The organism is Sutterella seckii (assembly GCF_009183815.1).
In the GTDB taxonomy this organism is placed as follows: domain Bacteria; phylum Pseudomonadota; class Gammaproteobacteria; order Burkholderiales; family Burkholderiaceae_F; genus Sutterella; species Sutterella seckii.
The window spans coordinates 56,861-114,384 of sequence record NZ_WEHX01000001.1 but is presented as its reverse complement, the minus strand read 5'-3'; the positions used below and the strand labels follow the sequence as shown (position 1 = coordinate 114,384).

At 58.5% G+C, this 57,524-nt stretch carries 51 protein-coding genes and 1 riboswitch (2 of these 52 running past the window's edge); of the genes, 28 read left to right on the top strand and 23 right to left on the bottom strand.

The window, feature by feature from the left end:
- The 6 genes from ftsY to trmL form a co-directional block, all read left to right on the top strand.
- Positions 1-397: the 3' end of a signal recognition particle-docking protein FtsY gene (gene ftsY, locus GBM95_RS00520; RefSeq protein WP_152157290.1), read on the top strand. Its footprint begins 554 nt before the window's first position; only the last 397 of its 951 coding nucleotides appear in the window; its start codon lies off the left edge, out of view; its stop codon occupies positions 395-397.
- Between the two features lie 39 nt (positions 398-436).
- Positions 437-1,900 carry a Ppx/GppA phosphatase family protein gene (locus GBM95_RS00515; RefSeq protein ID WP_152157289.1) on the top strand — a complete coding sequence of 488 codons (1,464 nt, stop codon included), beginning with the start codon at positions 437-439 and terminating at the stop codon, positions 1,898-1,900.
- 10 nt (positions 1,901-1,910) lie between these two features.
- The gene (locus GBM95_RS00510) at positions 1,911-2,585 is read left to right on the top strand and encodes a cell division ATP-binding protein FtsE (protein WP_152157288.1); all 675 of its coding nucleotides are present in this window, start codon (positions 1,911-1,913) and stop codon (positions 2,583-2,585) included.
- A gap of 5 nt (positions 2,586-2,590) precedes the next feature.
- The gene (locus GBM95_RS00505) at positions 2,591-3,481 is read left to right on the top strand and encodes a cell division protein FtsX (RefSeq protein ID WP_226963091.1); all 891 of its coding nucleotides are present in this window, start codon (positions 2,591-2,593) and stop codon (positions 3,479-3,481) included.
- A 93-nt stretch (positions 3,482-3,574) separates the two neighbouring features.
- Positions 3,575-4,609 (top strand): RNA polymerase sigma factor RpoH, encoded by a 1,035-nt coding sequence (rpoH, locus tag GBM95_RS00500; protein WP_152157286.1) that lies wholly within the window; start codon positions 3,575-3,577, stop codon positions 4,607-4,609.
- A 26-nt stretch (positions 4,610-4,635) separates the two neighbouring features.
- Positions 4,636-5,106, top strand: coding sequence for a tRNA (uridine(34)/cytosine(34)/5-carboxymethylaminomethyluridine(34)-2'-O)-methyltransferase TrmL (gene trmL, locus GBM95_RS00495; RefSeq protein ID WP_152157285.1), 471 nt, complete (start codon positions 4,636-4,638; stop codon positions 5,104-5,106).
- 21 nt (positions 5,107-5,127) lie between these two features.
- Here trmL and GBM95_RS00490 read toward each other — a convergent pair whose 3' ends face one another.
- The 3 genes from GBM95_RS00490 to GBM95_RS00480 all read right to left on the bottom strand — a co-directional run bounded on the left by GBM95_RS00490 (position 5,128) and on the right by GBM95_RS00480 (position 7,079).
- Positions 5,128-5,787, bottom strand: a complete 660-nt coding sequence (locus tag GBM95_RS00490; protein ID WP_139688245.1) for a response regulator — start codon at positions 5,785-5,787, stop codon at positions 5,128-5,130.
- A gap of 234 nt (positions 5,788-6,021) precedes the next feature.
- Positions 6,022-6,561, bottom strand: a complete 540-nt coding sequence (gene secB / locus GBM95_RS00485; RefSeq protein ID WP_152157284.1) for a protein-export chaperone SecB — start codon at positions 6,559-6,561, stop codon at positions 6,022-6,024.
- A gap of 113 nt (positions 6,562-6,674) precedes the next feature.
- Positions 6,675-7,079 carry a rhodanese-like domain-containing protein gene (locus tag GBM95_RS00480; RefSeq protein WP_139688247.1) on the bottom strand — a complete coding sequence of 135 codons (405 nt, stop codon included), beginning with the start codon at positions 7,077-7,079 and terminating at the stop codon, positions 6,675-6,677.
- A gap of 119 nt (positions 7,080-7,198) precedes the next feature.
- Between GBM95_RS00480 and GBM95_RS00475 the strand changes: the two genes are divergently transcribed.
- From GBM95_RS00475 to GBM95_RS00465, 3 genes are all read left to right on the top strand, one after another.
- Positions 7,199-8,440, top strand: coding sequence for a murein hydrolase activator EnvC family protein (locus GBM95_RS00475; RefSeq protein WP_152157283.1), 1,242 nt, complete (start codon positions 7,199-7,201; stop codon positions 8,438-8,440).
- An 87-nt stretch (positions 8,441-8,527) separates the two neighbouring features.
- Positions 8,528-10,033 carry a S41 family peptidase gene (locus GBM95_RS00470; RefSeq protein ID WP_152157282.1) on the top strand — a complete coding sequence of 502 codons (1,506 nt, stop codon included), beginning with the start codon at positions 8,528-8,530 and terminating at the stop codon, positions 10,031-10,033.
- 84 nt (positions 10,034-10,117) lie between these two features.
- A complete protein-coding gene (locus GBM95_RS00465) occupies positions 10,118-10,894 on the top strand; it encodes a HesA/MoeB/ThiF family protein (protein ID WP_152157281.1) in 777 nt (258 codons plus the stop codon).
- Positions 10,895-10,955: 61 nt separating this feature from the next.
- Here GBM95_RS00465 and sppA read toward each other — a convergent pair whose 3' ends face one another.
- From sppA to GBM95_RS00425, 8 genes are all read right to left on the bottom strand, one after another.
- The gene (sppA, locus tag GBM95_RS00460) at positions 10,956-12,764 is read right to left on the bottom strand and encodes a signal peptide peptidase SppA (protein WP_152157280.1); all 1,809 of its coding nucleotides are present in this window, start codon (positions 12,762-12,764) and stop codon (positions 10,956-10,958) included.
- A gap of 8 nt (positions 12,765-12,772) precedes the next feature.
- Entirely contained in the window at positions 12,773-13,432 is a 660-nt protein-coding gene (locus GBM95_RS00455; RefSeq protein ID WP_226963090.1) for an HAD-IA family hydrolase, read from the bottom strand.
- Between the two features lie 131 nt (positions 13,433-13,563).
- Positions 13,564-13,983 carry an RNA polymerase-binding protein DksA gene (gene dksA, locus GBM95_RS00450; protein ID WP_139688251.1) on the bottom strand — a complete coding sequence of 140 codons (420 nt, stop codon included), beginning with the start codon at positions 13,981-13,983 and terminating at the stop codon, positions 13,564-13,566.
- 224 nt (positions 13,984-14,207) lie between these two features.
- The gene (locus GBM95_RS00445; protein WP_152157278.1) at positions 14,208-15,203 is read right to left on the bottom strand and encodes a CobW family GTP-binding protein; all 996 of its coding nucleotides are present in this window, start codon (positions 15,201-15,203) and stop codon (positions 14,208-14,210) included.
- Positions 15,204-15,285: 82 nt separating this feature from the next.
- Positions 15,286-16,491 (bottom strand): class I SAM-dependent rRNA methyltransferase, encoded by a 1,206-nt coding sequence (locus tag GBM95_RS00440; RefSeq protein WP_152157277.1) that lies wholly within the window; start codon positions 16,489-16,491, stop codon positions 15,286-15,288.
- A 28-nt stretch (positions 16,492-16,519) separates the two neighbouring features.
- A complete protein-coding gene (gene dapF / locus GBM95_RS00435) occupies positions 16,520-17,380 on the bottom strand; it encodes a diaminopimelate epimerase (RefSeq protein WP_152157276.1) in 861 nt (286 codons plus the stop codon).
- Positions 17,381-17,401: 21 nt separating this feature from the next.
- The gene (locus GBM95_RS00430; RefSeq protein WP_152157275.1) at positions 17,402-18,289 is read right to left on the bottom strand and encodes a lysophospholipid acyltransferase family protein; all 888 of its coding nucleotides are present in this window, start codon (positions 18,287-18,289) and stop codon (positions 17,402-17,404) included.
- Complete coding sequence (locus tag GBM95_RS00425) at positions 18,289-19,161, bottom strand: lysophospholipid acyltransferase family protein (RefSeq protein ID WP_152157274.1); 873 nt, start codon at positions 19,159-19,161, stop codon at positions 18,289-18,291. The genes GBM95_RS00430 and GBM95_RS00425 overlap by 1 nt, the downstream gene beginning before the upstream one ends.
- 419 nt (positions 19,162-19,580) lie before the next feature.
- Here GBM95_RS00425 and metK point away from each other — a divergent pair, with 419 nt between their 5' ends.
- The 3 genes from metK (at position 19,581) to ahcY (ending at position 23,861) form a co-directional block, all read left to right on the top strand.
- A complete protein-coding gene (metK, locus tag GBM95_RS00420; RefSeq protein ID WP_152157273.1) occupies positions 19,581-20,759 on the top strand; it encodes a methionine adenosyltransferase in 1,179 nt (392 codons plus the stop codon).
- Positions 20,760-20,947: 188 nt separating this feature from the next.
- Entirely contained in the window at positions 20,948-22,258 is a 1,311-nt protein-coding gene (locus GBM95_RS00415) for a tryptophan--tRNA ligase (RefSeq protein ID WP_152157272.1), read from the top strand.
- An 83-nt stretch (positions 22,259-22,341) separates the two neighbouring features.
- Positions 22,342-22,440, top strand: a riboswitch (S-adenosyl-L-homocysteine riboswitch).
- Between the two features lie 20 nt (positions 22,441-22,460).
- The gene (ahcY, locus tag GBM95_RS00410; protein WP_152157271.1) at positions 22,461-23,861 is read left to right on the top strand and encodes an adenosylhomocysteinase; all 1,401 of its coding nucleotides are present in this window, start codon (positions 22,461-22,463) and stop codon (positions 23,859-23,861) included.
- A gap of 89 nt (positions 23,862-23,950) precedes the next feature.
- Here the strand turns inward: ahcY and GBM95_RS00405 are convergent, their stop codons facing one another.
- Positions 23,951-24,508 carry a 5-formyltetrahydrofolate cyclo-ligase gene (locus tag GBM95_RS00405; protein ID WP_226963089.1) on the bottom strand — a complete coding sequence of 186 codons (558 nt, stop codon included), beginning with the start codon at positions 24,506-24,508 and terminating at the stop codon, positions 23,951-23,953.
- Positions 24,509-25,695: 1,187 nt separating this feature from the next.
- Between GBM95_RS00405 and GBM95_RS12485 the strand changes: the two genes are divergently transcribed.
- Together GBM95_RS12485 and GBM95_RS00395 are read left to right on the top strand one after the other, a co-directional pair.
- Complete coding sequence (locus tag GBM95_RS12485) at positions 25,696-27,009, top strand: lytic transglycosylase domain-containing protein (RefSeq protein WP_226963088.1); 1,314 nt, start codon at positions 25,696-25,698, stop codon at positions 27,007-27,009.
- A gap of 18 nt (positions 27,010-27,027) precedes the next feature.
- Complete coding sequence (locus tag GBM95_RS00395) at positions 27,028-28,137, top strand: CCA-adding protein (protein ID WP_152157269.1); 1,110 nt, start codon at positions 27,028-27,030, stop codon at positions 28,135-28,137.
- Here GBM95_RS00395 and GBM95_RS00390 read toward each other — a convergent pair.
- Positions 28,134-28,328, bottom strand: a complete 195-nt coding sequence (locus GBM95_RS00390) for a DUF2905 family protein (RefSeq protein ID WP_152157268.1) — start codon at positions 28,326-28,328, stop codon at positions 28,134-28,136. The genes GBM95_RS00395 and GBM95_RS00390 overlap by 4 nt on opposite strands.
- 75 nt (positions 28,329-28,403) lie before the next feature.
- On the opposite strand from GBM95_RS00390, the gene GBM95_RS00385 reads away from it, so the two are divergent.
- The 3 genes from GBM95_RS00385 (at position 28,404) to GBM95_RS00375 (ending at position 30,275) form a co-directional block, all read left to right on the top strand.
- On the top strand, positions 28,404-28,799 hold the full coding sequence (locus GBM95_RS00385; RefSeq protein ID WP_152157267.1) for a dihydroneopterin aldolase: 396 nt from the start codon (positions 28,404-28,406) through the stop codon (positions 28,797-28,799).
- Between the two features lie 15 nt (positions 28,800-28,814).
- Complete coding sequence (gene ttcA, locus GBM95_RS00380) at positions 28,815-29,693, top strand: tRNA 2-thiocytidine(32) synthetase TtcA (RefSeq protein WP_152157266.1); 879 nt, start codon at positions 28,815-28,817, stop codon at positions 29,691-29,693.
- Between the two features lie 123 nt (positions 29,694-29,816).
- Positions 29,817-30,275, top strand: a complete 459-nt coding sequence (locus GBM95_RS00375) for a CBS domain-containing protein (protein WP_139688265.1) — start codon at positions 29,817-29,819, stop codon at positions 30,273-30,275.
- Between the two features lie 145 nt (positions 30,276-30,420).
- On the opposite strand, the gene ppk2 is transcribed toward GBM95_RS00375, so the two are convergent.
- Positions 30,421-31,638 carry a polyphosphate kinase 2 gene (gene ppk2 / locus GBM95_RS00370; RefSeq protein ID WP_152157265.1) on the bottom strand — a complete coding sequence of 406 codons (1,218 nt, stop codon included), beginning with the start codon at positions 31,636-31,638 and terminating at the stop codon, positions 30,421-30,423.
- A 54-nt stretch (positions 31,639-31,692) separates the two neighbouring features.
- Complete coding sequence (gene rsmI / locus GBM95_RS00365; RefSeq protein ID WP_319643756.1) at positions 31,693-32,703, bottom strand: 16S rRNA (cytidine(1402)-2'-O)-methyltransferase; 1,011 nt, start codon at positions 32,701-32,703, stop codon at positions 31,693-31,695.
- On the opposite strand from rsmI, the gene GBM95_RS00360 reads away from it, so the two are divergent.
- A complete protein-coding gene (locus tag GBM95_RS00360) occupies positions 32,675-34,153 on the top strand; it encodes a penicillin-binding protein activator (protein ID WP_152157264.1) in 1,479 nt (492 codons plus the stop codon). The genes rsmI and GBM95_RS00360 overlap by 29 nt on opposite strands.
- A gap of 111 nt (positions 34,154-34,264) precedes the next feature.
- Positions 34,265-36,082, top strand: a complete 1,818-nt coding sequence (locus tag GBM95_RS00355; RefSeq protein WP_152157263.1) for an ATP-binding cassette domain-containing protein — start codon at positions 34,265-34,267, stop codon at positions 36,080-36,082.
- Positions 36,083-36,180: 98 nt separating this feature from the next.
- Here the strand turns inward: GBM95_RS00355 and cysK are convergent, their stop codons facing one another.
- Complete coding sequence (gene cysK, locus GBM95_RS00350) at positions 36,181-37,104, bottom strand: cysteine synthase A (RefSeq protein ID WP_152157262.1); 924 nt, start codon at positions 37,102-37,104, stop codon at positions 36,181-36,183.
- A gap of 243 nt (positions 37,105-37,347) precedes the next feature.
- Here cysK and GBM95_RS00345 point away from each other — a divergent pair, with 243 nt between their 5' ends.
- From GBM95_RS00345 to hydF, 6 genes are all read left to right on the top strand, one after another.
- Positions 37,348-39,180, top strand: coding sequence for an AMP-dependent synthetase/ligase (locus GBM95_RS00345; RefSeq protein WP_152157261.1), 1,833 nt, complete (start codon positions 37,348-37,350; stop codon positions 39,178-39,180).
- Between the two features lie 134 nt (positions 39,181-39,314).
- The gene (locus GBM95_RS00340; RefSeq protein WP_152157260.1) at positions 39,315-40,631 is read left to right on the top strand and encodes a coproporphyrinogen III oxidase family protein; all 1,317 of its coding nucleotides are present in this window, start codon (positions 39,315-39,317) and stop codon (positions 40,629-40,631) included.
- 512 nt (positions 40,632-41,143) lie between these two features.
- Positions 41,144-42,493, top strand: a complete 1,350-nt coding sequence (locus GBM95_RS00335) for a [Fe-Fe] hydrogenase large subunit C-terminal domain-containing protein (protein WP_152157259.1) — start codon at positions 41,144-41,146, stop codon at positions 42,491-42,493.
- Between the two features lie 25 nt (positions 42,494-42,518).
- A complete protein-coding gene (locus GBM95_RS00330) occupies positions 42,519-42,872 on the top strand; it encodes an iron hydrogenase small subunit (protein ID WP_139688274.1) in 354 nt (117 codons plus the stop codon).
- Entirely contained in the window at positions 42,865-43,551 is a 687-nt protein-coding gene (locus GBM95_RS00325) for a cytochrome b/b6 domain-containing protein (RefSeq protein ID WP_139688275.1), read from the top strand. Before GBM95_RS00330 ends, GBM95_RS00325 begins: the two co-directional genes overlap by 8 nt.
- 132 nt (positions 43,552-43,683) lie before the next feature.
- The gene (hydF, locus tag GBM95_RS00320) at positions 43,684-44,925 is read left to right on the top strand and encodes a [FeFe] hydrogenase H-cluster maturation GTPase HydF (RefSeq protein WP_152157258.1); all 1,242 of its coding nucleotides are present in this window, start codon (positions 43,684-43,686) and stop codon (positions 44,923-44,925) included.
- A 68-nt stretch (positions 44,926-44,993) separates the two neighbouring features.
- Here the strand turns inward: hydF and GBM95_RS00315 are convergent, their stop codons facing one another.
- Positions 44,994-46,595 (bottom strand): peptide chain release factor 3, encoded by a 1,602-nt coding sequence (locus GBM95_RS00315; RefSeq protein WP_152157303.1) that lies wholly within the window; start codon positions 46,593-46,595, stop codon positions 44,994-44,996.
- Between the two features lie 210 nt (positions 46,596-46,805).
- On the opposite strand from GBM95_RS00315, the gene GBM95_RS00310 reads away from it, so the two are divergent.
- Positions 46,806-48,152, top strand: a complete 1,347-nt coding sequence (locus GBM95_RS00310; protein ID WP_404817480.1) for a solute carrier family 23 protein — start codon at positions 46,806-46,808, stop codon at positions 48,150-48,152.
- Positions 48,153-48,245: 93 nt separating this feature from the next.
- On the opposite strand, the gene GBM95_RS00305 is transcribed toward GBM95_RS00310, so the two are convergent.
- The 5 genes from GBM95_RS00305 to GBM95_RS00285 all read right to left on the bottom strand — a co-directional run bounded on the left by GBM95_RS00305 (position 48,246) and on the right by GBM95_RS00285 (position 54,557).
- Positions 48,246-50,558 (bottom strand): Tex family protein, encoded by a 2,313-nt coding sequence (locus GBM95_RS00305; RefSeq protein WP_152157256.1) that lies wholly within the window; start codon positions 50,556-50,558, stop codon positions 48,246-48,248.
- A gap of 83 nt (positions 50,559-50,641) precedes the next feature.
- On the bottom strand, positions 50,642-51,148 hold the full coding sequence (locus tag GBM95_RS00300) for an AtaL-like protein (protein WP_152157255.1): 507 nt from the start codon (positions 51,146-51,148) through the stop codon (positions 50,642-50,644).
- Positions 51,149-51,155: 7 nt separating this feature from the next.
- The gene (locus GBM95_RS00295; protein WP_152157254.1) at positions 51,156-52,256 is read right to left on the bottom strand and encodes an amino acid ABC transporter permease; all 1,101 of its coding nucleotides are present in this window, start codon (positions 52,254-52,256) and stop codon (positions 51,156-51,158) included.
- 10 nt (positions 52,257-52,266) lie between these two features.
- Positions 52,267-53,391 carry an amino acid ABC transporter permease gene (locus GBM95_RS00290; protein WP_226963087.1) on the bottom strand — a complete coding sequence of 375 codons (1,125 nt, stop codon included), beginning with the start codon at positions 53,389-53,391 and terminating at the stop codon, positions 52,267-52,269.
- Between the two features lie 143 nt (positions 53,392-53,534).
- Positions 53,535-54,557, bottom strand: coding sequence for an amino acid ABC transporter substrate-binding protein (locus GBM95_RS00285; RefSeq protein ID WP_152157252.1), 1,023 nt, complete (start codon positions 54,555-54,557; stop codon positions 53,535-53,537).
- A 342-nt stretch (positions 54,558-54,899) separates the two neighbouring features.
- On the opposite strand from GBM95_RS00285, the gene GBM95_RS12900 reads away from it, so the two are divergent.
- Positions 54,900-55,211: a CNNM domain-containing protein gene (locus tag GBM95_RS12900; RefSeq protein WP_319643755.1), complete on the top strand. Its 312-nt coding sequence runs from the start codon at positions 54,900-54,902 to the stop codon at positions 55,209-55,211.
- On the top strand, positions 55,208-56,215 hold the full coding sequence (locus GBM95_RS12475) for a hemolysin family protein (RefSeq protein WP_264298054.1): 1,008 nt from the start codon (positions 55,208-55,210) through the stop codon (positions 56,213-56,215). The genes GBM95_RS12900 and GBM95_RS12475 overlap by 4 nt, the downstream gene beginning before the upstream one ends.
- A 69-nt stretch (positions 56,216-56,284) precedes the next feature.
- Here the strand turns inward: GBM95_RS12475 and GBM95_RS00275 are convergent, their stop codons facing one another.
- A protein-coding gene (locus tag GBM95_RS00275; RefSeq protein ID WP_152157251.1) for a DNA topoisomerase III crosses the window boundary here: on the bottom strand, positions 56,285-57,524 show its end. It continues 1,364 nt past the right edge of the window; only the last 1,240 of its 2,604 coding nucleotides appear in the window; its start codon lies beyond the right edge, outside the window — the gene reads right to left on this strand; it ends in the stop codon at positions 56,285-56,287.

Genomic DNA, 57,524 nt, shown 5'->3' with positions numbered 1-57,524 from the left:
GGATGTCGTGATTGCCGACACCGCAGGGCGGCTGCCCACGCAAACCAACCTGATGGAAGAGCTCGGCCGCATCCGCCGCTCCCAGGAGAAAGCCATGGAAGGTGCTCCTCACGAGGTGATCCTTGTCGTCGACGGCACCAACGGTCAGAACGCGCTCGCTCAGGTTCGTGCATTTGATCTCTACGCGCATCTCACAGGCCTCATCGTCACCAAGCTTGACGGCACAGCCAAGGGCGGCGTTCTTGCCGCCATCACCGCGATGCGCGGCGAGAAACCCCTGCCGATCTACTACATCGGCGTGGGAGAAAAACTGGAGGATCTGCAGCCCTTCAACGCGCACGAATTTTCGAGCGCACTGGTCGGGCTCGATCCTCAGGACGACGAAAGCGGCAGCTGAAGACAGCCACGTTACGCAAAAGCTTTCAAAGGACAGAAAATGCTATTAGGTGCAGTAGATCTCGGCAGCAACAGCTTCCGCGTTGAAATCGGCCGCGTAGAGGGCGAACGCATCGTCACGCAGAGCTACTGGAAGGAAACCGTCCGGCTTGCCGGAGGCTTTGACAAGTCCGGAGCGCTTACGCCGGAAATTCAGGCCCGCGCGCTCGCTGCGCTTGCCCGCTTCAATGAGCGCCTCGCAGGGCTTCCCCCGGAACGCGTGCGCGCCGTCGGCACGCAGGCGATGCGCGTTGCTACGAATGCGCAGGACTTCCTGAGGAAAGCGCAGAACGTCCTCGGCTATCCGATCGACATCCTCTCGGGTCACGAGGAAGCGCGCCTCGTCTTCAAGGGCTGCGCGCAAACGCTTCCTCCTTCCGACAAGCGCCGTCTCGTGGTCGACATCGGCGGCGCGAGCACGGAGATGATCATCGGTCAGGGACTTGACGCCAAGCGCTATGAAAGCTACCGCATCGGGTGCGTCAATACTTCCATCCGCTTCTTCGCAGACGGACGCATCACGGCAAAGTCGCTTGAACGCGCCACCACGGCATGCGCCGCCGAACTCGAGGAAAGCATGACCACGTTCGGCGCCGGCAATTACGACGAGGCCTACGGTTCCGCAGGCACCTTCGGCGCTGTGAGCGACATCTGCCGCGCTCTCGGATGGACCGACGGCGTCGTTCGTCCCGAGCACCTTGAGAAGCTGCGCCGGATGCTTCTCGACATGCGCGACATCAGCGAAATTTCCTTCCCCGGACTCAAGGAAGACCGCAGGGAAGTCATTGCCGGCGGCATTGCCGTTCTCACGGCCGTCTACCGCGTGCTCGGCATCGAGGAGATGCGGCCCGCATCGGGCGCTCTCCGCGTCGGTCTCCTCTACGATCTTCTCGGACGCGTATCGAACCGCGACACGCGCGACGTCTCCATTGAAACGCTCATGGAAGCCTCGCGTCTTGACCGCGAGCAGGCGAACCGGGTCGCCAACATCGCTCAGGCGATATACAGCACGCTCAGTTCCGAACCAGATCCGGAGAAAGTACGCTACCTGCGCTGGGCTGCGCTCCTTCATGAATGCGGGATGATCATTTCCTCCTCGCGCTACCACAGGCACGGCCACTACATCGTGAGCAATGCCGACATGCCGGGGTTCAGCCGCCTTGAACAGGATCGCCTCGCCGCGCTCGTGCTCGCGCAAAGAGGCACGCTCAAGAAGGTTGAAGACAAGCTCGACACCCTCATTTCAACGGAAACCGTGCTGGCGCTCCGCCTTGCCGTCATTTTTGCGCACGCCCGCAAGGATGTCGCGCTCCCCGTGATGGATGCAAAGCGTACGGCCGAGGGCATCGAAATGCGGATGGAAGAAGTCTGGCTCAATGCCCATCCGCTCACGGACTATCTCCTGCGGGAGGAAACGGAATTCTGGAGCAAGATCGGCCGCCATCTCTCCATCCAGAAATTCTGAAGGTCCTCCCATGGCGGATGCTGCTCTTCTTGAACTTCGCCAGGCAAGCGTCATCTTCAATGGCGCGGCTGCCGTTGATCGCGTTTCGCTCTCTGTCCGCAGAGGCGAATTCGTTGTCCTGCGCGGCGCGACAGGGAGCGGCAAAAGCACAGTTCTCAAGCTTCTTGCCGGTCTGGTGAAGCCGACCTCGGGAGAAGTCGTCGTTGCCGGCGACCGCGTCGACAGCTTCAGCGAAATGGAGCGCCGCTGGCTCAGACGCTCCATGGGACTCATGATGCAGGACGGCAGACTTCTCGAAGACCGCACCGTCCACGAGAACGTCATGCTGCCGGCGCTTGCCGCTGAGGAATCCTACGCGGAGGCGCGCCGCAGAGCCTTTCTCGCGCTTGAAAAATGCGGCATCGGCGAACTTGCTCCCGCCCTGCCCGGACGACTTTCCGCCGGCGAAAAGCAGCTGGCGCTTCTCGCCCGGGCCGTCGTCAATCGCCCGGTGGTCATTCTTGCCGACGAACCCGTAGCGCACCTTGATGAAGCAAATGCTCAGGCGCTTCTCGCGCTCCTCGCGGCCTTCGTACGCGCCGGCGTTACGGTTGTAGCGGCAAGCCACGAGGCTCTCCCCGTTGCCGGCACTCCGGTGCGCGAAATCACGCTCGCCACGCCTGGCGCCGTTGAGGTTCTTCCATGAGCTTCATGACTCCCCGCCGATGGGCTTTTTCCGAAATGCTGCGCGGCCTGAAGCGCGACGGTTCGCGTTCGCTTCTGTCGCTTCTGCTTGCTGCGCTCGCGCTCTCGATACCGCTTTTCATCGCCCTCGTTTTTTACGGCCTCTCCGAACCCCTGAGAAGCCTGCCCATGTCCGTTGAGCTCACGGTCTTTGCCAAAGACAAAGCGCCGATGGACAAACTCGAGTCGGACGTAAAGGCCATGCCCTGGGTAGCCTCCACGCAGATCATTCCCCGGGATGAGGCGCTCAAAGGCTTGAATGAGAAGCTCGGACTCCCGCAGCGAACCGGCAGCAATCCGCTCCCGGACATTCTCATCGTGACGCTCTCGTCTGACGCAACCTCCGCAGAAATCGAGGATGTCGCCAAACGCATTGAAGCGCTCTCTTCCGTCGACTTCGTCCCCTATGAGGCCTCCTGGCACGAGAAGCTCCAGAGCGTATCCCGCGCCGTCTGGACCGGCCTCGGCTGCCTCGGCGCCGTTACGGCGCTCCTTGTCGTTCTGGTGCTCGAGACGGCCATCCGGCTCACGACGCTCGCGGCCGGATCCGAAATGCGCACGCTCTACCTGCTCGGCGCGACGCCCATTTTTGCCGTTCGCCCGTATGCCTGGCGAGGCTTTGTTCTGATGGGAGCCGCCGCCGGTCTGGCGCTGCTGCTCGCCCAAGCCGGCCTCATCGTCCTCAGCCCGGCGCTTAACGATGCCGCAGCGCTCTATGGCGGCGAGCTGCGGATTTCCCTTCCGCCGGCCGTCTGGTGCTGGGGCTTTGCCGGCATAAGCGCCTTTATCGGAAGCCTCGTTGCCGCTCTCGCCGCCCTTTCGGCCTGGAGAGGCATCATCCGCGAATCCGGACGCTGACACGCTGTGTTGCACCTTTGCCGCATGTGCGCCTGCCTGAAAGTGTTATCTTGAGGCGCATCACAGATCTCCTTCCCGGCTTTCCCTCGCCTCATGTCCAGTAAAAAAGCCTCAGCGGCCACTCATTCAGACGACATTTACGACATCGCCAGCGACGATGACTTTGCCATCGCCGATGACGCCGCGCCCGGGCGCGAACCGAAAAGCCTGCTGCCGGCGCTCAAGCCTTCAGGCAGTCTCGTCCCGTATGAGCCCGCAGGACTGCCGGTTCCTGCCGGTGGTCTGGGAACGCTCGACGCCTTCCTGCGCGCTGCGGAAAAAGCTCCCATGCTTTCGGCTGAGGAAGAGCGCTCGCTCGCGATTGATCTGCGTGATCATGACGACCTCGCCGCCGCGCAGAAGCTGGTGCTTTCTCACCTGCGCCTCGTCGTGTCCATCGCCCGCGGCTATCTCGGCTACGGGCTCCCCTATGCGGACCTCATCCAGGAAGGCAACATCGGCCTCATGAAGGCCATTCGCCGCTATGACCCGGACCGCGGCGCGCGGCTCATGACTTTTGCGCAGCATTGGATTCGTTCCGAAATTCAGGAATACATCATCCGGAACTGGCGCATCGTGAAGCTCGCGACGACGAAGAATCAGCGAAAGCTTTTCTTCAATCTCCGCCAGCTCAAGGAAGACAGTCAGGCGGCGCTCACCCACAATGAAGCCGAACGCATCGCGCTCACGCTCGACGTGAAGCCCAAGGAAGTCCTCGATATGGAGGAGCGCATGTACGGCCAGGAAGCCTCGCTCGATGCGCCTTCGGATTCCGACAGCGATGAAAATTATTCCCCTTCGGACTGGCTCACCCGCAAGAGCGACGAACCAGAGGCCATGCTCGAAGAAGAGGACAAGCAGCGCCTCGAAGGCGAAGGCCTTCAGAAGGCGCTCGCTTCGCTCGACCCGAGAAGCCGCAGAGTGATTGAAGCGCGCTACCTCAATGTGGATGCGGAAGGGAACGCCAAGCCCGTCACGCTCCAGGCGCTTGCCAAGGAATTCAATATTTCCGCTGAACGCGTGCGGCAGATCGAAAAGCTTGCCATCAAGAAGATGCACGGCGAACTTGCCGGCGAAGATCCCTTTTGATATTTCCTGACTCTTCCAGAAATCCCATGTTCAACGTTGTGCTCGTTCACCCCGAGATCCCGCCCAACACCGGCAATGTCATCCGTCTCTGCGCCAATACCGGGTGCGCCCTTCACCTCGTGCGTCCGCTCGGCTTTTCGCTCGAGGACAAGCACATGAAGCGCGCGGGGCTCGACTACTGGGAATACGCGACCCTCAGAATTCACGATTCCTTCGACGCATTCCTTGCGGCGGAAAAGCCGAACCCCAAGCGGATGTTCGCGATGACGACGAAGGGCTCGAGCATCTTTTCCTCTCTTTCCTTCAGACCCGGCGACTGGTTCGTTTTCGGCTCGGAAGGATCTGGACTGCCCGACGAAATACGGGCGCAATTTCCCTCCGAGCAGCGAATCCGTCTCCCGATGAGGCCCGACAACCGCTCGCTCAACCTCTCCAATGCCGTCGCCGTTACGGTTTTTGAAGCCTGGCGGCAGCAGGGCTATGCAGGAGGCGTCTGAAGCCTCCTGCCGGAGCAGAACTTAGAGTTCCTTGTCGATCTTATGCTCGATAGCGTAGATCGCCGCCTGCACGCGTGAAGAAAGGTTGAGCTTTCTGAGAATGCTCTGCACGTGCACCTTGACGGTGGATTCGGCGAGGTTGAGCGCACGGGCAATTTCCTTATTGGACACGCCCCGGGCGAGCCAGGCAAGCGTCTGGCGCTCGCGGCGCGTAAGCACCGCCGGATCCTGGCCCTGCGCCGGACGGGTTCTTCCTGCTTCCGGGTCCGCAAGCCGGTTGACGAACTTCGTCATCATCTGCGGAGAAATCACGCTGTCGCCGTTATAAGCCGCACGAATGGAGCGGAGCAGGAAGTCCTGATCAATCTTCTTCAGGAGGTAGCCGCGGGCGCCGAGCTTCAGGCACTCGCCGAGCGTTTCGCAGTCCTCGCTCACCGTCAGCATGAGAACAGCCAGATCGGGATGCGTTTCACGAATCTGCTCGAGCGCTTCGCGCCCGTTCATGCTCGGCATATCCACGTCAAGCAGCACCACATCGGCCTCAACCTGCTCAACGAGCTTGACGCCTTCAAGACCGTCGCTCGCCTCGCCGACAACCTCAAAGTCGGGCTGACGCTGCAGGAGCGCCTTTACGCCGCTTCTGAAAAGCGTGTGATCGTCAATGAGCAGAATTCGAATCATTTTTTCTTTCCCCTCTCGGAAGCATTCACCGCAGACTGCGGGAAATCCTTTTTTATGCAGTCAGTCCATTCTAGAGGAGCAGTCGGCATTGGGAATTAACCAAAAGTCGAGGTTTGCAGAAGAATTGAAAAAAAGACCGGCCGATCTTCTGTCGAATGGCTTCGACAACCGATCCGCCGGTCTCTCCCTCATGCCCGGATGCCTTACAGCATCCGTCAGACTGCTGCGCGTCTATCAGTTCGCGGGCGTCTGATTGCGCTGGGCTTCAGCCTGCGCCTGAGCAAGACGCTGCTGATAGAGCACTTCAAAGTTCACTTCAGGCAGATGCACCGGCGGCACATTGGCGCGGGTCATCAGATCAGCGAGGTTGGCGCGAAGATAGGGGTAGACCATCGACGGGCAGAGAACGTTCGTGACGTGCTGGAGCGGCTCGGCCGGAATGCCGTGAATCGCGAAGATGCCCGACTGGCGGCCTTCAACGAGGATGATCGCCTTGTCGCCGGCGGTCTTGACCGTGATCGTGCCGCGCACGGTCACATCGTAAAGATCCGTCTGGATGAGGCGCTGGCTCACTTCGAACTGGATGTCGACCTGCGGGGCCGCATCCTGCTGCTCCATGAGGATCTCAGGCGCGTGCGGCATCTCGAGAGAGGCATCCTTCAGGTAGCAGCGCTGAAGCTGGAAGACCGGCTGGTCATCCTGGGCAGGCTGCTGATCCTGCGGCTGCTGGGCAGCTGCGGCGCCCTGGGGCTGCTCGTTTTCGTTTTCGGCCATTTTCTTTACCTTGATTGAGAATAACGAAGACCTTCAGAAGGTCTCCGGAGTTTTCGGAGGACAGCGCCCGGAATCACGCGTGCGCCGCCTGTTCCTTATATGGGGACAAAGTATCAATATTCAAGCGGAAGCTTGTCGCGCATCCAGCCGACAAGGCCGTCCTGAAGGAGATAGACGTTGGGATAGCCCACGCCGCGCAGAAGCTTCGCCGCACCGGCCGCCATGCTGCCGGAATTATCCACGAGGAGAATCGTGCGCTCCTTCGGGATCTCATTCAGACGGCCCTGAATGACATTGGCAGGAATATTGACGGAACGGGCGATGCGCACCTTGCGGAAGTCCTTGTCGGAACGGACGTCGATGACGAGCGCGTTCTGCTTGTTGATGAGCTGAACCGCCACTTCAGGCGTCACCATCGGACCATAACGGCGGCGATTGAAATACGGCATGGCAAGGGCACCGCCCGCAATGACCGCAATCAGAATAAGAAGCGTGTTCTGAAGAAGAAACTGAGACATTTCAAAAGAGATTGTCAGTGTGGCGTTATTGCCGCAAAAGTACAATTATAGAAGGGGCGGCCGCATGGCCGCTCTTGCCTTCTCTGCGATTTCCGCAGTTCCATTGAAGCCTGACTCCCATGCTCCGCGCCCTTTCGCTGTCACTCCTTCTTGCCGCCTCTGCAGGGCTTGTACTCTGCGCCGAGGCTGCGCCTGCCGCCTCCGGCTCGGCCGCCACGGCCAAGCAGAAGGCGCGTGCAGAAAATCAGAAGGCGAACGTCGAAAAGCAGCTCTCCGACATGCAGAAGCGCCTCTCGGAGCGCGAGGCGGCGAGCGAAGCCGCCAACGATGAGCTGAGGAAAGCTGATCAGGCTATTTCGGACGCCAACCGGCGCCTGAGGAGCCTCAAAGGCGAACGCGAAAAAGTGGAAGCCCGGCTCGCAGAGCTTCGCAGCGACAGCCGGACAGTCGGACGTGACCTCTCGGGCGCGGAGAAGCTTCTTGAGGACATCGTCCGCGCCCAGTACATTCATTCTCAACGCCATTCCTGGCAGTCCCTGATCGAAGGCGGCAACCCCAACGAGCTCTCCCGTACGGCAGCGGAGCTGCGCTACCTTTCGATTGCCCAGGTGCGTGCTGCGGATGCCCTTGAAAAAGAACAGTCCCGCATTGAAACGGTTTCCGAGGAAACGCGCGCGCGCCGCACTGAACTGCAGCGCATCGCGCGTGAAGAAGAATCCAACCGGCGCGAGCTCCTCTCCGAAAAGCGCGATCGTCAGGAAGCCGTCAAGAAGCTCAAGCGCGACATCGAAACCCAGCAGGCGGCGATCGACAAGCTGAAGAAAGACCAGACGCGCCTTGAAAACCTCGTCGCCGATATTGACAAGCGCCTCGAGCGCGAGCGTGCGGCCGAGGAAGCCGCAAGGCAGCGCGAGGCAGCGCGGCAGGCAAAAGCCAGTGCGAAGCCCGTTGAACCTCTTGCCTCAGGCAACTTCGCAAAGCTCAAGGGCCGTCTCACAAAGCCGGTCTCCGGACGCATCGCCGCCACCTTCGGCAGCCGCCGCACCGGGACGGCCCTCTGGCAGGGACTGCTTTTCCGGGCGCCGGAAGGTGCGGAAGTTTCCGCCTGCGCTTCCGGCCGCGTCGTCTTCTCCGACTGGCTGCGCGGCTACGGCAACCTCATCATCATCGATCACGGCAACACCTACATGTCGGTTTATGCCAATAATGAGTCCATTCTCAAAAATGTCGGCGACCGAGTGAAGGCGGGTGAAACCGTTGCCACCGTCGGCACTTCGGGCGCAAGCGATGAACCCGGGCTCTACTTTGAAATCCGTTACAAGGGCAAACCCATCAACCCTCAGCCGTGGCTTGCCAAATAAGCGAGAATTACCCGGCTGATGGTCCCCCTGAAGCGAGCATCCCGCCCTTCGGAAGCTGCCGCTCAGAAGAAAACAGAAAAATCAAGCATGAAACTTCGTCTTCTTTCCCTTTTCGTTGCCGGCGCCTGTGCCGGCGTTCTCGCCAGCGTCGGCTTTCAGGCCTATGCAGAGAAAAGCACGGCCGAAGGACTGCCGCTGCAGGAAATCCGCCAGTTTACAAGCGTCTTCAATGCCGTCAAGGACTACTACGTCGACGAAGTAAGCGATAAGGAGCTCCTTGAATTTGCGGTCGAAGGCATGGTGAGCGGTCTCGATCCGCATTCGAACTTCCTCGACCCCAAGGGGTTCGAGGATATGAATGAAGCCACGCACGGCGCTTTCGGCGGCCTCGGCATTGAGGTGACGAAGGATTCTGCCGGCGTGCGCGTGATCTCTCCCATTGACGACACCCCGGCGGCCCGGGCGGGCATTCGCGCGGGCGACATCATTACCAAAATCGACGGCGAGGCGACTGCGGACCTTCCGCTCGATGACGCCGTCAAGCTCATGCGCGGCGAACCCAAGACCAAGATTCGCCTTGAAGTCGCGCGCAAGGGCGAAATGAAGCCCCTGCAGTTCACGCTCGAGCGCGCAATGATCAAAACGCAGTCCGTGCGCATGAAGGAACTTGCCGACGGCATCGGCTACATCCGCATTTCGCAGTTCCAGGAACGCACTGCGGAGGATCTTGCCGAGAACCTCAATAAGCTCGAGAAGTCCGGACACCTTAAGGGCCTCGTACTCGACCTGCGCAACGACCCGGGCGGACTTCTTCAGGCTGCCATCGGCGTCTGCGCGGCCTTCCTCCCGGCAAACGCCGACATCGTTTCGACGAAGGGCCGCACGCCGCAGTCCGACTACGTCTTCAAAGCCGTTGAATCCGACTACCGTTCCGGCAATGCCGTGAAGGCGCTCGCCGCGCTCACGCCGAAGGCGAAGACCGTTCCGATCGTCGTGCTCATCAATTCGTCCTCCGCCTCCGCATCAGAAATCGTTGCGGGCGCCCTCCAGGATCACAAGCGCGCGACGATTCTCGGCGACCGCTCCTTCGGCAAGGGATCGGTGCAGACGATTCTGCCGATGACCTTCGGCGATAAGACGGTTGCCGTGAAGCTCACGACCGCACGCTACTACACGCCCTCCGGACGCTCCATTCAGGCGCGCGGCATTGAGCCGGACCTCTATGTCGACGACACGCCCAAAGGCAACTATCCGACCTTCCAGGTTCGCGAAGCGGATCTTGCGCATCACCTTGCCAACCAGCAGAAGAACGCCAAGGAAGAGGACAGCCTTCCCTATGACGACAACGACGCCGTGAAGTCCCCCGACTGGACGTATACCTTCGGCGACGACAAGGACTGGCAGCTTACCCAGGCCCTTAATCAGCTCAAGGGCGCCAAGGTCGAGCTCTCCAAATACCGCGGCCAGCCCGTCTCGGTCGTGAAGAAGCTCCGCGAAGCTGAGCGCCAGAAGGAAAAAGCGAAGGAAGCCCTCGAGAAGAAGGCCGACGCCGCTGAAGCAGGCAAGAAGGCAGAAGAAAAGCCTGCCCACTAACCTTTCGCCTTTCATCAGAAAGAGCCGCACCGCCCCTATCGCGCGATGCGGCTCTTCCTTTCGGAACAAAGAGGATCGGCTCTTATGCCCACTACTGACAACGAACGCTTTGACGCGCTTCGGGAGCGCCTTTCGCGCCAGATGCTGATTTCCGGCTTCGGCGAGGAAGGTCAGAAAAAGATCATCGCCGCCCGCTTTCTCGTCATCGGCGCGGGCGGACTCGGCTCTCCCGCGCTCCTTTATCTCGCTTCGGCCGGCGCCTGCCACATCACCATCGTCGACCCCGACGAGGTGTCGGAAAGCAATCTCTCGCGCCAGATCCTCCATGAAAGCGCCGCCATCGGCTTGAATAAGGCGCAGAACGCCGCACGGGAGCTCCGGCGCTGGAATCCTCAGATTGAGCCCAGGGCGATCACGAAGCGCATGAAGAGCGCGGAAGACCTCTCTCCCCTCGTTAAGGAAGCCGACATCGTCCTCGACTGCTCGGACAATCTCGCCACGAGGCAGCTCGTCAACCGCGTCTGCCTTGCAGAAAAGAAGCCTCTCGTCTTCGCGGCCGCCGTCAAGATGAGCGGACAGGTGACCGTCTTCGACTTCCGGGATCCCGACTCCCCCTGCTATCGGTGCCTCTTTGACGAAGACGATGCCGCCAATGACGAAAAAGCCTCAACCTTAGGCGTCTTCTCCGGCCTCACCGGCACGATAGGACTCCTGCAGGCGACGGAAGCGCTCAAGCTTGCCGCGGGCTTCGGCAAACCCCTTGTGCGGCGGCTCCTCATGGTCGATCTTTTCGGAATGGAAATGACGGAATTGACCTATAAGCGCAGAACAACCTGCCCCTGCTGCGGGAAGGCTCATTAAGCCCGCTCAGGAGAAAGGCCGCCCTTCAGACGAAAGGCGGCCTTTTTTGTCAGGCAAATGATCAGATGCCTTCGGGCACTTCAGCCCATGCGAGCACGCGGCGGGACTTCAGGAGCGCCTCGAGCCGCTGCCACTCAGGCTCTGAAGCCACCGGCAGCAAAAACAGTCTCATGGAAGCGCTCTTCGGAACCATGGCCAGAACCTCTCCCGAAAGCTTCGCCACAAGCGCCGACATGCCGTCAGGCTCCGCATCAAAGTAGCGAACCGGCGCGTCGTCAGGAAGGTCGGCCAGCTGACGAGCCACCTTGACCGCATCAGACAAGTCTCCCAGACTGTCGACAAGCCCGTGCTCAAGCGCCTGAGCGCCCGTCCAGACCCGGCCCTGAGCCACCTTTTCGATTTCGGCTTCCGTCCTTCCGCGATTATTTGCGGCAAGGGCCTTGAAGCGGTCGTAAACACGTTCAACGCCCGAGCGCAGAATTGCGCTTTCAGCGGCATTGGGACGATGCAGAGGGGAGCCGAATTCCGCCAGTTCTCCGGTACGGTAGCCGTCCCGGCCGACATCAAATTCAGCGAGCAGTCCTTCCGCATCAGGGATCACCGAGAAGACGCCGATCGAACCGGTAAGCGTCAGGGGATCCGCGATGATGCGCTCTGCGCCGAGACTGATCCAATAGCCCCCGGAAGCCGCCGTATCGCCCATGCTCGCTACAACATGGATGCCCCTCGCTCTGATGGCCGCGAGCTTCTCGCGAATCGCCTCCGCCGCAATGGCGTCTCCTCCCGGACTTGAGATGCGCAGAACCAGAGCACGCGTGCCCGGAGTCTTTGCCGCCCGCTCAAGACGCTCGCAAAGCTCTTCGGGGGAAATTCCCGAAGCAGCGCCCGAGCTGATCGTGCCTTCTGCAAAAACGACGGCCACGCCGCTGCCGGGGGCATCAGGAAGATCCGTCGCATTGAGGTAGTCAAGATAATCAATGCGCTTCAGCTTCGTCTTGTCCCCGCCCTCAGCAAAGCGCTTCGCGAGCTTCTCTTCAAACTCGTCCTCAGTCAGAAGATCCGTGACGAATCCGGAGGTTTTCAGGATCTCTGCCGGATCTTCGCCGTCGTTAAGCCTGGCGGGAAGCTCCCTGAGATATTTATCCACTGCTCCCGGCATCAGGCCCCGGGCCTTTTCAATATCCCCCGTCAGCCCCTGCCAGGATGCGTCCATCCAGCTCTTCTGAGCTTCAAGATTTTCCCTGGAAGGCGCATCGCTCGTAAAGATTTCCGGCGCGCTCTTGAAGGCGCCGGCCTTATAGACGGAGACGCCGATGCCGACGTGCTCAAGGAGTTTGCCCCAATAGAGATTTGCTCCTGAAAGTCCCCGCAGCATGACGAGTCCCATCGGATGGAGAGATATCTCATCGGCATGGACCGCTGCTGCATACTGTCCCTGACTGAAGCTTTCGGACCAGGCATAAACCGGTCTCCCCGTCGCGCTCTTGAAGCGCTCAACGGCATTGCCGATCGTTCTTGCGGAAGCGAGACCGATCCGGGTAAGGTCGCCCGTCACGATTTCCACGCCGGCGATATCCGGATCCATTGCTGCGCGGTCAAGCGCCTCCACAACATCAATCAGCCGGGTCGACTCCGCGCCTTTGCCCGTGAACATTCTCATGTCTGCAGAGATGAGCCTCATGGGGTCCGACTCAACGACGGGCCCGCGCAGATCGAGCACCATTACGGTACGGGGACCAATAGCCGGCGCCTCCGGCTCCGACCAGTACCAGAGCGCGGCAGCGAGTATGAGGATTCCGTAAAAGACCACATTCAGGACAAGCCTGCGAAGAAAATCGAGGCATCGTCCGATCCAGCGTAAAAGTTGCATCGTTACTCTCAAATGCGCCCAATGCGGCGCAAAAGCTCTTCAACATCATGAACGACAAGATCGACGGCAGGATGGGCCATCGGCGCATTCCAGGGCATGCGCAGACCGGCATGGCGGCGCCTCATGCCGATGCACCAGACGGTCCGCATGCCGGCGAGCTTCGCCGCCCTGAGGTTGAGCAGGCTGTCGTCGATCAGAACAGCATCCCGGGGCCTGACGCCGAGCCGTGCCGCAAGCGCCTTCATCATGGAAACGGAAGGCTTCGGCCGCCAGTCTCCGAAGACCCGCATGTCCGAACTCGTTACTTCAAGATCGAAGAAGCTCCTGAGTCCGATCGCGGGCAGAATCGCGTCGGCATAGTTTCTCGGGCCGTTCGTCATCAGCACGCGTCTGCCGGGAAACTTCGACAAAACGGAGCGCATGGACTTCAGGCCCGCGAGATAAGGGGCATAGTCAAAATCATGCACTGCAGGCAGAAACACTCTCGGATCCACGCCGTGACAACGCCAGAGGCCGATGAAGGTCGATCCATAGGTGCGCCAGTAATATTCGCGAAGAAAGTTGGCCTTCTGCGCGCTGAACCCCATGCGGCGGATGAGAAAGTCGTTCATGAGATCATGCACCTCATCGAGGATCCCGGCGGACGATGCAAGAAGCGTATCGTCCATGTCGAAGATCCAGACGCTCGGATGAGAATGCAAAAACGGCACGGTTCCCGGAAAGCCGGGCTCAGTCCGTGCCGTCATGCATGGTGCGTAATCTCTGCGGCGTTCTTCAGGGAAACGTCGCGCGCGCACGATTAGTCTCCGTACATCTTCTGCTTGAGCTCGCGGCGCTGCTGAGCTTCAAGCGAAAGCGTTGCCGTCGGGCGCGCCATCAGACGGGCCACGCCGATCGGATCGCCCGTTTCCTCGCAGTAGCCGTAATCACCGTCATCAATTCGCTTGATGGCAGCCTGCACCTTCTTGAGCAGCTTGCGTTCACGGTCGCGGGTGCGCAGCTCAAGCGCATGCTCTTCTTCGATCGTCGCACGGTCCGCCGGATCCGGAACAACAGTCGTCTCGCGCAGATTGACCGTCGTCTGATCGGCATTCGCGCGAAGCTCGCGCTCCATATCCGAAAGACGGCGACGGAAAAACTCAAGCTGCTCGTCGTTCATGTAGTCGTCATCCGACATCTTGAGGATTTCTTCCGCGGTAAGTCCCTTTTTGGTGCCCATGTTCTTATTTCCTGTGAATTCAGCCCCGATCCTTCAGGCTTTGTCGTTGAGCCGCCTCGCCGCATTAATAGCGAACGTCGGGAAACTTGAATTCAAATCTCCCTGCCTTCGGAATCGGTTCCTTAGGGTAGGGAAGCGTTATACCGAAAAAATCCCGCTTCTGCCACTCAAGAGAAGCGGGATTTTTTTGAGGAAATTCAGTAAATCTTTTTTATTGCTGAATCTCACGCCAGACAGGTGTCAAGACCCTTGCGGATTGCCTCTTCCGGAAGGTTGCGCCCGATGAAGACAAGCTTCGAGAAAGGCTTGCGGTCGCCCCAGGGCCCGAGAACGTCTGAAACAGCGAGCATGTGCACGCCCTGAAAGACGACCCTGCGGTCGACGCCCTTGAAGTAAAGAATGCCCTTGTAGCGCAGCATGTCCGGCCCGTAAACGCTCGTAAGCGACATGATGTAGCGCTCGAGCTTCATCGGGTCGAAGGGCTTTTCGGAGTCGTAGACAAAGGTATGAATGTCGTCGTTGTGATGATGGTGATGATGATCGTCCACAAAGAAGTTGGGATCCACATCAAGCACATCATTCATGTTGAAGCCCGCGATGTTGAGAACAACATCGACCGGGCAGTTGCCCATGTCGACGCGGCGGATGGGTGCGCGGGCATTCATGCCGCGAAGACGGGCTTCAAAGGCCTCGAGTTCCTCAGGGGTCACGAGATCGCACTTTGAAACGAGAATGCGGTCGGCGAAGCCCACCTGGTCGCGGGCGTTGGCTTCCTCGTCGAGCGTCTTTGCGCCGTATTTGGCATCCACCACCGTGACGATGCCGTCCAGGCGGAAGAACGGCGCCACAGCGTCATCCATGAAGAAGGTCTGTGCAACGGGGCCGGGATTCGCCACGCCCGAGGTTTCGAGCACGACGTAGTCGAAATCGATCTCGCCGCGCTCGCGCTTCAGACGCAGGTTGGTGAGCACGCGCGAGAGATCGCCTCTGATCGTGCAGCAGACGCAGCCGTTGTTCATGCTGACGATCTGCTCCTTCTGTTCGGTCACGATGAGATCGTTGTCGATATTTTCCGTACCGAACTCATTTTCAATGATCGCGATCTTGAACTGATGATTTTCCTTGAGAATCCTGTTGAGCAGCGTCGTTTTCCCGGCGCCGAGGAAACCCGTCAGAATGGTTACCGGAATTTCCGGTTCCTGTGGTTCTTCAACAACCATTTTCCTTATCCTCCAATGCCCTTAAAGGAAAAAGGAGCGTGCTTCCTTTCCTCGCACGCTCCTCCTTCAGCTTAGGAACTTGTCAGGGCCGCACCGCGAGGCGCATGCCCTTCAGATATTCGCCTTCCGGACAAGTCATCAAAAGCGGATGATCCGCTCCCGCACCGAAACGCCCGGTCGCCCAGGCATTGAGTCCGGAGTCAATCACTGCGCCGGCAACAATCTTCTGGAAAAGATCCACATCGATTGCACCGGAACAGGAGAACGTAAAGAGTTCGCCGCCCGGCTGCAGGAGCCTCAGCCCGTTGAGGTTGATGTCCTTGTAAGCCCTGGCCGCGCGTTCCACATGATAGTGGCTGGATGCGAACTTGGGCGGATCAAGAATCACGAGATCGAAGTGCTCGCCCGCATCACGAAGCCTCCTGAGGCAGGAAAAGACATCCTCGCACACCCATTCGGCCTTGCCGGCAAAGCCGTTGCGCGCTGCGTTGGCCTTTGCCATCTCCAGCGCCTCTTCGGAAGAGTCGACGGAAACCACCTCTTCGGCGCCGCCCTTGAGGAGCGCGAGCGAGAAGCCGCCCGTGTAGCAGAAGCAATTGAGCGCGCGCATGCCGCGCCCGTGAACCCGGCGGAATTCCTCGGCGGCAGCCTGAGCCGCCAGACGGCTCTCGCGCTGGTCGATGTAGAACCCCGTCTTATGCCCGATGCGGCAGTCAACGCCGTAGCGCACGCCGTCTTCGACCACTTCAATCGCTTCGGGCGGATTTTCGCCCGCGAGGAGCTCGGAACGGACTTCAAGGCCTTCGCGCCGGCGCGTTGCCGCATCAGAACGGTCATAGATGCCGCGGGCCCCCGTGGCCTCCATCAGAAGGCGCCCCAGAAGCGGACGATAGGCTTCAACGCCGGCGGACTGGAACTGCGTCACCAGCCAGTCGCCGTACTGGTCGACGATGAGGCCGGGGAGTCCGTCAGCTTCACCGAAAATCAGACGAATGGCGTTCGTACGGCTCCTGAGCGGTTCGCGAAAGAGAATGGCTTCCCGGACCTTGCGCTCAAACCACGCGTCATCAATGACTTCGTCCTCGCGATAGGACCAGCAGCGCGCCCTCAGCGTGGAGGCCGGCGAATACGCAGCCCAGGCGAGAAAACGCCCGTCGCGCGAAAGCACGCGCACCGTATCGCCCGCTATGGGCTTGCCGACCACGCGCTCAACCGCGGTGTCGTATACCCAGGGGTGCCGGCGAAGAAGGGACTTTTCCTTGCCCTTTTTCAGAATAAGGTCTGACATTTCTAAATTTCCAGATTCAATCGCCAAATTAAATTTCAATGCTGCCCGTAAAAACCACCTCAGCCGGACCAATCAGGCTGAGCGTGGCGCCCGGGCCTTCCCAGGCGCAGGCGAGCGCCCCGCCCCGGGCCGAAAATTCAACCCGCCTGCCGAAAATGCCGCGCATGAGGCCCGCCGCCATCGCTGCGCTCGTTCCGGTACCGCAGGCAAGCGTCTCTCCGGGACCGCGCTCCCAGACGCGGATTTTTGCTTTCTGCGCGCTTTCAACTTCAACGAATCCGACGTTGACGCTTTCCGGAAAAGCCGGATGCTGCTGCAGGAAGGGGCCGATAAGATCAATGCGTTCGCGGTCCGCATCATCCGTGAGGATCGTTGCATGGGGATTCCCCATGCTCGTCACAGTGAATTCAATGTCGCGCTTGAGCGGCGTGCAGTAAACCTTCCAGACCGGAATCTGATTTTCAATCCGGCATTCAAGTCCTTCAGGACGGAAGGGTATGTCTTCCGGCAGAAAGCGCGGCTCGCCCATATCGGCCACCATGCGGCCGTCAGGCTCCCGCTTCACGCAGATTTTTCCCTTCATCGTCTGAAACGGAATCGAGTCGCCCGAAGCGTAGCCCCGCTCAAGCGCAAAGCGCCCGATGCAGCGCGCACCGTTGCCGCACTGTTCGACTTCATCGCCGTCGCTGTTGAAGATCCGGTAGCGAAGCGGTTCGCCTTCCTTTTGAGGCGGGTCGAGCAGAAGCAGCTGATCCGCGCCGATGCCGAATCGCCGGTCCGCCAGACGGCGCACAAGCTGAGGAGTTACCTCTACAGGCTCCGCCACGCGGTCGAGGACGACGAAGTCGTTCCCGGCCCCCTGCATCTTGGTGAAATGTAGCTCGGTCATTATTAAATTTTTGGATGAAAATCAATAAACAGAAGGCTCGCCCTCAGGCCGCGTCTTAAAGCGCCGGTGCACCCAGAGATACTGATCCGGATGACGGCGAATGTAGGCTTCAAGTTCCTTATTGAGACGCATCGTATCGGCTTCGGGATCCTTGGTTGGGAAATTCTCCAGAGGAGCAGAAATTTCAACGCGGTAGCCGTCTTCCGTCATGGTTGCAATGCACCAGACGACTTTTGCGCGCATCACGCGCGCAAGCCTCGAAACCATCGGGATCGTAGCGGCCTTCACGCCGAAAAAAGGCACGAAGATCGAATTTCGCGCGCCGTGATCCATATCGGGCAAATAGTAAAAGGGAAGCCCTTCACGGATGTGCTTCATCACCGTTCTCAGATCATTGTCGCCGGTCTTGGCGATGAGCACCGGGTTGCTGAAGCGCAGCCGCCCTTCGAGCAAGGCTTTGTCCCAGACGGGATTGCTCTGCTTCTGATAGAGCGACACGCCGCGCACATAGGTATTGAGCGCAATGCCCGCAGCGTCGAGCCCCGCGAAATGAGGCGACACCACAATGATCGGGCGATTCTCTCGATTGAGAAGGTGCTCAAGTCCCTCGAATTTGACCAGCGCCTGCACCTCTTCCTTTGTGCCCGTCCAGAGCGTGCCGTGATCGATCGCCGCGCGCGCGAGACGAACGTAGACGCGGCGCGCAAGCCTGATCCGCTCATCTTCGGAAAGCTCCGGAAAGCAAAGCCGCAGGTTGGTCAGAATAACGTGACGGCGTTTGGGCACTGCCTGCCAGAAAATCGCAGCTGCGCATCGCGCAAGCCCCCAGCGAGCGGGCATCGGCAAATGCCTGAACGAGCGGACAATGCGCACCCAGGCACGGGAAAAAGCTTCATTAAGGGACGACATCAGCGATGAGCTCCTTCTTCAGGCGGCGGAGCACCTCTCGGACGCTTGTAGCGGTTGTAGCTCCAGGCATATTGTTCAGGCATCCGGCGAATAATGCGCTCAATCATCCTGTTCATGGCGAGCGCGTCTTCATGAATGTCCCCCGTGAGCGGATCCGTCCACTCCTCGGCCTCCACCTTCCAGCCGTCATCCCCGCGCACGCCCCAGGCAAAAATGCGGATGGCGTCAAACTGGTGAGCGACCTTGACGGGAAGCGTCATCGTATAGGCGGGCCTGCCGAAGAAAGAAGCCCAGACGCCTTCGCCCTTGCTCGGCACCTGATCAGGGAGCGCGCCGAAGGTATTGCCTTCGCGCAGGCTGCGGATGATGCGCTTGACGCCGATAAGCGTCGTGGGAACGGCTTCAATCCCAGGCGCCTGACGGGCGTCGCCCACAACGGCGCGCAGAATCTTCTTTCTCGGCGGACGATAGAGAATCGTGATGCGGCGGCCGGTTTCCTTGTAGAGCGTCCCGGCGAGCCAGACCGGAAGCACTTCGAAGCACCCGACGTGAGGCGTCATGAAGACGATCGGGCGTCCGCTTCTCATGGCGTCTCCGATCAGCTTCTCCGCTTTTTCGTCCGCATGCACATGCTTAAGCACGGTTTCCACCGGACGATACCAAACCCAGATGCTCTCCATCGCCTGGCGCCCGGCATTGCGGCCGACGCGGGCAAAAATGCTTTTATGCGTGTATCCGGCCGCACACAAGTTAGCGCGCGTACGCCGGCGATACCCCGGCGCGAGCCAGAACACGAGTTCACCGATGAAGGCGCCGAAAAGCTGCAGGAAAGACAGCGGAAGTTTGGCAACGAGCGTGAGTAGCCTGTGCATGCGAAAGACAGTCTCCGATCCTGAAAGCGCAGCCCGCAGGGCTGAGCATTATTGCGGCGAATCATTAATTTTACTTGGGTCCCGGAACCTTTTTGCACCATGAATCCGCGGCACTCATCGTTTTCTCGCTTAAGGGAAACGATAGCCGCATCTGAAGCGAGCAGTTACTTCCGATATTTTTCTTGTTTACTCGTAGTCTGAGTCAAAGTTATTCGTCATCTCCCGCCGCTCTGCCTGACTCAAAAGAACCTCCTTCGTCAGATTCCTTTAATTCTTCATGCGTTATCATTGCGCCCGATTCGCCGAGTTAACAGGACAACTTGCGGGGCGAACAAGAAATTCCGCTAAAGCGTCTCCCGCATGGAGCCAAGACCAATGCGCAGAGCGCTTCTCCTTCTCAATTCTGGAGTTTTATGGCCATGGCCCACGAATATCTCTTTACTTCCGAATCCGTCAGCGAAGGTCATCCCGACAAAGTCGCAGACCAGATCTCTGACGCCGTTCTCGACGCCTGCCTCACCGAAGACCCGATGAGCCGCGTCGCCGCCGAAACGCTCTGCACCACCGGTCTCGTGGTGCTCGCCGGCGAAATCACGACCAACGCCAACGTCGACTACATCGGCCTCACGCGCAACGTTCTTAAGAAAATCGGCTACGACAATACCGACTACGGCATTGATCATCGCGGCTGCTCCGTGCTCGTCGGCTATGACAAGCAGTCTGCCGACATCAAGCAGGGCGTCGACCACGCAATGGACGACGAACTCAACCTCGGCGCCGGCGACCAGGGCCTGATGTTCGGCTTCGCCTGCGATGAAACGCCGACGCTCATGCCGGCTCCGATCTACTGCGCTCACCGCCTCATGGAGCAGCAGAGCAAGGTCCGCAAGAACGGCACGCTGCCCTTCCTGCGTCCCGACGCCAAGAGCCAGGTCACGATGCGCTACCGCGACGGCAAGCCTGTCGGCATCGACACGATCGTCATTTCCTCGCAGCACGCGCCGGAAATGTCCGACGGCACGAAGATGAAGCCCGAATTCACGGAAGCCATTGTTGAGAGCATCATCCGCCCGGTCATTCCTGCCGACTGGCTCAAGGACACGAAGTTCCTCATCAATCCGACCGGCCGCTTCGTCGTCGGCGGCCCGCAGGGCGACTGCGGCCTCACCGGACGCAAGATCATTGTCGACACCTACGGCGGCTACTGCCCGCACGGCGGCGGCGCCTTCTCGGGCAAGGACGCCACCAAGGTCGACCGTTCCGCCGCCTATGCCTGCCGCTATGTTGCGAAGAACATCGTCGCCTCGGGCCTCGCCACTTACTGCCTGGTGCAGGTCGCCTATGCGATCGGCGTTGCAGAACCGATGAACGTTACGGTCTTCACCAACGGCACGGGCCGCATCCCTGACGAGGAAATCGCTGCGCTCGTGCGCAAGCACTTCGATCTGCGCCCCCGCGGCATCATTCAGATGCTCGATCTGCGCCGTCCGATCTTCTCGAAGACCGCCGCCTACGGCCATTTCGGCCGCGAAGAGCCGGAATTCACCTGGGAAAAGACCGATAAGGCCGAAGCCCTCCAGGCCGCTGCCGGACTCTAACAGCCCTCGCAGACGCTTTTTCAGCAGAGCGTCTTCATAAGACGACTCGTCTGATACGCCAACGGGCGGCGCATCCTTCAACAGAAAGGACGCCGCCCGTTCTCTATTCCGCCGTATGATTTCTTCTTTACGGCAATGTTCCGACCTTCAGACGGCCGGAAATCCTCTTATTCGACTCTTTTCTAGCGATGACCAAAAAACGCGTTCTCACCGGCATCAACACCACCGGAACCCTGCATATCGGCAACTACGTCGGCGCCATCCGTCCGGCCATTCAGGACAGCCGCGATCCCAACGTTGAGAGCTTCTTCTTCCTCGCGGATCTGCACGCACTCATCAAGTGCCAGGATCCTGCCCGCATTGAAAGAAGCCGCATGCAGATTGCCGCGACCTGGCTTGCCGCAGGCCTTGATCCGGAACGCGTCACGCTCTACCGCCAGAGCGACATTCCTGAAATCCCGCTTCTCTGCTGGATGTTCGACTGCGTCATGAGCAAGGGGCTCCTCAATCGCGCGCACGCCTATAAGGCCGCCGTTGATGCCGCCACTGCCGCCGGCAAGGACCCGGACGCCGACGTCTCCATGGGACTCTTTTCCTATCCGGTGCTGATGGCTGCGGACATTCTGATGTTCAATGCGGAAGAAGTTCCCGTCGGCCACGACCAGCTCCAGCACCTCGAAATGGCCCGCGACGCCGCTCAGCGCTTCAACAACCTCTACGCCACGCCCGAGCATCCCTTCTTCGTGCTGCCGCAGGCAACGGGCGGCAGCAGCATCGAAGTGCTCCCGGGGCTCGACGGGCGCAAGATGAGCAAGTCCTACAACAACGTCATTCCGCTCTTTGAAGGCGGCCGCGCAGCGCTTGATGCCGCCATCGCGCGCATCGTCACCGACAGCCGGGCGCCGGGCGAACCGAAAGACCCCGACAGCACCTCGCTCACCGTCATCTTCGACGCATTCGCCACGCCCGAAGAACGTGAGAACTTCCGTGCAGAACTGCGTTCCGGCCTCGGCTGGGGCGAAGCCAAAAAGCGTCTTGCCGACCAGATCGACCGCGAGATTGGCCCGATGCGCGCCCGCTATGAAGAGCTGATGGCGCATCCTGCTCAGGTTGAAGAAATTCTGCAGGAAGGCGCCCGCAAGGCGCGTCTCATTGCAACGCCCTTCATGGCCGAACTGCGTCATGCCGTGGGCCTCAGAAGCTTCACCGAAATCGCCGCACCTCAGACAGCTAAAAAGAAGGCGCAGAAAGTGCAGCGCGCGACCTTCAAGCAGTACAGGGAAAAGGACGGGCGCTTCTACTTCAAGCTCATTTCCGCTGCGGGCGACGAACTGCTCCTTTCCGAAGGCTTTGAGTCCGGGCGGGATGCCGGCCAGTGGGTCGGCCGCCTGAAAAAGGAAGGCGCTGCGGCCCTTGAGGGCGCGCCGGTAAGCTTCCTTGAAGGCATCACGCGGGATGCGGTGGAGGCAGCCCTGCTCTCCTTCAGCGAAGAAGAGTAATTTTTCATAAGAATCAATAAATGAAGGCGGCTATAATGCCGCCTTCATCGCATCCGGGGAACATTCTCCGGCATGAGGACCAGGGGTTCGAGGAGCGCTGCGACGGAGTTTACTCACACGGAACTTCGCGAGGCTCGAACCGCTTGCGTCCGCATCCGCATTTCCAACGGCGCTCTCCTTCTTTCTTCTTTCAAGACGACAAATGGACGCTACTGAAAACTACGTCATCGCCGACCTTGGTCTTGCCGACTGGGGCCGCAAGGAAATTCAGATTGCCGAGGTGGAAATGCCCGGCCTCATGGCTATCCGGCGCGAATATGCCGCGAGTCAGCCGCTTAAGGGCGCCCGCATCTCCGGGTCGCTCCACATGACCATTCAGACCGCCGTGCTCATTGAAACGCTGACGGCGCTTGGTGCTGAAGTCCGCTGGGCGAGCTGCAACATCTTCTCCACGCAGGATCACGCCGCCGCCGCCATTGTGAAGGATGGCGTCCCGGTTTTCGCGCGCAAGGGCGAGACGATCGAGGAGTACTGGGCCTATACGCACCGCATCTTTGAGTGGCCTGACGGCGGCTACTCCAACATGATTCTTGATGACGGCGGCGACGCTACGCTGCTCCTCCATCTCGGCTCCCGCGCTGAAAAGAATCCGGAAGTCATTGCTCATCCGACGAGCGACGAGGAAACCGCTCTCTTTGCCGCCATCCGCGAGCATCTCGCCATTGATCCCAACTGGTATTCGAAGCGCCTCGAAAAAATCCTCGGCGTTTCCGAGGAAACGACCACCGGCGTGCACCGTCTCTACCAGATGAATGAACGCGGCGAGCTGCGCATCCCCGCCATCAATGTGAACGACTCCGTCACGAAGTCCAAGTTCGACAACCTTTACGGCTGCCGCGAATCGCTCGTTGACGGCATCAAGCGTGCGACCGACGTCATGGTCGCCGGCAAGGTCGCCGTTGTGGTCGGCTACGGCGATGTGGGCAAGGGCTGCGCCCAGGCGCTTCGCGCCCTTTCCGCCCAGGTCTGGGTGGTGGAAATCGATCCGATCTGCGCGCTTCAGGCGGCGATGGAAGGCTACCGCGTCGTCACGATGGACTTCGCCAAGGACAAGGCCGACATCTTCGTCACCGCCACGGGCAATGTCCGCGTCATCACGCACGATCACATGATCGCGATGAAGAATGAAGCGATCGTCTGCAACATCGGTCACTTCGACAGCGAAATTGATGTCGCCTCCATGCGTCAGTACAAGTGGGAAAACATCAAGCCGCAGGTCGACCACATCACGCTCCCGTCCGGCAACCGCATCATCCTTCTTGCGGAAGGCCGACTCGTGAACCTCGGCTGCGCCACGGGCCATCCCTCCTATGTGATGAGCTCCTCCTTCGCCAATCAGACGCTCGCGCAGATTGAACTCTTCTGCCATCACGACAAATATCCCGTCGGCGTCTACATCCTTCCGAAGCACCTGGATGAAAAGGTCGCTCGTCTGCAGCTCACCAACCTCAATGCAGAGCTTTCCGTGCTCACGGACGAACAGGCTGCCTACATCGGCGTCAGGAAGGAAGGTCCCTACAAGTCGGAAAACTACCGCTACTAATCCAGCGGAGCCCGATCTCGTGCGGCTTTATTCAAAGCCGCACGGACCGAAAATGCCCGGAAGAGTCAGTTCTCTTTCCGGGCATTTTTTTAGAAAATTCCGATATCCGTAATGATGAGGTCAAGCGGCAGATCATGCGGTTCAAAAAGAGATTCATCCACCTCATTGACCCCGTATGCAACGCCGAGGAGCCTGGGAGAAACGCCTGACCCGAGGAGCCCCGAGATGTAGCGATCAAAGTAGCCGCCGCCGTATCCTAGCCTCCTTCGCGAACGCGTCCAGCCGAGGCAGGGAATGAGAAGCACGTCGGGGATCACGCTGGCGCCGCCTGCCGGCCCGGGAATGCCGGCGGCGTCTGCAGCGAGCTTCTCGCGAGGATCCCAGAGCCGGTATTCCATGCGCGATGCTTCCCGATCCGTGCACCAGGGAAGCGCCAGGGCTCTCGCGCCGTCAGCCGCTCGCCATTCTGCAAGAACCGGATTGATGTCGGGCTCGCTCCCGATCGGCTGATACGTGCCGAGGGTGAGTACCCGGCGCTCCTCGGCCAATACGCGGGAAATCATCCTCAGAAGCCCTGCGCGCGCATCCATGCCAACCTTTCGCCTAAGTTCTCCCATGCGTTTGCGAATTGTCTGCTTTTCCGGCATTTTGAGAATTCTCCTGAGAGACGGCTTTTCCTGTCCGATCCTTCTAAGGAAGTAGGATAGGCTGAAGTGCTCCCCGCTATATTAGGATCCTCTTTCCGGTTTATGTGTTTTGCGGTTTTCCCCACTGATGCGCTGCTCCCATCTTTTTGCCCTGCTTCTCTTCTGCATCTCTTCGGCGCACGGGATATCCGCGGCAGCTGAAAGCGCAGAGAAGCCGACGCTCAATACAACCGAATCCCTCCCGGCGGCCCCCTCGGGAGAAGCGCAGCACCGCCGCGTCATCATCTCGCCCTCGCTCATTTCCATTCCGATTGCGGAGCGGCTGCAATCGCTTCGCGACCGCGAGGACAACCTGACGGTATGGCCCGAAGAGTCTGCTGTCAGCGTGAATCCGAAGGAAATCTTTGCCCGCGTCGACAAAGCTTTTGAAGCGCTCTCTCGGGATAACGCAACTAGAGAAGCCGCTGCAGGCGAAGCTGCTGACTTAGCGGCCCAGGTAACAGCATCCCTGATTGAAGAGCCCGTTTCCGACCCGCTCGACGATGCACTCCTCCTGCCTCATCCGGAAGCCCTGGATTATGTGTTTCTCGAAGCTAGAAACGCTTTTTCGCAGGGACGCCTCTCGGATCTTGAAGAAATTCTTCCGCTTCTTTCCGGGCATGAATTAAGCGCCTACCCGGAACTCTGGCGTCTGATTCTTCTCCTTAAGGCTCAACCCGATGATCCGGCAGTCAATCTGGAATTTGAGCGCTTCTTTGCGCTTCACCGGGATGAATATATTGCGGAAAACGCACTCCATGAATACCTGAAGATTGAAGCGGAAAGACTCAGCGCGGAAAGCTTTCTGAAGCTCTACAGCCAGCTTGTCTGGAATCAGGATGATCCGGATCTGCGGGCGTGGAATGCAATCCACCGCCTCCAGTCCGCTGCCGGGAAAAATGCCCGGGAAGAAGAGCTCAGCGCAGCAAAGCTTCTTTATCGCGATTCGGGTTCCCTTGCAAAGGAGTCCTATCAGCGGCTCGGGGATGCCATAGCCGGAGAAGACCGCTCATGGCTTTGGACGCGCGTTGTAGTGCTTCTGCAAAAAAGCGGTACCGGGAAAGAAATCAAGCGGGTTCTTGCCGAACTCCCCCGGCCGGAACTGCCGGCATCCATCAGGGAACTTCATGAAATCCTGGATCGACCGAATGCGTGGCTTCGGAGGCAAAAAAAAACTCGAACGCGTCCCCGCTCGTCTCGCAGTCTTTGCCTCGCTGCGCCTTTCACGCACGGATCCGGCAGCTGCAGCCCGGCTGGCCGAAGCTGCCGTAGATCCGAAGGCAGGGAGCTTCTGGAAATCACTCGTCTGGTCCCGCATCGGCTTCACGGCCATGTCCCGACTCGATCCGCGCGCACTCGGCTGGTTTGCCAGAGCCGGATCCGATCTCTCCCGCATGCCTTATGCCGTCTCCTCACCCGAGCAGCTGAAGGCCTGGCGCGCACGCGCGGAACTGCGGGCAGGAAACTGGTATTCCCTCGGCAAAGCCATCGACGTCATGAATGAAGCCTCGCGCAGCGAGGAAGTCTGGACATACTGGAAGGGGCGTTCTTATGCGGCGCGCGGCCTCAATGACCTCGCCCGCACGGAATATGAAAAGATCGCAAACCGCATCACTTTTTACGGGAAGCTCTCCGCTGATGCGCTCGGTCGTCCCTATGCGTTCTCCCATCCTCCGAAGGAAATGCCGAAAGCGTCAGAAATCGCTCAATGGGGGAAAAATCCTTCCATACGCCGCGCCGAAGTGCTCTACCGCATGCAGCTTTACCGGGAAGGTCATCGGGAATGGAATTGGGCCATGCGGGGCATCAGTCCCTATGAGTCGATTGCGCTTGCAGCCTACGCCCGCCAGGAGCGGCTGGTGCACCGCATGATTAATACCAGCATGAAAAGCGGCACCGACCTTGTCGTCATCGAACAGCGCTTCCCCAGACCTCACGCAGAACTCATTGAACGCGTGAGCAGTGCCCAGGAACTGCCGGCCTCCTGGGTCTACGGGCTGATCCGCCAGGAATCCCGCTTTATCCCGGCGGTAAGCTCATCCGTAGGCGCGCGCGGCCTGATGCAGCTCATGCCGGGAACGGCATCCTGGACCGCCCGGCAGCTTGGCATCGAGCACTATGACGAAGGGCGCAACCTCACGGAACTCGAGATGAACCTTGTTCTCGGCTCAGCCTATCTGCATATGCTTTATGCCGACTCGGGGGAAAGCTTCATCCTGGCGACGGCCGCATACAATGCCGGCCCTCGCCGCGCCCGCATCTGGCGGAACACCCTCTCGGATGCAATGGAAGCCGCAGTCTTCATCGAAACCATCCCCTATTTTGAAACCCGGGAGTATGTGAAGAACGTGCTTGCCAATATGCAGACCTATTCCATGCTGACGGGCGAACCGATAAAAAATTTCACCGGCTTTCTCGGCAAAGTCACCCCCAGCCTCGCAGAAGCCAAAGATCTTCCCTGACCTTCTCCAGGATCCGATATGCAGATTTATTCCGTCGGCGGCTTTGTCCGCGATACGCTGCTCAGGCGTCGGGGATTCCCGGCAGTCCCGGGCGACCATGACTGGGTTGTCGTCGGCGAAACGCCTGAAGCCATGATTGAGCGCGGCTTTCTTCCCGTGGGCGAAGACTTTCCTGTTTTTCTACATCCCAAAACGCACGAAGAATATGCCCTTGCGCGCACAGAGAGAAAAACAGCGCCCGGCTATCACGGCTTCGTGTTTCATGCCTCGTCCGACGTAACGCTCGAGGAAGACCTGCGGCGCCGTGATCTGACGATCAATGCGATCGCCATGGATAAAAATGGGGAGCTATACGATCCCTATGGAGGCGCCGAAGACATTGCCCGCGGCATCATCCGCCATGTGAGCGAAGCCTTCAAGGAGGATCCTGTCCGCATTCTTCGGGTCGCGCGATTCGCCGCACGCTTTCCGGGATTCTCCATTGCGCCGGAAACCATGACGCTCATGCGGGGAATGGTCGATTCCGGCGAAGCAGATGCGCTTGTCCCCGAACGCGTGCTTCAGGAATTCGTAAAGGGACTCTCTGCTCCCGTCCCCTGCCGGATGCTCGACGTGCTGATTGAATGCGGCCTCTGGCACAGGCTCTACCCGGAAATCAAGCTCTCCGGCGCTGTCCGGGCCCGCCTTTACCGGACCTGCCGCGAAGGCCTCCCGACTTCTCTGCGGCTCGCCGCGCTTGTTTCCGGCCTGCCGGACGGCAGTCAGGCAAAAGGCTTCCTATCCCGCCTGCGCGCAAGCGCTGAAGCACAGGATCTTGCCAAAATCCTCGGCGACTCAATGACGGCGCTCGCAGAACTCTCAACGCCGGAAAATGTCTCGAGCTTCTTTCAGCGTTACGACGCGGTGCGCAGACCGGCAAGGATGACCCTGCTGCTCGACTTCCGCGCCAAGGCGCTTCCTGAAGCAGTGCATGGGGAAGCACCGGACGCATTGCTGCGCGCCGCTCTGTCGGCATGGTGCGGCATTGATGCCGGAAGCATCGCCCGCAGCGCACCGACGCCGAGAGACATCCCGACGCGCGTGCTTGCCGCCCGCAAGGAAGCCATTGCAGCGCTCTGGCAGCACTAGAAAAGAAGCTTCCCTAAAACGAGCGCGAGCACGGCAAGGAGAATCGTGCTCATAAAGGGAAGCTCTACCTTGCGGCCGAGAATGGAAAAATTCAGGTCGCCCGGAAGCCTTCCGAGACCAAAACGCCTCAGCTGAGGCATAGCGCCTAAGAGCAGAAGCAGAATGATGAAAATAACAAGAGCCCAACGCATGATTGGACTCATTCTAACGGACGCCGGAAGGCGCCCTAGAATGCGAGTTTTCCTCTTCCGTGCTTCGGATTACCCATGCTCCACACTTCACCGGAAAGCCTGCGATTCACCTGCCGAAGGATTTTCATCCGCGGCCTGAGGCTTTCCTGCCGCATCGGCGCATATGAGAATGAACGCACAAAACCGCAGACCGTCCTCGTAGACTGCGATCTCTGGGTTCGCCTGTCCGCATCCACAAGCGCGCGGGACAATCTCGCCGACGTGCTCAACTACGATCTGGCCGTTGAGGCCATCCGCAAGGCGGCATCAGGAGAGCACATTGATCTTCAGGAAACCCTCGTTGACCGGATGACCACAGCGCTTGCCGAACTCCCCGGCGTGGAGCTCGTTCGCGTTGCCACGGCAAAACCTGAAGCCTATGAAGATGCCGACGCCGTCGGCATTGAATCCTGGCGAGTCCCGGAAAAATAGCAGCTAACACAATCCATGTCCGACACCATTCCCATCTACAGCACCCCGACCGGCGAAACGCCGCCGAATGAGCGCAACCGCAAATCCGTTTCCCAGAAAAAACTGGAAAAGCGCGTCGTGCGTCTGACCGCCCAGGCGATTACCGATTTCGGCATGATCAACGAAGGCGATAAGGTCATGGTGGCCATGAGCGGCGGCAAAGACAGCTATGTGCTGCTCGATACGCTTAAGACCCTTCAGTCGCGCGCGCCCATTCATTTCGACCTCCTCGCCGTCAATGTGCACCAGCACATTCCGCACTTCCCGCTCGACGAACTTAAGCGCCAGCTTGAAGCTTCAGGCGTCCCCTATCACATTGAGGATCAGGACACGAACTCCCTGATTCAGAAGCTGATTCCGGAAGGCAAGAACGTTTGTTCGCTCTGCGCGCGCCTGCGCCGCGGCATTCTTTACCGCGTAGCACGCGAACAGGGCTGCAACAAAATTGCCCTCGGCCATCATATGGACGACATCGTCAGCACGCTGCTCCTCAATCTTTTTTACGGCGGCCGTCTGAAGGCAATGCCTCCCGTACTCATGAACGACCGCAAGGAGTGCGTCGTCATCCGGCCGCTCGCCTACGTTCGTGAGGCCGAAACGGAGAAGCTCGCGAAAATCCGAGGCTATCCGCTTGCCGCCAAGGGCATCTGCGGCGCCGGCGAAAACCTCAAGCGTCAGGAAATCAAGGCGCTCATGAAAAGCTGGGACCGTGAATTTCCCGGCCGCATCTACAACATCTTCATGAGCCTCACGCGCGTCTCGCCCTCGCACCTGATGGACCAGAGGCTCTACGACTTCCGGAACTTCAGGTTCCTGCTCCCCGACCCGTCGCTGCAGGCAACTGAGGACGAATAAGGCTAACGCGGCAACATTCTTGTCCCGGCGACTTCGCTAGAATCGTTGCTGCTTCAAACTTTCCGACACCCGCCTGCATGAACCCGGGCGGATCAACTTTAAGAAATACGACAACGTCATCAAATGAGAACTCGTTCGCTCAAAGTAATTGACATGGCCGTTCATCAAGTGGCCACCACCACACCGCAACAAACGATTCATGACTGCGCGCTTCAGATGCGTCGCGAACATGTCGGCAGTCTTGTCGTTGTGGATGAAGACGCCAAGCCTATCGGCATGATTACAGACCGCGACATCACCATTGAAGGAGTCGCCCTTGGTCGCGATCTGAACGAAGCGACTGTTGGCGATCTGATGACAACGCCGGTCGTTACTTCCACGGAAAATGAAGGCATGGTCATGGCGCTTGCGCGCATGCGGGAAAACGGTATCCGGCGCCTCCCCATCGTCGACGACTCCGGTCGTCTCGTGGGCGTCGTCACCAACTCGAACCTCATCAAGGAACTCTCCGAACTTCTCGACGGCCTGGTTCGAAACATCAGTTCGTCAAAGACCCGGGAGGTCGCCCTGCGTTCAGAATAAACCGTACGTAAATAGACTCGCCTCGCATTAAAAAAACGCCGGACCTTGAATTCCGGCGTTTTTTTATTCTTCATGTTCCACGTGAAACATCTCCCTGCAGGGAATGCCGGCGATGTTCCACGTGAAACATTCTCAGGTTCGCGTCTTACTTCTTTTTCTTTTTTTCGGAGCCGAGGCGCGGAATGGAAGGCGGAACGAAATCTCCCGACTGCAGCGCGGAAACCCGGCTTTCAGCCGTCTCAAACATCGAGCTTGCCCGGCCGACAATCAACGGATCCACTGCGCCGATAGCCTTCAGATCACGCTTGGCGTAAGGGATCTGCCTCAGCACGTAGCGCATGGCGTTCAGGCGGGCCCGCTTCTTATCGTCGGACTTGATGACCGTCCAGGGCGCCTCAGGCGTATCGGTAGCAAAGAACATTGCTTCCTTGGCGCGCGTATAGTCGTCCCACTTGTTGCGCGAAGCTTCATCAATCGGCGAAAGCTTCCAGCGCTTGAGCGGCGACACCTTGCGCTCGCGGAACCGCCGATCCTGTTCCTCGCGCGAAACCGAGAACCAGAACTTGATCACATAGGTTCCGGAGCGCACCAGATTGCGTTCAAATCCAGGGACTTCGCGCATGAATTCATAGTATTCATCATCGGTGCAGAATCCCATCACGCGCTCGACGCCGGCACGGTTGTACCAGGAGCGGTCAAAGAAAACCATTTCCCCGCGCGTGGGAAGATGCTCAACATAACGCTGGAAATACCACTGCCCCTGCTCGCGTTCGGTCGGCTTTTCCAGAGCCACCACGCGGGCGCCACGGGGGTTGAGGTGCTCCATGAAGCGCTTGATGGTTCCGCCCTTGCCTGCGGCATCGCGGCCTTCAAAAATAATGACAACCTTTTGACCGGTCTCCTTCACCCAGGCCTGGAGCTTCAAAAGTTCGACCTGAAGCTTGAACTTTTCCTCTTCGTAAACACTGCGGCGCAGCCGATTAATGTACGGATACGCACCGTTGAGCCAGTTGGGGTTGAGCTGATTTTCCTCAGCCTCCCGATCTTTTTCCTTTTTGCTCTGCCGGGAGGAAATTCGATCAATCAGATCCGTCAGGATGGCGAAGCGGTCTTTTTCAGACTGCCCGTTGAGAATCTCATGAATGAGCTCCTCCTTGCGGGTATAGGCGCTAGCCGTACGCTTCAGCTTGATGTGATTCACCACATCACGCACATTTCGAAAGCGCGGCGGACGATCGAGCTTCTCATTGACATAAGGCGGTTCTTCGCGCTTCTTTTTAGGCGCCGCCTCATCTTTCTGAAGAGATTCCGATTCCGCGGGAGAAAGGGGCTGAGTGGGATTATTTTTATTTTCTTCAGTCATTTTTCAAATCCATATGAGGGGTTGAAGCGGACTTTCTGCCGGCACAGATCAAAATCAATCTGAAGAAGAGCCGGCGGCATCCCGCTCATGGATGAGCCAGGCATAAATCTCCTGACGGGGGATCCCCGTTCGACGAGCTGCGATGGCGGCAAGTTTTGATGCCGGCATTTCCGGTGCGAGATCGCGCAGCCATGCCTCAGCTTCCGCTGTAAGTCCCTCCTCTTTAGGAGGTTCTTCATCCACAAGAACAACATACTCCCCGCGGGGGTCATGCGTCGATGCGAATTTCCCGAGGTCTCCCGCATTCATGGCGGATATGGTTTCGAATTTCTTGGTGAGTTCCCGCGCCACAACCACGCGCCGCCCGGATGAGAGCACCTCAGCTAAATCTTCAAGCAGAGCCAGAATTCTGTGGGGAGCTTCATACAAAACAAAAGGCTCCCGACGTGAACGGAGCGCCTCGACGGCCTGCCGGCGCGCCTTGGGCTGCGGAGGCAAAAAACCGATAAACGTGAAGCCCGCCCCCAGAAGACCTGATGCAGAGAGTGCCGTAACGGCAGCCGCAGGCCCCGGCACAGGAATAACGCGCCGGCCTACGCCATGCAGATACTCCACCACGCGTGCTCCGGGGTCCGACACGGCAGGGGTGCCCGCATCCGTCACCATTGCAACGCGCTTGCCTTCAGCAAGAAGGGCTTCAATTTGCTCCGCTCCGTGCCGTTCGTTATGCTCACGAACAGAAATCAGCCTTGCATCTATTCCAAAGCGCTCGAGAAGCTTTCTTGTTTCCCGGGTATCTTCCGCTGCGATGACATCCGCACGGGAAAGAACCCAGAGAGCGCGCAGCGTAATGTCGCCCATATTGCCGATTGGTACGCCCACGATGTAGAGGCACGCGGCTGGCAGTTCCTGCTGAGGCAGGCCTGCCGCCTTCATCAGCACATCATCGGACCAAAGATTATTTAGGGAATTCATGCCGTTTTCTCGTCGTTCTTTTGTTGCTTGCCTGAGTTTTCTGGCGGCTGCCGGCTCGTGTATGGCCTCGGATGCTTCCGCGCCGCTCACTGCTGCAGAAGTCGCCGCCCCATCGCGACAGCTTACCTTCGCTCTTCTCATGCCGCCTGAAGACTCGCCTGTTCATGCGGCAGCGCGTATTGTCGGCAACGGTCTGCTGGCGGCCAACCAGACGAGCGCTCGCCCGGCCAACATTCTCGTAATTGAGGCTCAGAAAGGCTCTTCCATTGAAGAGCAGCTTCAGGCCGCAGCGCTTGCAGGAGCGGATGCCGTCATCGGACCGATTGAACGCGAAGCCGTAACACGCCTTGCTGAATTGCCCTCGCTGCCGCTCCCTGTCGTTGCTCTCAATTCTGCCGAAGGCTCGAGGAGCCAATATCCTCCGAAGCTCGTCATTCTGTCTATTTCCACGGAAGCCGAAGCCGAATGGATTGCCAGACTGGCGATCAGAGCGCTCCCCGCGCAAACGGAGAAGGGCACGCTCCCGAAAGTGGCAGTCATTGCCGGAAGCGCTCCCTGGGAAACGAGGATTGCCGAAGCCTATGCCCGTACGCTTGCTCATGCAGGCATTCAATACGAAATCCAGAGACTTGACCCGGAAAAGCTTTCCGAGCTGCAGGCCCATTTTGAACCCGTCCTCAATGAGGAAGACGAGCAAAAGCTCAATGCGCTCGCCCACGAGCAGCTTGCCAAGGCAGAGTCGGAGAACGATCGCAAGCGCATTTCCCGCTCGATTGCCAATATGCGCCGCACGAAGATAGCCACTGCAGAGCCGCCGTTCCAGGCCGCGCTTTTTGCGCTGAGCGCACAGGAAGCGAGTCTCGTAAGAAACAGATTGCCTCTGCGCATGCGGGTCTGGTCAACCTCTGCCACAAACCCGGGCGATCCTGCCACGAGCTCGACAGCAACCACCCTTGCCTACGATCTCGAAAAGCTCGTTTTCAGCGAATGCCCTCTCGTCGTTCGTTACGACGCGCAAAGCTTCGAAGCCCGCTTTGAAACGGCAATGCCCTATTCCCTCTCCGCCAAGAGGCTCTTTGCGCTCGGCGTTGATGCCCGAGAAATTGCGGCTCAATGGTCGCAGCTGCGCACGCAGATCCAGTATCACGGGGAAACCGGCAGCCTTGAACTCAACAGACTTAAGAGCCCTGTCATTGCCCGGGAGCCGCAGAGCGTTATTGTGCGCAGCGGCAGACTCGTAGAGGTGCCGCAGGATGTCGTCGCCAAAACAGAACTGCCGAACATTGAACCGCCTCCGGATCCGGCTTCAATGACGTTCGTTCCGGTGAAGGAGGTCGAGCACGACGTTCGGCGCGAATCCGTGAAAGGCATTGTTATCTCCGACCCGGGCCCCGGACCTGCTCCGACGCCCATGCTTCAGAAGACAATGCCCGCACGCACGCCGTCGTCCGAAGCACCTGCAGCGCCGTCGCTCGGCGGCGTGCCGCTCTCAGGCGAAACAATCACCCCGAGCGAAATGCCTGGAACGCCGCAGCTCTGACGCGCTTTCTTTCGGGCAGAATGCCGGACACGCTTCAATGCAGCCGGCATCTGAAGGCCGGCAAGTTAAACTGCCGGCCCTTTCGTCTTCAACCCACTTCATCCTTTCCTCATGGCACTCATCACGCTTTCTGACGCTCACCTCGCCTACGGCGATCTGCCGCTTCTTGACGAGGCAGCACTCTCTATCGAACCGGGCGAACGCGTCGGTCTGATCGGCCGCAACGGAACCGGAAAAAGCTCTCTTCTTTCGGTGCTCGCCGGCAAGCAGCTGCTCGATGACGGACAAATTCAGCGACAGGACGGACTCATTGTTCACTATGTCGAACAGGAACCCATCCTCCCGGAAGCGCCGACATTCCGAGAAAGCCTTATTGCCCGCGGCAATATCGAAAGCATTGCGGATGAAAAAGAGAAGTGGCGGCTTTACGCAAAGCTTGACGAAAATCTTTCCCGCTTTGAACTCAATCCCGATGGCGATCCGAAGCTTGCTTCGGGCGGCGAAAGAAAGCGCGCAGCACTTGCCCTCGCCTTCACGCTTGCACCGCAGCTGATGCTCCTCGACGAACCGACGAACCACCTCGACATGAGGGCGATTTCGCTCCTTGAAAACATCTGTCGGGATGAACTCAAGAATCAGCGCTCGCTCGTCGTCATTACGCATGACCGAGCCTTCCTTGACAATGTCGCTACGCGCATCGTTGAGCTTGACCGAGGCACGCTGCGCTCGTACCCGGGAAACTTTTCCGCTTATGAAGCGCGAAAAGAAGAGGAGCTTGCTGCAGAAGCGCTCGAACGCCGGCGATTCGACAAATTCTGGGCGCAGGAAGAGGTCTGGATCCGCAAAGGCATAGAAGCCCGCCGTACCCGCAATGAAGGCCGCGTGCGGCGGCTCGAAGCTCTGCGCCGCGAACGCGCGGCACGGCGCGAACAGATGGGGTCGATCCGCCTTGCAATTGATGCCGGCGAAAAAAGCGGAAAGATCGTTGCCGAAGTTACGGGACTCTCCAAATCGTTTGGCAATCATGTCGTCGTGAAGGATCTGGACTTCACGCTGATGCGCGGCGACCGCCTTGGCCTTATCGGTCCCAATGGCGCCGGCAAAAGCACGCTTATCAAGCTGATCCTCGGAAAGCTCAAGCCCGACGCGGGGAAGGTCAAGCTCGGCACAAACCTGCAGATAGCGTACTTCGACCAGCTTCGCGAACAGCTCGACCTCAACAAGACTGTCGCTGAAACCATTGCTCCGGGATCCGACTGGGTTGAAATCGGCGGCGAACGCAAGCACGTCATTGCTTATCTCGGCGACTTCCTCTTCCCGCCCCGTCGCGCCAATGTGCGCGTCAGTTCGCTCTCGGGCGGCGAAAGAAACCGCCTTCTCCTTGCACGCCTTTTTGCACTTCCGGCAAACCTGCTCGTGCTCGATGAACCGACCAACGATCTCGACATCGACTCTCTTGAACTGCTTGAGCAAACGCTGGCGTCATACCCCGGCACAATCATTCTTGTCAGCCACGACCGCCGCTTCCTCGACAACGTCGTAACGGAAGTGCTTGCACCTGAAGGCAATGGGAAATGGCGTGAATACGTCGGCGGCTATGCGGAATGGTTTGCGCAGCGTCCCGCTGAAGCACTCCCGGTGAAAAAAGCGTCGCCCTCGAAGGAGGAGGAGAAGAAGGCAAAGCCTAAAGCTCAGGTTCAGCAGAAAATCAAGCTCTCCTGGCGGGAAAGCCGTGAACTTGAAGCTCTGCCGGAAAAACTTGAAGCCCTTGAAAAGGAACAGTCCGACCTCATCGCCCGCATGAGTGAAGGAAGCTATCACACAAAGCCCGTTGATGAAATCAAGGCCGACAAGAGTCGTCTGGATGCGCTGGAAAATGAAATCAGCGCGGGCTATGCGCGCTGGGAGGAGCTCTCCGCCAAAGCCTGAAAACTTTCTCTAATTCCTTGTTCCATATAAAAAAGACCGGTTCTGATGCCTTACGATCAGCCCGGTCTTTTTCTATCGCTGCGCGAAGCGGAGATCCGTTATTCCGCTCCCTTCACGAAGCCCTTAACGGAAAGATAGCGCTCGCCCGTATCAAAGTTCATGAGAAGAATCCGGGCATTTTTATCGAGTTTCGGCAGAAGCCCGGCAACCGCAGCAAGTACAGCGCCCGTGGAAATGCCGACGAGAAGACCTTCCTTCGCTGCCGCAAGCTGTGCGTACGTGAAGGCATCGTCGTCAGCGACATCGAGAAATTCATCAATCGCCGTGCGGTCCAGATTCTCCGGAATGAAATTGGCGCCGATGCCCTGAATGCGATGCGGACCCGCCTTCCCTTCCGTAAGGAGCGGACTCGACTTGGGCTCAACGGCATAAGTGCGAAGCTTCGGCCAGGCTTTCTTGAGCACGCGGGAAATGCCGGAAACATTGCCGCCGGTGCCGAACGCAGAAATGAATACATCAAGACCTTCCGGGAAATCCTTCAGAATTTCCGGGCCGGTATGAAGCTCGTGCGCGCGCGGATTGCTCGGATTGCTGAATTGACCTGCAACCCAGGCCCCGGGAATTTCCTTCGCGAGTTCAGCTGCGCGATCGACCGCACCCTTCATGCCGAGCTTGCCCGGGGTGAGCACGAGTTCTGCGCCGTAAGCCTGCGCCAGAAGGCGGCGCTCAATGCTCATGGACTCAGGCATGACGAGAATCATGCGATATCCGAGAACAGCGCTCACCATAGCGAGGCCGACGCCGGTATTGCCGGAAGTCGGTTCAATGATGGTTCCGCCGGCCTTGAGCTCGCCCCTTGCTTCCGCATCCCGAACCATCTGAAGCGCAATGCGCTCCTTAATGGAGCCGCCGGGATTTCCCCTTTCAAGCTTCATCCAGACTTCGTTTTCCGGGAACAGCCGCGAAAGACGAACTGCCGGCGTATTGCCGATAAGATCAAGCACCGAGGATACTTTGCTCATAGGAATATTCTCCTTATTGCCTCATTCAGGCCTGCCGAACGTGGCGTTCAATTTCTATTGACGCTTAGGATGATATGCCTTTTAAAGAAGAATGTCAGGGTATTCCCTTAATATTAGACGCCTCCAAACGGCTCTTTTCTGATATAGCTTTACAGATTGCCATACTGGGCTCAGTGTTTCTGCATAGGCAGGAACCGTTACTAAGAGCCTGCCCAAAGAAAAACAAATAGGATCCAGTACGCCATGGGCCGATCAAGTGAACTCGATGGACTGACTACGCTCCCGGAGCTTCTCACGCACAGCATTCGCAAATGGGGAGACCGCGAGGCACTCAGGCAGTTCGACCGCTCCTCAAGCACGTGGGAAAGCTGGAGCTACAAGGAGCTTGGCGAACACGTTCTTGAGTGGCGCCGCGCCTATGAAGTCATGGGGCTTCGTCCAGGCGACCGCATCGCGATCCTGATGCCGAACGGCCGCGATCATGTATGCGCCGACCAAGCCGCCCTCGCAAACGGTCTTATCCCGGTTCCCCTGCATGCGATCGATACGCCGGGGGCAAGCGCCTTCATCATGATCGACAGCCAGGCATGCACGCTTGTAACCAACAAGCTTTCGCGCTGGAAGCAGATCCGCGCGACCGGCGTGCAGATGCCGGACCTGAGCACGGTGCTCATCACCGATCCGGGCGAAACAGAAGACCATGAAGACGGACGCTTCCACATAAAGAGCCTGGCTTCCGTTCTGGAACTTGGGAAAAGCGTCCCTGCGGACAGTCTTCCCTCCGGCCCGCTCGAAGATGATCTTGCCGGCATTGTCTACACTTCCGGCACGACAGGCCGTCCGAAGGGCGTCATGCTCACACACAGGAATATTGTGAGCAACGTGAAGGCAACGCTCGAATGCGTGTCTCCCCGTGAAGGCGATATATTCCTCTCCTTCCTCCCGCTCTCGCACACCTTTGAGCGTACTGCCGGCTACTATCTTGCGCTTGCCACCGGCTGCACCATCGCGTACAACCGCTCGGTGCTGCTCCTCGCTGAAGACCTTAAGGTCATTCGCCCGACCGTCATCATTTCGGTTCCGCGCGTCTACGAGCGCATCTATGCCCGTGTTCAGGACAAGCTCCGCAAATCCAAGCCTATTGCACGCAAGCTTTTCGATTGGGCTGTTGAGGTCGGCTGGCGCGATTTCTGCCGCCGCAACCGCCTGCCGATAGAAGAAAGCTCTCGCTCCTGGCTTGACGGCATCATCCGCCTCACGCTCGTGCGCCGCATGGCAGACATGCTGCTCTCGCAGTTCGGCGGCCGGCTTCGCATTGCCATTTCCGGCGGCGCCGCGCTCAACCACAAGGTTGCCCGCGCCTTCTGCGGCCTCGGGCTGCCGATCATTCAGGGCTACGGCATGACGGAAGCGAGTCCGATCATTGCCGGCAACTGCGTTGAATTCAATCAGCCGAACACCGTCGGCAAGCCTTTCTGCAATGTTGAGGTTCGTCTTGCCGAAGGCAACGAAATTCAGATCCGCGGTCCTTCCATCATGAAGGGCTACTGGCATCGTCCTGCGGATACAGCCGCCGCCTTTACCAAGGACGGCTGGCTCCATACCGGCGATGTCGGCGAATTCAATTCGGACGGCATGCTCTGCATCAAGGGCCGCATCAAGGAGATCATCGTCACCTCGACCGGCGAAAAGATTCCTCCTGCCGATCTTGAATCCGCCATTGAAACGGATCCGCTCTTCGAGCAGTGCTACGTCGTCGGGGAAAACCGCCCGTACCTCACGCTCATCACCTGCGTGAATAAGGACGAATGGGCAAGGTTTGCCGAATCGCTCGGACTCGACCCGAATGATCCGCAGAGCCTCAACAACCCGGCAGCACGCACCTCAGCACTGAAGCGTGCCAAGGCTGCGGCTTCAGACTTCCCGAACTATGCGCTCCCCCGCGCCGTTCTTCTGACGAACGAGCCCTGGACCATCGAAAACGGACTCATTACGCCGACGCTCAAGCTTAAGCGCGGTCCGCTCTCGAAAAAATTCGAAACGGAGATTGCCCGCGTCTATGCTACGCACGGCTGATCCGCAGGCTTACGGACTGTAGTTATTCCGCAGCCGGCTCTTCTCATGCGGGAAGAGTCGGCTTTTTTAAGCCTATTGCGTCCCCGAGCCGCTTAGAATCGCTTCCTTCAGAACTACCCTTATCCCGCGTCTTCATGACCAGCACTAACCACTTCGTCCCGCAGCCGCGCAAGCTCCTGCCCAATTGGATGATCGGTCTTTCCGACCGCGTGATGGATTACTACACCGGCCGCTATCTGCACTGCGATCCGGTTATTCTCAAGAATCCGCCGCCCCCGCAGGAAGGACACCAGTACATGCTCTACGCGCATGTTCCTTTCTGCCACACGCTCTGCACCTACTGTACGTTCCATCGATTCCTCTTCAAGGAATGGAAGGCTCGCGAATATTTCAAGAACCTTCGCCGCGAAATGGATTACGTAAAGGCGCTCGGCTACGACTTCACGGCCATGTACGTGGGCGGTGGCACCACCACGATTCTTGAGGACGAGCTCATCAAGACGCTCGAACATGCCAAGAAGCTCTTTCCTTCAATCAAGGAAATTTCCTGCGAGACCGACCCGCAGGTCATCACCACGCCGCAGTTCCGGAATCTTCAGGGACTTGTCGACCGCATGTCGATCGGCGTGCAGAGCTTCAACGACGACATCCTCAAGCTCTCAGACCGCTATGAGAAGTTCGGCTCGGGCGAACAGATTTTCGAACGTCTGCAGTACGCTCAAGAGCTTTTCCCGGTCTGCAACATCGACATGATGTTCGGATTCCGCGGTCAGTCGCTCGACGTTCTCCATGACGACATGGAGAAAATCGTCAAGCTCAACCCGCGACAGACTACCACCTACCCGCTCATGGTCACCTCTCAGACGCGCCAGAGCGTGAAGGGCACCATTGCAGCCACAGGCATCGAGCTCGCGGACCAGTACCGCTGCATCCTCGATACTTTCGGCAACCGCTACCGCCAGCTCACATCCTGGACCTTCGGACAGACGAACAACGAAGGCTTCGATGAATACGTGGTCGACCACGACGAGTACCTCGGCGTGGGCTCGGGCGCATTCAGCTTCCTCAACAACAGCCTCTATGTAAACACTTTCAGTCTTCGCCGCTACGGCGAACGCATTGCTGCAGGCAATACCGGCGTTGAGCGCAGAAGAGAGTTCGACAAGCACGCGATCATGCAGTACCGCCTGATGCTCGGCCTCTTTGCGCATCGACTCTCAAGAAAATATTTCCGGGAGGTGCACGGCATCAACGTCGACCGCTACCTCATGAAGGAAATGCTCGGCCTGCGCATTTCGGGCGCCATCAAGGATGACCCCAACGACCCCGACCGCATCATCGTCACCGATGCCGGAAAGTTCCTCGGCCTCGTAATGATGAAGGCCTTCTATGCCGCCATGGATCAGGTGAGAGCGGAGCTGCGCGCGCCTCTGAAGGAAGAGGACATGTAATCCGCAATCAAACAGATTCCGGTTGAAGCAAAGGAGAGACGCCGAAAGGTTCTCTCCTTTTCTATTTTTAAACGAGTACGCAGTCTCCAAATTCCCGATCATTTTTCTCAGGAATTCATTCGATTAGGGTTAACTTGCAAAGGCTGCCCGTTCGGTTTTGATCTGTATTAAACCGTTGTTAGAAACATTTAAAAACAATACGGAGTGCTTATCCAAAACTGCTCCTTAAGAGGTAGTACTCAGCCTGCGGCTTGACTATGGCACACGATAGAATGCAACCGTTCGTAGGAGTCTCCCACGGCTAGTGCCTATGGGATTTGCTTCTGCTCAAAAGAAAACATCGTCGATTGAGAATGACGACCCTGGCGGTGCAGGCAGAAATTCAGACAGTCTGCCTGATGAGCCGTCCGTCGCTCTTTACGACGAGCCAAAACTGAGGAAAGAATTGCGCTTCCCGAAATCACCCAAAGGATTCCGGGATTCTGCCGTCTTCCTCAACGGAGAATGTATCCATGACGACCACGGTTCGTACGTTCCTGCCTGGCGACAATGCCTACGGCCAGAACGGTCCCGCCTTCCAGGGCAACCTTCGCAAGGGTGAACTGCGCGGCATCATCCATATCAACAAGAATCACTGCGTCGGCTGCGACACCTGCAGCAAATTCTGCCCGACCGATGCCATTAAGGGCGGTCTCGGCTCCAAGCACGAGATCATTGACGACGCGTGCATTTACTGCGGCCAGTGCCTCATCGCCTGCCCGTTCAACGCCATCGAACAGATGAGCTTCGTCGACAAGGTCGAACGCGTCCTTGACGCGAAGGACCGCATTGTCGTCGCTCAGCCCTCGCCGGCTGTCCGCGTCTCGATCTGTGAAGAATTCGGCGGCGAACCGGGTGAACTCTCGACCGAACAGCTCGTCAACGCGCTTGAAGCTGCTGGCTTCGTCACCTACGACTGCAACTCGACGGCCGACCAGACGATCATTGAAGAAGGCACGGAATTCGTCAAGAAGATCCAGTACTGGGTCCTCGGCGAACGCGGCCCGGAAGTTGATGAACAGGGCAAGCACCCGTTCCCGCACTTCACGTCCTGCTGCCCGGGCTGGGTCAAGTACGCTGAAACGTACGCCGCCGACATGCTCCCGCACCTCTCCACCGCGAAGTCTCCGCTTCAGATGGGCGGCACGCTGGCGAAGACCTGGGCCGCCAAGTACGTGCTCAAGTGCGATCCCCGCAAGGTCTTCTTCGTTTCCGTCACGCCCTGCACGGCCAAGATCTTTGAGGCTGCCCGCCCCGAAATGAATTCGGCCTGGCGCTGGCTCATCGCCAACAAGGAAATTCCGGCCGATACGCCTGAATTCCAGGATATCGACGCCTCGCTTACGGCTCGCGATCTCGCCGAGCTCCTCCGCCGCAAGGGCATTAATCCGCTCCTTATGCCGAAGACCCGCGAACGTGCTCCGCTTGAAGTCTATTCCGGTGCCGGCACGATTTTCGGCTGCTCCGGCGGTGTTATGGAAGCGGCGCTCCGTACCGCCTACTTCGCGCTCGCCGGCAAGGAACTCGACAAGGCCGACATTGAAGTCGTCCGCGGCCACAACAACGCCATCGTTGAAGCGACGATCCCGGTGCCCATCAAGGCGCTCGGCGGCAAGACCTACGACGTGCATGTCTGCGTCGTGAACGGTGCCAACCAGGGGCTGAAGGAAGTCCTCCATCGCGTGCGCGTCGACAAGAACCGCTATCACTTCATCGAAGTGATGAACTGCCCCGGCGGCTGCGTCAACGGCGGCGGTCAGCCTGTTCAGTCCTCCGGCACTGCCTGGCTCAAGCCCACCACGCCGCTCCCCCTGCGCGTCTAATTCCTGACTGAGGTTCAAGAAGAAAATGCTGTCTGAAAACTATTCCTATGCAGAACGCCCCGCAGCCCTGATTCTCGGTCGCCGCGGCTTTCTGAAAGTGAGCGGCCTCTGCGTCGGTGCAGCCGTCGTCTGCGGCTGGGCCATCGGCGACATGGTTGCCCGCCGCAACTCGATCATTCTTGCCCGCCAGGCCGGCCTTTACAAGGATGACAAGCTCTGCCAGGCCATGGGTCTCGCTGCTTCCCACCAGAACACGGTGGTCATGTCCGTTTACAAGGATATGAAGGCGAAGCCCGTCGACCATACGATGCACGAACTGCTTCACACGCACTACTATTCCCGCTCCATGCTTGCCATGACGGAGGCTGCTCATGTCTGATATTTCTGCCGCCCCCAATGACCGCATCCTGCGCTTCCATGCGCCGGACAAGGTCTTCCACTCGGTGAACGCGATCACCTGGTTCGCGCTGCTCTTCACGGGCATGTACGTCTACTTCTGCAATCCCTCCGACGAGGCTGCGGAAACGGCGATGATTGCCCACCTGATCATCGGCGCCGTCTTCACCTTCAACCTGCTCGGCTTCATTGTCATTGCTCCGGATCGCTTCGCGCTCATCATGCGCGCCTGCATGGAGTGGGACAGCAACACGCTGCGCTGGTTCCTGAACTTCGGCAACTATCCCCGCCGCTTCTTCGGCATCCCGCTCGGGCCGGAAACGGTTCCCCCGCAGGGCCGCTACAACGGCGGCCAGAAGGCCTCCTATCTGCTCTTCATGGGCATGATCGCTGCTCTCGCGGTCACGGGCTGGCTCCTCTGGCTCGGTGCTCCGGTTACCGGCAAGCTCGTCTACTTCCTGACGTTCTACTTCCACGTCTGGGGTTCGATCATCATTTCGATCCTCGTGGTTTGCGCTCACATCCCGCTCGCACTCCTTTCGATGTCTCACTTCAAGGGCATCTGGCGCCTCGGCCCGGGCACGATCTCGGTGGAAGCCGCCGAGCATCACGCTCCGCTCTGGTTCAAGCGTGACGTCATCCGCACGGACATCGAGAAGTAATTTGATACTTCTTACCTGAAAAAGGCCGGATCCCAGGATCCGGCCTTTTTTCTTAAACTCACGCGAAGCAGGCTGTTCCCCGACAGGCTGCGGCAGACAACCAAAATCAACAGTCTCTATCGGAAGCGAGCCATGTTGAACACCTTCAATACGCCCAAGGGGCTCAGAATCCATATCGGCCTTTTCGGCCGCCGCAACGCCGGCAAGAGCTCTCTTGCCAATGCGCTCACCAATCAGCACATTTCCATCGTCTCGAACGTACCAGGCACCACAACCGACCCGGTGGAAAAAGCCTGTGAACTGGCACCCATCGGCCCCGTAGTCTTTATTGATACTGCCGGCGTCGATGATGTCGGAGAGCTCGGCGCCGCCCGCGTAGAGCGCTCCAAAACCGTATTGGAATGGACGGACATCGCGCTGATTGTGGCAAGTGCCGCCGGACTCGAACCCGACGACCGTGAGCTCGTTGCGGATGCCAAGCGGCTCGGAACGCCGGCAATTCTTGTGCTCAACAAGGCCGGCATTAAGGCTCCCTCTGAAGAAGTTCTAGCGGATGCACGGCAGTACGGGCTGCCCGTCGTCGTCACCGATGCCGTAACCAGGCTCGGAATTGATGACCTGCGCCAAACGATCATCCGCATTGTTCAGGAAGACACCGAACCCGACCGGCCGCTCTGCGGCGACCTTGCGCACGCGGGCGACACCGTTCTGCTTGTCACGCCGATTGACTCCGGCGCCCCTAAAGGACGCCTCATCCTGCCGCAGGTGCAGGCTATCCGAGAGCTTCTGGATGCGCATGCCAAAGCCTATGTCATTCAGCAGGACCGTGTTGCCGAAGCCATCGCCGATCTGAAAAATCCGCCCGCCTTCATCATGACGGACTCTCAGGCAATTGACGATGTTGCCCGGCAAGCGCCTGACTCCATCCCGCTCACGACTTTTTCTCTGCAGATGGCCTATGCAAAGAGCGACCTCATTGAGCTCGCCCGAGGTGCCGCCGCGCTTTCAAAGCTCAAGAACGGTGACCGCGTGCTCATCTGCGAAACCTGCAGCCACCATCCGCAGAAGGACGATATCGGACGGCTCAAGATTCCGCGTTGGCTGAAGGAGAAAACCGGACTCGACCTCAAAATCGAAGTTGCCGTCGGCAAGGACTTCCCTGACGACCTCACTTCTTACGCCGTCCTCATTCAGTGCGGCGGCTGCGTCGTTACGCGCCGCCACATGCTCATGCGCCTGAGACGCGCTATGAGTCAGGGGGTTTCCATGACAAATTACGGCCTGGCCATCTGCTACCTGCGCGGACATCTCGAACGCGTCCTCTCGTGCCATCCGGAAGCGCTTGAAGCTTTCCGCAAAGGCCTCAGGTCATAACGGAAGCAGAAAAAAGAAACCCGGATCGCCATTGAAAGCATCCGGGTTTCTTATTGAGGGCGAATGAATTAGAAGATCTGGTTCATTTCACGCGTGGTGTGGAAGGTTACCTGCGGCCAGTGCTTCATCGTCGTCTCAAGGTTGTAGATCGACGTTGCAAGATAAACCTCGTTGCCGTTCACATCCGTTGCGAGCCTTGCAGCCTGCTCCGCCTCGAAGTCGCGCTTTGTCTTCTCATCCGGGAAGGAGAGCCAGCGCGCGGTCGAAACATCCGTCGATTCGTAGATCGCATCGACCTTGTATTCATCCGCGAGACGCTGGGCAACAATTTCAAACTGCAGCTGCCCGACGGCGCCGAGCATGATGTTGCCGAATTCGCCGGTGAAGACCTGGATGGCGCCTTCTTCGCCCAATTCCTGAAGGCCCTTCTGAAGCTGCTTGGCTTTGAAGGGGTCCTTGCTTCGAGCGGCACGGAAGAGTTCCGGCGCAAAGTTCGGGATGCCCGTGAACTGCAGCTTCTCACCAGAAGTGAGCGTATCGCCGATATGAAGCTGCCCGTGGTTGTAAATGCCGATGATGTCTCCGGCCACGGCGTCCGTCATGATGACGCGATCCTGCGCCATGAAGGTAAGCGCATTGGGGATCTTCATCTCGCGTCCTTCACGGACATGGTAGGTCTTCATCCCGGGCTGATAGCGCCCGGAACACACGCGGAAGAATGCAATTCTGTCGCGGTGACGGGGATCCATATTGGCCTGGATCTTGAAGACGAAGCCCGTGAACGGCGTCTCATCGGGTTCAACCATGCGCACGCCGGCATCCCGGGGCTGGGGCGGAGGCGCCCAGTCGACGAGTGCATTGAGGACATCTTCGACGCCGAAGTTGTTGACACCGGAACCGAAGAAGACCGGGCTCTGCTCGGCAGCGAGGAATCGCTTGAGGTCAAAGGGATCCGTCGCCCCCTGGACGAGCTCAATCGACTCGCGCACATAGGGCATTTCCATCGGAAAAAGCTCATCGAGCTCAGGGTTGTCGAGCCCTTCAATCAGCTCACGATCACTCGTAAGCCGGTCTTCGCCCGGCGTAAAGCGCACGAGATGATTCTTCACCAGCGAAAAAACGCCGCGGAAGGTCTTTCCCATGCCGATCGGCCAGGTGATGGGAACGCACTGCAGCTTCAGAACCTGCTCGATTTCAGAGAGAAGATCAAGCGGATCCCGAACTTCACGGTCAAACTTATTGATGAACGTGATGATCGGGGTGTTGCGCATGCGGCAGACTTCAAGAAGCTTGATGGTCTGCGCCTCAACGCCCTTGGCGGCATCGATCACCATCACTGCAGCGTCGACCGCCGTCAGCACGCGGTACGTATCTTCTGAAAAGTCCTCGTGGCCCGGGGTGTCGAGCAGGTTGATGACATGGTCGCGGTAATGGAACTGCATCACAGAGCTCGTCACCGAAATGCCGCGCTGCTTTTCCACCTCCATCCAGTCGGAAGTGGCATGGCGCGCCGCCTTGCGGCCCTTTACAGCACCCGCCATCTGGATGGCGCCGCCGAAAAGAAGAAGTTTTTCCGTGAGCGTCGTCTTACCGGCGTCAGGGTGGGAAATGATGGCGAAAGTACGGCGTGCCTCGACGTCGCGCACCAGCGCCGGATTGGGACTCGTCATGTGAAACGATCGAATGAGTGTGAAATCAGGCATCTGCGGGCTCGCCTCTAATGCTCGAACCGCGCAAACGAAAAGCTGCTTATTTTAGCAAGCCTTCTCGGCACTTACGCACCATTCGGAGCGCGTCATGTCCTCAGCGGAAAAACGAAGCGAAATATTTCGTTACGGATCGATTTAGAATGGAGCCGTTTGCCCATTTTCTGAGGTCCAATTGAGATGAGTTACTTTCCCAGCTGGAAGCTGAAGACTTCCGGAACCATTGCCCCGGATGAGCGCCTGCCTGCAGGCCAGACGCTTGCACTCGGCGTGCAGCACGTCGTTGCCATGTTCGGCTCCACTGTTCTGGCGCCGCTCCTTATGGGGTTTGATCCCAATCTCGCCATTCTGATGAGCGGCCTCGGCACGCTCATTTTTTTCGTCCTCGTGGGCGGCCATGTACCGAGCTACCTGGGCTCGTCCTTTGCCTTCATCGGCGTGGTCATTGCTGCAACGGGATACGCTGCGGGTTCGGGACCTAATCCCAATATTCCCGTGGCGCTCGGCGGCATCATCATCTGCGGCCTCATTTATTGCGCCGTGGGCCTCATCGTCATGAGCACCGGCGTCAAATGGATCGAACGGCTTATGCCTCCGGTCGTTACCGGCGCCGTCGTCGCGGTCATCGGCCTCAACCTCGCGCCTACTGCCGTCAAGAGCGTGGGTCCCACGGACTTTGACGCCTGGATTGCCATCCTCACGGTGATCTGCGTAGGCGGCGTTGCCGTTTATACGCGCGGGCTCATTCAAAAGCTTCTGATTCTCGTTGGCCTCTCGCTCGCCTATGCGATCTACGCCATTCTTACGAACGGCCTCGGGCTAGGCGGCACGCCGATCAATTTCGGACGCATCGCCGAAGCCGCCTGGTTCGGCATCCCGCAGTTCGAGACTCCGGTTTTCTCCATCTCCGCCATTACGCTCATCGCACCGGTCGTCATCATTCTCGTTGGCGAAAATCTCGGCCACATCAAGGCAGTAACGGCAATGACCGGCCGCAACCTTGACCCTTATATGGGGCGCGCCTTCCTCGGCGATGGTCTTGCGACAATGTTTTCCGCAAGCTTCGGCGGCACGGGCGTGACGACTTACGGCGAAAACATCGGCGTCATGGCGGCGACCCGCGTCTACTCGACTCTGCTCTTCCCGGTTGCCGCAGTCTTTGCGATCATCCTAGGCTTCTCGCCTAAATTCGGCGCCGTCATTCAGACAATTCCGCAGCCGATTCTCGGCGGCACCTCCATCGTCGTCTTCGGCCTCATTGCCGTCGCTGGCGCCCGCGTTTGGGTGGTCAACCATGTGGACTTCGGCGACAACCGCAATCTGATCGTTGCTGCCGTCACGCTGATCCTTGGCGCCGGCGACTTCACGATCCATATCGGAAGCTTCACGCTCGGCGGCATCGGCACGGCTACATTTGGAGCCATCATCCTCAATGCGCTCATGGAACTCGGCGAACGCCACGTTCAGGGCGAAAAGGAACCTGAGCCCCATGAAGCCGACCTTGACGGGAAATCACAGTAAGCCCGGCTGCATCTTCTGACTTCCTGTTGAGAAAAGCCTCAGATTCCTTGAGAGTCTGAGGCTTTTCTTCTTCGTTATTTCTGAGTCATCTCATCAGCGGCGAAGCTTCGCAAAAGCAGCGCCGAGCGCAGTATTGGTCCCGGCATTTCCCCGGTCAGATCGATCCCGGCTGACGCCCTTCGCCTGCCGCGACGCACCCCTCGAAGCACCGGCCCCTGCAGTCCCGTCCGAGCGCATCGAAAGCGAGATGCGCTGGCGCGCTGCATCCACATCGAGCACCGTCACCTTAACCACCTGCCCTACACGCACTTCCTTGAACGGATCCTTCACAAAATGGTCCGCGAGCGCAGACACGTGAACAAGCCCGTTCACATGCACGCCGACATCAACGAAAGCGCCGAAGGCTGCGACATTGGCAACCACACCCTCAAGCTTCATTCCCGGATGGAGGTCCTCAATGGTTTGGATGTCATCCTTAAATTCAGCCGTTTTAAATTCAGCTCTTGGGTCTCGCTCAGGCTTCTCAAGCTCACGGATGATGTCAAGCACGGTGGGCGCACCGAATTTTTCATCGGCATAATCCGCCGCCCGGATCTTCCCGAGGAGCGCTTCATTGCCCATAAGCTCCCGCACGCTTCTGAGCTTAAGCCGCGCAACCATTTTCGCCACAACCGAATAGGATTCCGGATGAACGCCCGTACCATCCAGCGGATTTGCCCCGCGATGGATGCGCAGGAACCCTGCGGCCTGCAAAAAGCGCGCATCCCCGAGATAAGGCACCTTGCGCAGCGCCTCGCGATCACGGAAAGCGCCGTTCTTTTCGCGATAAGCAACGATTTCCTGCGCGACGCGGCGCGTAAGACCGGCAATATGACTTAAAAGCTGAGGACTTGCCGTGTTGACGTCGACGCCGACGAAATTAACGCAGTCTTCAACAACCGCAGAGAGACGGCGCTCAAGCTTCTGATGATCCACATCGTGCTGGTACTGACCCACGCCGATTGCCTTGGGATCGATCTTCACGAGTTCAGCCAGCGGATCCTGAAGGCGCCTTGCAATCGAGACTGCCCCGCGGTAGCTGACGTCAAGCTCTGGAAGCTCCTCACTGGCAAGTTCTGAGGCGGAGTAAACGGAAGCACCCGCCTCGCTGACGATGACGCGCTGAGCCTTGACTTCCGGGTGCGCGCGCAGAACCTCGCCGACAACGGCCGAAGTCTCACGGCTTGCAGTCCCGTTTCCGATCGCAATGAAGGCGATTCTGTAAGGCTCAAGCATCTTCAGAAGCTTCAGCTTTGAAGCTTCGCGCGCGGCGTCGGACCCGTGCATCATGAGAACATCATGCGCGAGCACGCGGCCCGTGTCGTCAATGACTGCGGCTTTGACGCCCGTACGGAAGCCCGGATCAAGACCAAGAACGGCATGGTGTCCGGCAGGTGCTGCAAGAAGCAGGTCGCGCAGATTTTCTCCAAAGACGCCGATTGCCGTTTCTTCTGCACGCTCCCGAAGCTCTTCAAGAAGATCGCCCTCAATGGAAAGACGAAGCTTCACGCGCCATGTCCAGCGGCAGACGGTAAGGAGCCACATATCTGCGGCGCGCCCGGTTCGGCTGATGCCGAGAAGATCGGCAAGCCGCGCTTCCGCGGGATGAGGATCAAGCGCCTCATCTTCGGCAGGCAGCTCCACAGACACCGTAAGGAAACCCTCCCGGCGGCCGCGAAGAACGGCAAGCGCACGGTGCGACGGGACTTTCGAGAGCGATTCCCGAAAATCGAAATAATCACGGAATTTTTCCGCCTTTTCTTTTTCCGCTTCCACGAGACGAGAGACGAGCTCTCCCCGCGCAGACATGAAGGCGCGCAGATTTTCTCTCAGCTTCGCATCGAGACTGAAGCGTTCAGCAAGAATGTCTCTCGCGCCGTTAAGCGCTGCCTGCGCATCGGCAAAACCCTTTTCGGCATTGACGAAGGCGGCCGCCTCACGAAGCGGATCCAGCGTCCGGTTCGCGAGAAGCTTCTCTGCGAGAGGCTCCAGCCCCGCTTCCTTCGCAATGGCCGCGCGCGTGCGGCGCTTGCTCTTATAGGGCGCATAGAGGTCTTCAAGCTCCTGCTTGGTCTCTGCCTTCAGAAGGCGCTCCTTCAAAGCATCATCGAGCTTCCCCTGAGCATCAATTGCGGCAAGGATTGTCTCTCGACGATCATTAAGCTCTCTGAGATACACAAGACGCTCTTCGAGCGTCCGCAGCTGTGCATCCGTGAGTCCGCCGGTCATTTCCTTGCGGTAGCGGGCGATAAAAGGCACGGTTGCGCCTTCGTCGAGAAGTCTGACGGCCGCTTCCACCTGGGAGGAGCGCGCCGCAATTTCTTCGGCAATATGAGCGCAGATACGCGCACTGAGCATGTCGGTCATCTTTCGAAAACTCTGCGGTTAAAAGAAACGCCCGGAAAGGCCTTTTGCCTCATCCGGGCGTCGAATAATAGAGAAGACTCGCTTTAAGCGTGTGCCTCATGCGCCTTGAGCTCAACGAGATCATCAAGAATCTTCACAAGAATGCTCCGGTCCTTGCTTTCGTATGCAAGACGTCTGAGCTGATTGAGCTGAGCCTCCTGATGCGTTTCCTTCTGCGGCGGCTCGCGATCTTCATGATAGGTAAAGCGCACGAAAAGGCTTCCCTTTTCAGGCTCCTCAATCGTCATGCTGAAATCCGATGCCGGCCGTGGACCATCGGCATCAATATGCGCGTGATAGCTCCCGTCCGCCGAAAGTTCAATTTCTTCCTCGAACTTCAGCGTTCCGAAGCTGATCTCTCTCCCGAAGGTCACGGATCCCGGCGTTTTTCCCGGAACCTCCGCCTTCGTAATGCGGGAGCCGCTTACTTCCTCGATATAGTTTTCCGGATGCCGCGCGAAATCGGCGATGCCGCGCGCGAGATCCTCGCGGGTAAGAACAAAGAGAAGCTCCGGGATGGATGCCCGGATGATGTGCTCATGAAATTTCATAAACGAATCAAATTTGAATAGTACGGCGCGACTTTATCCCCTGAAGCCTTCCTTCCAGCCACTGGCTGTAGCGCGAAATGATGAAGCTCGAGACAAAATAGACCATCACGATGAAAGCGTAGCCTTCAATGAAATAGGGCCTCCAGAGGGCATCCCCAAGCGCAAGCTTGAGCGACCCGGTAAGGTCGTACATCGAGACTACCATAACAAGCGAAGTGTCCATGAAGCAGGACAAAAGGCTGTTGACGAAAGCTGGAATGATCGCTACCAGGGCCTGAGGAAGAATAACGCTCGTGTAGCACTGCCGTTCCGTAAGCCCCAGCGAACGAGCAGCAGCAAACTGCCCGCGTGGAATGGTCTGAAGCCCGCCGCGAACGGTTTCTGCCATATAGGCGGCCTGAAAGAGCGTAATGCCGATCGTCACTCGCCAGAAGGCATCTACCTTCATCCATTCCGGCATCAGGAGTGGAAAGACGAAAGCCGCAACGAACAGCACGGTGATCAGCGGCACGCCGCGCACGAGTTCGATGTAGCCTGTTGAAACGGCAGAAATGATGGGCAGTCTGCTGCGACGTCCGATGGCAAGAAGAATGCCGAGAGGAGAGGACGCCGCCATGCCGAGAAGTGTAAGAATCACCGTCAGCGGCAATCCGCCCCACATGTCGGTACTGATTTCTTCCAGTCCGAAAATGCCGCCGATCATCAGAACGAAGAAGGCGGCAAAGGATGCGACCCACCCCCAGAGAAGCATTCGCAGCCCCCGGTGCGACCAGAGAGACGGCACCGCGGAGATGACGAGCATGAGAACAATGATGAATGTGGCAAGCGCCGGCCGCCACTGCAGCTCATAAGGAAAGCGCCCGAAAATAATAAGACGCCATTTTTCGGTTACAAAGCCCCAGCAGGCGCCCGCAGCTTTCCTGCAGGCATTAACGTCGGCGCTCCAGACGGCATCGAGAACCGCCCACTTGATGAACCAGCAGAGGACGAAAAGGATGACGGCGCCAAGCACTACCGAAACCACGCTTGCCCCGGGTGAATAGAAGCAGCTCGCACGCAGCCGCTCCCAAAGACCTCCTGGAGTGCCCGTAATCTGAATTTCCGGCATGAGCGTCTCCTTACTGCGGAGCCCGCATAATGCGGGCATTGAGCTGATTCATGAAGACGGAGATGAGAATGTTCACCGTCAGATAAACGCCCATGATGAGGCAAATGACTTCCAGCGCCTGACCGGTAATGTTCATCACCGTCGTACCCACATTGACCAGATCCGGGTAGCCCACCATCACGGCGAGTGAAGAATTCTTGGTGAGCGTCATGTACTGGCTCGAAAGCGGCGGAACAATAAGCCGCATTGCCTGCGGAAAGATGATGTAGCTCACCGTTTCGCGCGTGCGGAATCCAAGCGCCGAAGCTGCATCCCATTGCGCAGGTCTGACGGACACCACGCCTGCACGGACGATTTCCGCAATCATCGCGGAGGTATAAAGCGTGAGTCCAAGCCAAAGCGTCAGAAATTCCGGCGTAAGCTGCGCGCCGCCGGACATGGAAAAGCGCGTTGCGACGGGGTGATTCCAGCCGCCAAATACGCCGAGAATCACCCAGACGAAGGCGAAAACCAGCACGAAAGCAAGAAGTCCGGAGCAGTTGGCAACGAGCGAGGTTTCGCGGCGGCGAATGATCCAGGCGATGAGGAATGCTCCGGCAAGACCTGCAAGAGCCGCAATGCTTCCTGCCCACTGCATCTCGGGGATGGCGAAAAGAAGGCCGGTTTTAGAGAGATACACCCAGTCGCCCAGGTGGAATGCCGCTCGAACGCCGGGCAGGAGTTCCGTCACCACCAGATAAAGCGCGAGGAGAAGCACCAGAAGCGGCACATTGCGGTAAGCCTCAACATGCGCAATACCGAGAAAACGCACGACGGCATTCCTAGAAAGCCGCATCAGGCCCACAACAACGCCCAGTACTGTCGCCGACACTACCGTGCAGGCGGAGACTCTCAGCGTATTGAGGATGCCCGTCGCAAATGCCTTCCACAGCGGATCATTGCTGGAATACGGGATCAGCTGATCGCTGATCTCAAAGCCCGCGCGATTCATCAGAAAATGGAAACCGCTTTTGATATTTTTCGCTGCAAGATTGGCTTCAACATTGGAAGCGAGCACTGCAATGAAAGCAACGAGAAGAAGGATCAATGCCGCCTGAAGCGTAAATTCACGCCGGCGGCGAATCTTCTCGCGCAAAATCCAAGCATCATCCCCGGGAACGATGCTGAAGCTCTCTCTAGAAAACATAACTTTCGGGATCGGAAATACGAAGAAGGCTCCAGGCAGCCAAATTGCCCGGAGCCTTTCGTCAGGTTCCTGAAGGAAAAAAGACCGTCAAATCAGCGAATCGGCATGGCATACATGAGGCCGCCGTCCGTCCAGAGACGATTCATTCCGCGGGGAAGATTAAGCGGGCTCGTCGGACCGAAATACTTCGTCCAGGATTCGCCGTAGTTGCCGACCTGCTTAATGATACGGTAGGACCAGTCCTTGTCGAGGCCGAGCATCCTGCCCATATCCTCGCCGGCGCCGACCAGACGCATCACATTCGGATCACGGGAATTCTTGCGCATGTCGTCCACATTCGCCTGAGTAACGCCGAGTTCCTCTGCCCCGAGGAAAGCCATGAAGGACCAGCGAACGATTTCAAACCACTCCCAGTCGCCTCGGCGCACGGCAGGCCCAAGGGGTTCCTTGGAAATCGTTTCCGGAAGAATGACGAATTTGGAAGGATCCGGCGCAATCATGCGCACGCCCGCAAGGTCGGACATGTCGGTCGTATAAACATCGCAGCGCCCGGAAATGAAAGCGCTCTGCGTAGCCTCCGTCGTGTCGAAGACCACCGTCTTGTACTTCATGCCGTGCGAATGGAAGTAGTCCGCCGTAGTCTTTTCCGTGGTTGTGCCCGTCTGCACGCAGACCGTTGCGCCATCGAGCTCCTTCACGCTTTTAACGCCGAGCGAAGCAGGCACCATGAAGCCCTGACCGTCATAGTAGGAAACAGCGACGAAGACGTTGCCGGTGCTGGCATCCCGGGTCATCGTCCAGGTGGTATTGCGCGCGAGCATGTCGATCTCGCCCGAAGCGAGTGCGGCCATATGCTGCGTCGAGGAAAGCGGGACGTACTTCACTTTGTCCGCATCGCCAAGCACGGCCGCAGCAACCGCACGGCAGGTATTGACGTCGAGGCCCTGCCAGCGTCCCTGACTGTCGGCGCTTGAAAAGCCTGGAGCAGACGTATTGACGCCGCAGACAAGCTGGCCGCGGGACTTAACCCGATCAAGTGTTTCGCCGGCCTGCGCCGGGAGCGCGACAGCTGCGGCCGCAAGAAGAACTGCAGCGGAAAGGAGCTTGGACTTCATGGCAAAAGGTTCCTCAGATAAACGAAGGGATAGAGCTTTCCGACAGGATAGATGCCGGCCCGAAGCGGCTGAGGCGCAGTACGGCGGCTCCGTGAGAAAACGCTTGAAGGCTGAAAGAAAAAATACCCTTCCAGGCGGTTCAACCCCGGGTCTCAGCGCTATTATTTAAGAAAATAACGCGAAAAAACAAGTGGTTAATAAGGAATTCATGGTAAAATCTCTGACCTGTGTTCAATATAGCGGAAATCTGCTCATTTCAAAGCGCCGCCAACATTAAGAATCGCGGTGCGAGCGTGCATCCCGACTCTCATACGGACCGCGCTGAACCAAGATTTTCCGGAAATGCTTATGGATTCCCTGCCGCAAGTTGCGGCGCTATTCGGCCTTGTGCTGCTCAGCGCCTTTTTCTCGTCTTCTGAAATCTCTCTCGCTTCTGCATCCAAGACGCGACTGCAGACGCTTGCGGATGACGGAGACAGACGAGCTGCGCTCGTCCTTGAGCTGCAGTCTCACCCAGGGCAATTCTTTTCGGCGCTCCAGGTGCTCGTGAATGCGGCCGCGCTTTTGGGCGCGTCATTGGAGACGCGGCCTTTTCTCCGTTCTTCGACTGGGTCTTCTCGATCGTTCTTCCCGGGCAGAACCTCTCGCACGTGAGCTTCATCATTTCCTTCATCATCGCCACGACGCTCTTCGTCATTTTTGCGGATCTGCTCCCGAAGCGTCTTGCCATTGCGCGCCCGGAAGCGACTGCAATGTTCGTCGTGCGCCCGATGAACGTGCTGATCAAGTGCCTGCGCCCCATCGTGTTCGTCCTAGAGCGTCTCTCAGATGCCTGCATCCGTTCGCTCGGGATGCCGACAAAGCGGCAGGAGACCATTACATCTGAAGACATCCTCGCGAGCGTCGGCGCGGGTGCCGCAGCAGGCGTCATTGCTCCCGAAGAGGAAACCGTCATCCAGAACGTCTTCGAGCTTGAATCCAGGCTCGTGCCTTCTGCGATGACCGCACGCGAAAGCATCGTCTACTTCACGCTCGACGAAACCGACGAAAGCATCCGGGCGAAGATCTCCACTGTTCCCTACAACCGCTTCCTCGTCTGCGACAAAGACCTCGACCATGTCGTCGGCTTTGTCGACTCCAAGCACCTCCTGCGCCGCGTCCTTGAAGAAAAACCCATCCTTTTCCAGGATCCCGAGCTTCTGCAGGGCGTGCAGTTCATTCCGGACTCGCTGACGCTTTCCGAAGTCCTCGACGTCTTCCAGCGCACGCATACCGACTTTGCCGTCATTCTCAATGAATATGCGCTTGTGGTCGGCATCATCACGATCAACGACGTTATGGCAACCGTCATGGGAGACCTCGTCACGAATGAAGATGACGTGCAGATCATCCAGCGCGATGCAGACACATGGCTCGTTGACGGCGCCACGCCGATTGACGATCTGGAGCACGCCCTGGAAATCGACGAGCTTCCTGAAGACTCTGCCTACGAAACCGTTGCGGGCTTCATGATGTACATGCTCAGAAAGATTCCGAAGCGTACCGACAAAGTGGTCTGCGCCGACTATACGTTTGAAGTGATGGACGTCGACAACAACAAGATCGATCAGGTGCTCATCACCAGAAACAAGAAAAAGATCGAGAAGCCTGCCGAATAACGGCTGAGCCTCCGCAGAAGAAAAATCCCGCGACGGTTCTTTCGTACGCGGGATTTTTCATTTTTCAGATCAGCCTTCCGCCTTCTTTGTCCTGCGGGCCGCAGGCTTCGCGGCGCTCTTCTTTGCCGCGGTCCTGCGCACAGGCTTCTTAGCCGCTGCCGACTCTTCCTCAGCCTCTGCGGATTTCGCCGCATCCTTTGCGGCGTCTTTTTCCCGCTTTTCGAATTCGAAGGCTACGGTCTTCTTCTTCGGATCCCAGACGAGATAAGACTTGAAGGGCCGGTTCGTGCGCTTGGAAATAAAGCCGTCGAGCAGATGCGTCCTGCCCTCCGCCAGAAGCGTGGCCACTTCCTCTCGCGTAATCGTCCGCTGCAGAATCGTGCGGCTCATGCGGAAAGTACAGGTGCGGGGCTCATTGACGGCGTGCTCGCAGATGTAGTGATCGCCAAGCTCAAGGACTCGGCCGCGGCAAAGCGGGCAGTCGCCCACAACCGGAGCTGAAGCGATTTCCTCTGCGCCGACTTCAGGGCGTTCCTCAAAGTCAAAGCGCATCCCCCATTGCCCTGTTTCCTTGTCTTTTTCAAGCACAAGCTCGCTCTCAAAGGGGAATCCTCGGCGGCTGACGAAACCCGTGAGAGGACCCACGCGATGATTGGCGAGAAGCTCCTCAACCTCTTCGGCTTCAAAAGCACGACCTGATGGGTGCTTCGAAAGCGAGAAATAGCAGCCGGGCGTCGTGCAGGCAAAACGCTTGTAGTTTTCAACGATTTCACCGCCGCAGGCCGGGCATCTGTTCTTGAAGTGAATAGGGTTGACGATCGGCACGCTGTCGCCTTCATACTGCTTGGCAACAGCGACCATGTTTTCCGTCATTTTGCGGATTTCCGCCATGAAGTCGTCGCGCGATCCCTGACTGTGTTCAATCTGAGCGAGCTTGTACTCCCATTCCGCCGTAAGCCTCGGCTGCGTAAGCTCGTCGATGCGAAGACCGCGCACGAGCTGCATGAGCTGAAATGCCTTGGCGTTGGGCACAAGCGCACGCTCTTCACGACGCAGATACTTCTGCTCAATGAGGCCCTCAATGGTCTGCGCGCGCGTAGCCGGCGTACCGAGTCCCTTTTCCGCCATGGCATCGCGCAGCTCGTCCGCTTCAAGCTTCTTGCCTGCAGACTCCATTGCAGAAAGGAGGGTCGCATCCGTAAAGCGCGCCGGCGGCCTTGTCTGATCGGCAAGAGACTCGATATGCGTCGTCAGAACCTTCTCGCCGTTTGAAACGGGGACAAGATCGCTCTGCGTACGCACAGCTCTC

Coding starts and splice junctions, on each gene's coding strand:
- GBM95_RS00285 (WP_152157252.1), bottom strand. CDS start 54,557: ATGAAGTCCAAGCTCCTTTCCGCTGCAGTTCTTCTTGCGGCCGCAGCT.
- GBM95_RS00440 (WP_152157277.1), bottom strand. CDS start 16,491: ATGTCAGACCTTATTCTGAAAAAGGGCAAGGAAAAGTCCCTTCTTCGC.
- GBM95_RS00355 (WP_152157263.1), top strand. CDS start 34,265: ATGGCACTCATCACGCTTTCTGACGCTCACCTCGCCTACGGCGATCTG.
- GBM95_RS00425 (WP_152157274.1), bottom strand. CDS start 19,161: ATGCACAGGCTACTCACGCTCGTTGCCAAACTTCCGCTGTCTTTCCTG.
- GBM95_RS00490 (WP_139688245.1), bottom strand. CDS start 5,787: ATGATTCGAATTCTGCTCATTGACGATCACACGCTTTTCAGAAGCGGC.
- GBM95_RS00330 (WP_139688274.1), top strand. CDS start 42,519: ATGCTGTCTGAAAACTATTCCTATGCAGAACGCCCCGCAGCCCTGATT.
- dapF (WP_152157276.1), bottom strand. CDS start 17,380: ATGACCGAGCTACATTTCACCAAGATGCAGGGGGCCGGGAACGACTTC.
- GBM95_RS12485 (WP_226963088.1), top strand. CDS start 25,696: ATGCGTGGCTTCGGAGGCAAAAAAAAACTCGAACGCGTCCCCGCTCGT.
- GBM95_RS00465 (WP_152157281.1), top strand. CDS start 10,118: ATGCCCACTACTGACAACGAACGCTTTGACGCGCTTCGGGAGCGCCTT.
- GBM95_RS00385 (WP_152157267.1), top strand. CDS start 28,404: ATGCTCCACACTTCACCGGAAAGCCTGCGATTCACCTGCCGAAGGATT.
- GBM95_RS00405 (WP_226963089.1), bottom strand. CDS start 24,508: ATGCCGGAAAAGCAGACAATTCGCAAACGCATGGGAGAACTTAGGCGA.
- GBM95_RS00475 (WP_152157283.1), top strand. CDS start 7,199: ATGCTCCGCGCCCTTTCGCTGTCACTCCTTCTTGCCGCCTCTGCAGGG.
- GBM95_RS00315 (WP_152157303.1), bottom strand. CDS start 46,595: ATGACGAGTCCCAATCCGGCGCTGGTGCGCGACGTCGAGGCACGCCGT.
- GBM95_RS00345 (WP_152157261.1), top strand. CDS start 37,348: ATGGGCCGATCAAGTGAACTCGATGGACTGACTACGCTCCCGGAGCTT.
- metK (WP_152157273.1), top strand. CDS start 19,581: ATGGCCCACGAATATCTCTTTACTTCCGAATCCGTCAGCGAAGGTCAT.
- GBM95_RS00445 (WP_152157278.1), bottom strand. CDS start 15,203: ATGGTTGTTGAAGAACCACAGGAACCGGAAATTCCGGTAACCATTCTG.
- GBM95_RS00360 (WP_152157264.1), top strand. CDS start 32,675: ATGGCCTCGGATGCTTCCGCGCCGCTCACTGCTGCAGAAGTCGCCGCC.
- dksA (WP_139688251.1), bottom strand. CDS start 13,983: ATGGGCACCAAAAAGGGACTTACCGCGGAAGAAATCCTCAAGATGTCG.
- secB (WP_152157284.1), bottom strand. CDS start 6,561: ATGGCCGAAAACGAAAACGAGCAGCCCCAGGGCGCCGCAGCTGCCCAG.
- GBM95_RS00505 (WP_226963091.1), top strand. CDS start 2,591: ATGACTCCCCGCCGATGGGCTTTTTCCGAAATGCTGCGCGGCCTGAAG.
- rpoH (WP_152157286.1), top strand. CDS start 3,575: ATGTCCAGTAAAAAAGCCTCAGCGGCCACTCATTCAGACGACATTTAC.
- sppA (WP_152157280.1), bottom strand. CDS start 12,764: ATGCAACTTTTACGCTGGATCGGACGATGCCTCGATTTTCTTCGCAGG.
- GBM95_RS00510 (WP_152157288.1), top strand. CDS start 1,911: ATGGCGGATGCTGCTCTTCTTGAACTTCGCCAGGCAAGCGTCATCTTC.
- GBM95_RS00305 (WP_152157256.1), bottom strand. CDS start 50,558: ATGACCGACATGCTCAGTGCGCGTATCTGCGCTCATATTGCCGAAGAA.
- GBM95_RS00395 (WP_152157269.1), top strand. CDS start 27,028: ATGCAGATTTATTCCGTCGGCGGCTTTGTCCGCGATACGCTGCTCAGG.
- hydF (WP_152157258.1), top strand. CDS start 43,684: ATGTTGAACACCTTCAATACGCCCAAGGGGCTCAGAATCCATATCGGC.
- trmL (WP_152157285.1), top strand. CDS start 4,636: ATGTTCAACGTTGTGCTCGTTCACCCCGAGATCCCGCCCAACACCGGC.
- GBM95_RS00325 (WP_139688275.1), top strand. CDS start 42,865: ATGTCTGATATTTCTGCCGCCCCCAATGACCGCATCCTGCGCTTCCAT.
- cysK (WP_152157262.1), bottom strand. CDS start 37,104: ATGAGCAAAGTATCCTCGGTGCTTGATCTTATCGGCAATACGCCGGCA.
- GBM95_RS00295 (WP_152157254.1), bottom strand. CDS start 52,256: ATGCCGGAAATTCAGATTACGGGCACTCCAGGAGGTCTTTGGGAGCGG.
- GBM95_RS00480 (WP_139688247.1), bottom strand. CDS start 7,079: ATGTCTCAGTTTCTTCTTCAGAACACGCTTCTTATTCTGATTGCGGTC.
- GBM95_RS00515 (WP_152157289.1), top strand. CDS start 437: ATGCTATTAGGTGCAGTAGATCTCGGCAGCAACAGCTTCCGCGTTGAA.
- GBM95_RS00455 (WP_226963090.1), bottom strand. CDS start 13,432: ATGGACGATACGCTTCTTGCATCGTCCGCCGGGATCCTCGATGAGGTG.
- ttcA (WP_152157266.1), top strand. CDS start 28,815: ATGTCCGACACCATTCCCATCTACAGCACCCCGACCGGCGAAACGCCG.
- GBM95_RS00415 (WP_152157272.1), top strand. CDS start 20,948: ATGACCAAAAAACGCGTTCTCACCGGCATCAACACCACCGGAACCCTG.
- GBM95_RS12900 (WP_319643755.1), top strand. CDS start 54,900: ATGCTTATGGATTCCCTGCCGCAAGTTGCGGCGCTATTCGGCCTTGTG.
- ahcY (WP_152157271.1), top strand. CDS start 22,461: ATGGACGCTACTGAAAACTACGTCATCGCCGACCTTGGTCTTGCCGAC.
- GBM95_RS00390 (WP_152157268.1), bottom strand. CDS start 28,328: ATGCGTTGGGCTCTTGTTATTTTCATCATTCTGCTTCTGCTCTTAGGC.
- GBM95_RS00470 (WP_152157282.1), top strand. CDS start 8,528: ATGAAACTTCGTCTTCTTTCCCTTTTCGTTGCCGGCGCCTGTGCCGGC.
- ppk2 (WP_152157265.1), bottom strand. CDS start 31,638: ATGACTGAAGAAAATAAAAATAATCCCACTCAGCCCCTTTCTCCCGCG.
- GBM95_RS00430 (WP_152157275.1), bottom strand. CDS start 18,289: ATGTCGTCCCTTAATGAAGCTTTTTCCCGTGCCTGGGTGCGCATTGTC.
- GBM95_RS00300 (WP_152157255.1), bottom strand. CDS start 51,148: ATGAAATTTCATGAGCACATCATCCGGGCATCCATCCCGGAGCTTCTC.
- GBM95_RS00340 (WP_152157260.1), top strand. CDS start 39,315: ATGACCAGCACTAACCACTTCGTCCCGCAGCCGCGCAAGCTCCTGCCC.
- GBM95_RS00335 (WP_152157259.1), top strand. CDS start 41,144: ATGACGACCACGGTTCGTACGTTCCTGCCTGGCGACAATGCCTACGGC.
- GBM95_RS00375 (WP_139688265.1), top strand. CDS start 29,817: ATGAGAACTCGTTCGCTCAAAGTAATTGACATGGCCGTTCATCAAGTG.